Below are 57,671 nucleotides of genomic sequence, written 5' to 3'. Positions count from 1 at the left end.
CGCCGGATCGAGCCCGGTATGGGCCTTGACGGCTTCCCACAAGCGCTGATCCTCTTTCGGATATCCAAATGTGTGGGTGGAAAGTAATAAATCAAGGTGTGAAGCCAGGCCTGTGTACTCCAGCTTCACCGCCAGATTATGGGGATGGGCGTTGGTCAGCAGAATTCGGCGCTTGCCGCAGGCTTTGAGCGCATCCAGAAAAGGCACCGTATCATCGCGCAGTATCGCGCGCGGGCCTTGCTGTGTGGTCATCGCACAGATATCGAGGCCAAGCCGCTCGCTCCAGTAATCCAGACAGTACCAGTTTAGCGTATGCTGGACCGCGTGATATTCCTGGCGAATATACTGATGTGCCTCGTCCAGCGTGATGCCGCGCAGCTCGCTTAAGGTTTCTGGCACCAGTTGCTGCCAGAAATGGTTATCGAACGCTAAATCCAGCAGGGTGCCGTCCATGTCCAGTAACACGGTATCAACATCCGGCCAGGCGATATCTACATGCATGAGTCATCCCACCCTATAAAAAAGTGACGACAGGGTAGCATAAACCCGTCGCCACGTTTTACTCAGGGGAGATGCTGCACCTCGGTGGTGGGAACCAGCTGTTGATTGAAGCAACTGGCGTAATATTGCTGGATGTCCGCCAGCCGCGAGCGCTGGCGCTGCCAGCGGCGGATCGCCTGCACGCCGTTGTACAGGCTACAAACTATCATGGCGAACAGCAGCAGGGTGGTGCTGATATAGCGCCATAAGCCTGCGCTATCCGGGATACGGTGCAGCGAAACATGCTCGGTGCCGTTAGCGTCAGTGCGGATACTGGTAATCACCCCTTCCGCGTGGAATGGCGTCTGCATCAGCATTTCCGCCAACCGCTGGAATTCGCCCCACTGCTGATGGGCAGGGTAATCGTAAAGCGACATCGGCGGCAGCGGCTGATCGACTAAATCGCCGCCTTCTTCGCTGATAATCATAAAGCCGCCGGGAGCCGGGCTGTTCAGTGACTGGGCCGCGCGGTTGGTTTCACGAATAAAAAACGGCGCCGTAGAGGTGGTCACCAGGTTATCCAGCGATTCGGCGCTCACCGGGCGCAGCAGAACATTCACGCCATCAAGTTTTCCGCTGCTGGCGCGCTTAACCAGCGCTTCCCAGTCTTTGGTATTGCCAAGGTTGATCAGCGCATTTTTCAGCCGGATACACTCATCGTCTGCGGTACACAGCGCCTGCGTTTTCAGCACGATTTCCGCGAAGTCATCCAGCAGCACCATGCCGGATTTCTGGATTGCGGAACGCAACTGCGGGTTGACTTTGGAATCCGTTTCCTGCGGATGAAGCTGACGGTTAACCGCTTCGGTGAGCGCCGTAGCGTTATTAACAATCTCCGATTCAGGCAGCGGCAGCGGCCGCGCGGAATTCCAGATAATCTGCGAGCAATCGAATGGCATAAACGGGTAGCTCTGGCGCGGGGAGTAGGTGCCAGGAACATGGATATTACACATGCCGGTGCCGGACACTTTCAGCGTGTCGCCCACTTTGAATCCTGATTTTTGCAACTGCTCTACGCTGGTGGCCTCAACCGTCTGCGCCCCCTTCAGCCAGGAGACGGTGAGTTTAATCGGCATATCCAGCGGCACCCAGAACAGTAGCATCATCAGCACCAGAAACGCGGCGCCACTCAACACCAGGCTGCGCAGCCAGTGTTGCAGCGGGAAGTTTTTTACCTCTTCATGGAGCGATAAAAAGCGCCCCTGGCGGACAACGCGGCGATCGAGATAAATATCGATATCCGTTTTCTGGCCTAAATCGTAATGGGTGAACGGCTGCCAGTGCGGTGGATAGACTAAATCGACAATGCCCAGCGAAATATTGTTGATCTGCTCCTGATCGGATTCGCCGAATAAACCCCAGCGCTTTGGCGTACCGCGCAGGCAATGAATTTCGCGCAGCGTGTTTTTGGCGGGCGGCGCGAATAATCCCCACAGTCCGGCGGCCAGAAGCAGAACACCGCCCCCGGCGAGCCAGGGAATTAACACGTCCGGGGCCACCAGACAGCTGAAAAAGAAAAAGAAGGAGACGCCAATCAGCAGGGCTTCACGCAGCCCGTCCGGGCGGCTCAGGGCATACTCTTCGCGGGTTTCCTGACGAATATTCAGTAATTCGATCTGCTCGCTTTCTTCACCGCGAATTGACGCCTGGGTGCCGGTCACGCGTTCAAGGGCGTAGCTGCCGGTATCCTGATGAGAGTTCAGCAGCGTGTGGCCATTCAGTGAAATCACCAGCGGGCGCGTTTCGGTGCGGATAAACTCGACGTTATTATCATCGGTGATGTACTGCTCCCAGAACGGCGGCAAATGCACTTCCACCGAATCGAGGTAGTAACGCCATTTATTGGGATCGTCAGTAGATAAGCCATAGCGGGTGATCGCCCGCGTTACCGCATACACGGTATTGCTCTGCGGCGTTAGTGTCAGCGCGCCGGGCGACTTGCTGGAGCCGGTCGGGGCAGGCGCATTTTCTGTGCGGGTCAGGGACTCCAGATAGTTTTCAACGGCGCTGCGCTCTTCCGGCGTCAGCTTGCGGGTGGCCGCGCCGGCAAAGGCTTGCAGCAACGGCAGCGCACGGCGTTGCCCCAGGCGATGCCTGAAAATCAAACCGACCGCTATCCCTATAACCAGCACCGTCACTATCACCGTTAATAAGGTGCCCATGCGTTCCCCATAACCAAAAATTCTTCTCTTCCACGCGTGAAGGTGAACTGTAACAAAAATTGTTGCCAGTGAGTATTTATCGACGACTGTAGCGCAAACGGCTAATTTTGCCGGGCTCACCGTGACGATTCAGAATAGCAGCAATAGAGCCGCTGAATTATCAGCAAATTCTTAGCAGGATTTCAAACCTGGCGACATCGCTCATCTGGCTGAGCCCCCAGGAAAATGCCAAAAGTGCAAATAACAAACAATTAACATTGGTCAAACTGTGTGGGATATCGCACAATATTGTCATTCTCCTTATTTCATTCTCCTTACGATGAGTAAACCATTACAAAAGCCTACTATTTTGCGTGTTGAAACCGTCGCCCGTTCGCGCCTCTTTAACGTTGAAACGGTAGATCTGGAGTTCAGCAACGGCGTGCGCCGGGTTTACGAGCGGATGCGCCCCTCGACACGCGAGGCGGTGATGATCGTGCCGATTATTGACGACAGTCTGGTGCTGATCCGGGAATACGCGGTGGGTACGGAATCCTACGAACTGGGCTTTTCGAAAGGGCTGATCGACCCGGGTGAAACGGTGTTTGAAGCCGCGAACCGCGAACTGAAAGAAGAGGTGGGCTTTGGTGCGCACCAGATGACGTTCCTCAAAAAGCTGACCATGGCGCCGTCCTACTTTTCCAGCAAAATGAATATCGTCGTGGCGGAAAATCTGTATCCGGAATCCCTGGAGGGTGACGAGCCGGAGCCGCTGCCAAAAGTGCACTGGCCGCTCAAGGATATGATGGCGCTGCTGGACGATCCGGATTTCAACGAGGCGCGTAACGTCAGCGCGCTGTTCCTGGTGCGTGAGTGGCTACGGGCGCAGGGCCGGCTCTGAACGACAAATAATTAAGGCCCTGAAAAGGGCCTTAATTTTTAGCGCGACCGTTTAAAACAGCTCGTGGGTTTCACCGTTGTCGATAAGGGTGGTGCCCACTTCATGAACCGCATGCTGTGTCGGCTGCGTCCCTTCAATGAAATACTCTTCGCGACTGTTTCCGCCGTTCGCCAACTGACCGGTGCTACGATCGATATTGACGCTGATAATGCCCGGCGGCGGCGTCAGCGGCTCTTCCGGCACGCCTTCCAGAATGGATTTCATAAAGGCATCCCAGGCAGGCTGCGCGCTTTTCGCACCGCCTTCATAACCGGAGATCTGATCTTTGATCGCGCCGGACGCGGTGGTACGGCCTAAATCGCGGCGGTGATCGTCAAAACCAATCCATACTGTGGTCACCACGCCCGGACCGTAACCGGAGAACCAGGCATCCTTCGAACTGTTGGTGGTACCAGTTTTACCGCCGATATCCTTACGCTGGAGATCGCGGCCCGCACGCCAGCCGGTGCCTTGCCAGCCGGGTTCGCCAAAGATGTTGGTGTTCAGCGCGCTTTTCATCAGGAATGCCAGCGGGGTATTAATCACGTGTGGGGCATATTCCTGAGGCTGGCTTTGCGCCACCAGCGCGCGGTTGACCTGCTCCAGTTGCGGCATCGGCACGGCGGCGTTTTGCTGCTCCTGAGACACCGCGACATCTTCCACGTTGTTGTTATCCAGCACGTTGGATTTCGGTGTTTCGCCATAAATTACCGGCAGATCGCACTCCGGGCAGGCGATTTTCGGTTTGGCTTCAAAAATGTTGTCGCCCTGCTCATTGACGATTTTGGTAATGAAATACGGGTCCACCAGGAAACCGCCGTTGGCCATTACCGCATAGCCGCGCGCGACCTGCATCGGCGTAAAGGAAGCGGAACCCAGCGCCAGCGATTCGGTATGCACAATATTCTGCGCCGGGAAACCGAAGCGTTGCAGGTATTCTGCGGCGTAGTCCACGCCCATGGCGCGCATGGCGCGTACCATCACTACGTTTTTCGACTGGCCTAAGCCCTGACGCAAACGAATCGGGCCGGCATATTCCGCCGGGGAGTTTTTCGGACGCCAGTCAGAGCCAGCGCCCGCATCCCAGCGTGAAATCGGCACGTCGTTGAGGATGCTGGCCAGCGTCAGGCCTTTATCCATCGCCGCAGTGTAGAGGAAAGGTTTGATATTCGAGCCGACCTGACGCAGCGCCTGGGTCGCGCGGTTGAACTTGCTCTGGTTAAAGTCGAAGCCGCCCACCAGCGCCAGCACCGCGCCGTCGCGCGGGTTGAGCGATACCAGCGCGGAGTTGACGTCCGGCACCTGCGCCAGCCACCACTCTTCATCCACCTGGCGAACCCAGATTTGCTGGCCCGCCTGCAGCACATCGCTGACCCGGCGCGGCGTTGGGCCCTGGGCGGTATCGGAACGGTACGGACGCGCCCAGCGTACCCCCGCCATTTTCAGCGACACGCTGGAGCCGTCGGCCATCAGCGCGGTGGCTTCATCGGCGCTGGCCTGGGTCACCACGGCGGCGCGCAGCGGGCCATAGCCCGGCAGGCCTTTCAGTGAGTCGATAATTTTCTTTTGATCCCACGCAGCTTCGCCGACTTTCCACAGCACGTTAGCCGGGCCGCGGTAGCCGTGACGCATATCATAGGCAAGAACGTTATCGCGTACCGCCTGCTGCGCCGCCTGCTGATCTTTGCGTTTAACGGTGGTGTAAACCTTGTAGCCATCTTCGTAGGCTTTTTCGCCGTAGCGGCTCACCATCTCCTGGCGCACCAGTTCCGCAAGATAAGGCGAAGAGAAGGCGATTTCCGGCGCGTGATAGTTGGCGTCGATAGCTTCACTACGCGCCGTGTCGTACTGCTGCTGCGTGATGTAGCCTTCGTTCAGCATGCGCGCCAGCACCACGTTACGACGGGCAGTCGCGCGATCCAGTGAATACAGTGGGTTATAGGTCGACGGCGCTTTCGGCAGACCGGCGATCACCGCGATTTCGCTGAGCGTCAGCTGATCGACGGTTTTACCAAAATAGACCTGCGCCGCAGCGCCGACGCCATAGGCGCGGTAGCCGAGATAGATCTTGTTGAGGTACAGCTCGAGAATTTCGTCTTTGTTAAGCAACTGCTCAATGCGGATGGCGAGGAACACTTCTTTGATTTTACGCAGCAATTTGCGCTCGGGGCTCAGGAAGAAGTTACGCGCCAGCTGCTGGGTAATGGTACTGGCCCCCTGGGAGGCATGCCCTGAAAACACCGCCACGCTGGCTGCGCGGAAAATCCCCACCGGGTCAACACCATGATGCTCATAAAAGCGGCTGTCTTCCGTGGCGATAATCGCTTTGACCAGCTCCGGTGGGATTTGATTAAGCGTTAACGGGATCCGGCGCTTCTCGCCAAACTGCGCAATAAGTTCATTATCCGCGCTGTAAACCTGCATAGGTATTTGCAAACGCACGTCTTTCAGCGTCGCGACGTCAGGTAGTTGCGGCTCGACATATTTGTACAAACCATAAATCGAGCCTGCTCCCAGCAGGATGCAACACACTGCAAGGATGAATAAATACTTTACGAACTTCACCGAGGATTTCTCACCAGATTTCAATTGGGCAGTTTATAAACAACAGCTCGGTAGTATAAAGGCAAGCCAGAAGCATTGATATGTCCTTTTCATTAACAGGGCCAGCAAGGAGTGCAGGATGGTGAGTCGAATCTGGAAAATTGGCGTTCATATTCAAGACGATGGCGTAAGGGCCGTTGCGGTGCAGCGCCGCCGGGAGGGCTGGCAGCTCAGAAAGTGGTGGTATTTTTCCCTTGCCGCCGCCACCGATAACCACGGTGTCACGATCAGCAGCGCACCACTCATTGAGGCGCTGCAAAAACTCCGCGCCGAGCTTCCGACGCAGCATCATCTGCGCGTCGCGTTTCCGGCGAGACGCACGTTGCAACGTACCATGCCGTTGCCTCGCCAACTCTGCGAGTCGGAATGCCAGACCTATGCCACGGCGGCGACCGCCAAAGCGCTACAGATGACGCCGGACAGTCTGTTTTCTGATTACCATGTCGACCCGGCGCACCAGACGCTTTCCGTAACGGCCGCACACCGTCAGGAAGTGGGAGAGGTGATGACGTTGGTTGAGCGTGCCGGGTTTTCTGATTATGCGCTGACGCCCGATGCCTGCGCGTTGAGCAGCTTTTTCCCTTATGCCGCGCCGCAGATCCAGGGAATTGCTGCCTGGGATGGCGAACAGTGGCTCTGGGCGACGCGGGAACGTTGGGGATGCCAGCCTGAAGGCGGCATTGGCAGCCTGTCCCAGATGCTCACTCTTCCTCTCTCGCAATGGCTTTGCTGTAGCGAGGTTCCGCAGGACGGCGTAGCCGTTTGCGATCCCTGGCGCTGGCTGACCCGTGCGCATCCGCCAAAAGCGCCTGCCGAGTGGCGCTTTGCCGTAGCGCTCGGCCTGGCGATGGGGAGTTACCCGGTATGAGCAGGCTAATCAATCTTCTGCCCTGGCGCGCCCAGCGGTTGAAACAGCGGGCGATATTTTGGGCCAGCCTGTTTCTGGCGGGCATTATCACAATTACAGCGCTGTGTGGCGCGTGGCGTGGATATATCGAATATCACATCGAGCAGGCGCGGTTAGCACAGCCGTCGCCCCAACAACTGGAAGCGCTACGCGGCGACAATGCCCGGCAACGCCAACAGCTGGACGAGCTGGCGGGGGTTCATCAACAGCGGCTGGCGACGCTTGGCAATCAGGCCGTTTTTCAGCGCTGGGCACGGCGGTTAGAACAGCTCACCGCGCAGTTGCCGGATGCGGTCTGGTTTACCACGCTGGGTTTTGACGCCGGACGGCTGGACATCACCGGCAAGTCTTTAACCACAGAGGCGTTAAGCCAGTGGGCGGAGACGCTAAAAATGTTGCCAGGCGCGGGCGTGCTTCATCAGGGGGCGACCACGCGCGATAGCGATGCCAACTGGCGCTTTCACTGGTCATTAACGCTGGAGCCTGACGATGCGCCGATCCCTTGAGCAATGGCTTACGGCGGATGCCAGGCTGCGTGTCGCCTCGTGGTCGGCGGCAATGCTGCTGTTGATTTTGCTGGGCGGATTGTGGGTGATTCAACCTGGTTATCAGGCGCTGGAGCAGCAGCGCGTCAGCCTGGCCGCCAGTCTTCAGGCAATAAAAGCGCAACAGCAACAAAAGCGCGCGCTTGGTACGCAGCTTCATGCGGCGCAACGCAATTTACCGGCTCTGGCGTCGGAGCGCTTCTCCGCCATGGCGATGGGTAAACTCCCCGGCGTGACGCTGATGAAATGGCAGCCGGAGGGTGAAGTTGCCGAGCTGGAGTTACGCAGCCAATGGCTACCCGTCCCGGAGCTGTTTAACGCGCTATCCCGTACCGACGCGCGTTTAAAACGTTTCTCCGTGGCGGCAGGGGAAGGGGCGCTAACCGTGACCCTGTGGCTGGAGGTGGCGCATGAGAAATAGCATCGCGACGCTTTCGCTATTGTTCTGCATGGCGGCGGATGCCGCGCCGCGCGATCCTTTTCAGCCGCCCGTCAATCACTGCCCATACGCGCAGTGGGAAGCCTGGCGTTTTCACGGCGCGGTGGGCAACGCCCCGGCAATCAAAGCGTTAATTGAGGACCCGCAAGGTAAATGGCTGCGGGTGAGCCCGGAGCAGAATTTATCGGCAGAGCTACAGGTTAAGGAGATCACCGTGGACGCGGTGGTGCTCGCCATCCCTGCCGGGTGTGATAACGGCGAGACTCGCTGGCAACGCAAGGAGAAATTCAATGACAAGGATGTACAGATTAGCCGGACTGCTGTTGCTCCCGCTAAGCGCGCTGGCCGCAACGCCAGCAAGTAATATCTCTCTGGTGGTGGATGACGTGCCCGTCCGCCAGGTTTTGCAGGCGCTGGCGGAAACAGAAAAGCAAAACGTGATTATTGCGCCTGAAGTCTCGGGTGACGTGACGCTGCATCTGGTGAACGTCCCCTGGCAGGTGGCCTTTCAGACCGTGGTAGAGACCAGCCAACTGCACTGGCATAAAGAAGGCACTATCCTGCGGGTTTATCCGGCAGAGTGGCAACAACGTCAGCAGCAGGAGCAGGAACAAGCCCGCTTGCAGCGGCTCAATAACCAACCGCTGAGCACCCGCATGATGCCTCTGCGCTATGCCGATGCGGCGGAGCTGGCTGCGGCGATAACGGCGCAGGGCGACAAATTACTGGGGCCCAAAGGCAGTGTGATGGCGGATAAGCGCACTAACCGACTGCTGATTAACGACAACAGCGCGGCGCTGAAAAAGATAGAAAGCTGGATTGCCAGCATGGATATCCCGGTGGGCCAGGTGGAGCTATCGGCGCACATTGTTACGATCAACCAAACCAGCCTGCGCGAGCTTGGAGTTAAATGGAGTACGGCGGAAGGCGAGGGCAAAGAGCGGCTTTATCGCCCCAGCGCCGTAACAGCGGATCTGTCAGTGCCGAACGCTTCAACGCGCATAGGTTTTAACGTCGGGAGGATCAACGGCAACATGCTGGATCTTGAACTTTCCGCGCTGGAGCAGAAACATAAGCTGGAGATTATCGCCAGCCCGCGCCTGCTGGCTTCCCATCAGCAGCCTGCAAGCATCAAACAGGGCAGCGAAATTCCCTATCAGGTTTCCAGCGGCGAAAGCGGGGCCACCTCGATCGAGTTTAAAGAAGCGGTATTAGGGATGGAGGTGACGCCGACGATTCAACCCTTCGGCAGGATCAAAATGAAACTGCGCATCAGCCAGAATATGCCGGGGCAGGTATTGAAGCAGTCGGATGGCGAAGTCATGGCCATCGATAAGCAGGAAATCGAAACCCAGGTAGAAATAAAAGACGGCGAGACCATCGCGCTCGGCGGCATCTTCCAGCGCAAGCGTAAAGGCGGGAAGGATACAGTGCCGTTTTTAGGCGATATCCCGCTGATAGGCGGCCTGTTTAGCTATGACGGGAAGGATGATGAACGGCGGGAGCTGGTGGTCTTTATCACGCCACGGCTGATCGCACCGAAGGCATAGCGTCCTTTATTGTCGATTTCACGTTTTTATTCGGTCGGGCGTTTGACGTCAGACCCGAATTAGCATACAAGGAGTACCGATTTGAGTGTCAGTCCATTTCGGTACTCCCGATGGCGTTTTTCCCTCCAGCTCTTCGGGCGCGGTAATTTAATCGGTTGCCAAACCACCTTGAGTGTTGAGATAATTTTTGGTCTGACTCTCGCACTATCGCATAAAGAGGTTTCAGTTCATTATCCGTAACGCAAACATGTCGCGCGGCGGGTTTACCATCAACGAATTGTCTTAGTAGTACCAAAAAAATGGCAGAGAAACGCAATATCTTTCTGGTTGGGCCGATGGGTGCTGGCAAAAGCACGATTGGGCGTCAGTTAGCTCAGCAGCTCAATATGGAATTTTACGATTCTGATCAAGAGATTGAGAAACGAACCGGCGCTGATGTAGGTTGGGTCTTCGACGTTGAAGGCGAAGAAGGCTTCCGTGACAGAGAAGAAAAAGTCATCAATGAACTCACCGAGAAGCAAGGCATTGTTCTGGCAACCGGCGGCGGCTCTGTAAAATCTCGCGAAACCCGTAACCGTCTCTCCGCTCGCGGCGTCGTGGTTTACCTTGAGACAACCATCGAAAAACAACTGGCTCGTACCCAGCGCGATAAAAAGCGTCCTTTGTTGCAGGTTGAAACCCCGCCTCGCGAAGTTCTGGAAGCGCTGGCCGGTGAACGTAATCCGCTGTATGAAGAGATTGCCGACGTAACCATTCGCACTGACGATCAAAGCGCGAAAGTGGTGGCAAACCAGATTATTCATATGCTGGAAAACAACTGATTCTGGCTAAATAAACACTCGCCCGCGGGTACAAGCAACAGAAGGTGTTGAGCGTCATGGAGCAGTTAACAGTCACTCTCGGGGAACGCAGTTACCCTATCACCATCGCTGCCGGCTTATTCAACGAGCCGGCTTCCTTTTGGCCTTTGCGAGCGGGTGACCAGACGATGTTGGTCACCAACGAAACGCTGGCCCCGCTGTACCTTGATAAAGTCCGTCAGGTGCTCGAACAGGCGGGTGTTAAAGTCGATCAGGTTATTCTTCCGGATGGCGAGCAGCATAAAAGCCTCGCCGTGCTGGAAACCGTCTTCAGTGCGTTATTAGAGAAACCCCACGGTCGGGATACCACGCTCGTCGCGCTCGGCGGCGGTGTGATTGGCGATCTCACCGGTTTCGCTGCGGCCTGTTATCAGCGCGGCGTACGTTTTATCCAGGTGCCGACGACGCTGCTTTCGCAAGTCGACTCCTCGGTCGGCGGCAAAACCGCCGTTAACCATCCGCTCGGCAAAAATATGATCGGCGCGTTTTATCAGCCTGCGTCGGTGGTCGTCGATCTGGATTGTTTAAACACCCTCCCGCCCCGCGAACTCTCTTCCGGACTGGCCGAAGTCATCAAATACGGCATCATTCTTGATGGGGAATTTTTTGACTGGCTGGAAACCAATCTGGATGCGGTGATGGCGCTCGACACCACGGCTATGGCGTACTGTATTCGCCGTTGTTGTGAGCTGAAAGCGGAAGTTGTGGCAGCAGACGAGCGTGAAAGCGGCTTACGTGCTTTACTCAATCTGGGCCATACCTTCGGCCACGCCATCGAAGCGGAAATGGGTTACGGTAACTGGCTGCATGGCGAAGCCGTCGCGGCCGGTATGGTGATGGCGGCACGTACCGCCCAGCGGTTAGGACAGTTTGGCGAACAGGATATTCAACGCATCATTACGCTGCTGCAACGAGCAGGTTTGCCGGTGAATGGCCCGCAGAGCATGTCGCCTGCCGCTTATTTACCGCACATGATGCGCGATAAAAAAGTATTGGCCGGCGAGTTGCGTCTGGTATTGCCGCTGGCAATAGGTAAAAGTGAGGTACGCGGCGGCGTGCCGCACGACCTGGTGCTCAGCGCGATTGCGGATTGTCAGCAAGCGTAACTATTAAAAAGGTGTTTCGCCATCAGGCGATGTTTAATTCAGGTGACGTGGCAGTTGTACTGACATAAGCCTTTTAGTGGGGTGTGAAATGGATGAGTTTAAACCAGAAGACGAGCTGAAACCCGATCCCAGCGATCGTCGTACTGGTCGTTCCCGTAAATCTTCCGAGTTCGACAACGAGCCGCAACTGAATATCGACGACGTCGATCTTGACGCGGACGATCGCCGTCCGACGCGCGCGCGCCGTGCTCGTGACGAAGAGGCCGAGTATGAGGCGGAAGAAGAGTTAGCCGATGATGCTGACGTCGAACGCCGTCCGCGCAAACGCAAAAAAGCGCCTGCCAAAGGCCCGGTTTCCCGTCAGCATATGATGATGGGCATCGGCATTCTGGTGCTGTTGCTGCTGATTATCGGCATTGGCTCTGCGCTTAAAGCGCCATCGTCAGACTCCACCACTGCGCAGAATCAACCTGCCGAGAAGAGCATTAATCTCAACGGCGGCGACAACGCCGCGGCTAACCAGGCCAATGGCACCCAGCCCGCGCCGGGCGCGACCTCCGCTGAAAACCCGTCCAACGGCCAGGATATCTCTTTGCCGCCGGTTTCCTCTACGCCGACTCAGGGCCAGGTCACTGCGGCGCCTGAAGGCCAACAGCGCGTTGAAGTACAGGGCGATTTGAATAACGCGTTAACCGCGCAGCAGGGCCAGATCGATGCGGCGGTGACCAACTCTACGCTGCCGACTGAACCGGCTACCGTGGCCGCTGTGGGCGGGCATAATGCCAACCGCCAGCAGGCTGCGAGCGGCGAAGCGCAGCCGACGCGTACCGAACGCAAACAGGCCGTCATTGAGCCCGCTCCGCGCAAAACGCAGCCTACGCAAACCGCGCCGGCTCGTCAGCCAGCGGTGCCGAAAGCGACCGAAACCAAACCGACGGCGACCGTGAAGCAAACCGCGCCAGCAGCGAACACCAGCACGCCGGTTAAAGCGCCGACTGCCACCGCCACTGCGCCGGCTGCCACCACGACTACGCCGAAAGCGACTGCCACTGCGCCAACCGCCACCGCATCCGCGCCGGCTGCCAGCGCGGGCGCGTCCACGGGCAACGTCGGTTCGCTGAAATCAGCGCCGTCCAGCCACTACACGCTTCAGTTGAGCAGTTCCTCGAACTACAACAACCTGAATGCCTGGGCGAAGAAAGAGAGCCTGAAAAACTATGTGGTGTATCAGACCACCCGTAACGGTCAACCCTGGTATGTGCTGGTCAGCGGCGTTTATGCCTCTAAAGAAGACGCGAAACGCGCCGTGTCGGCGTTACCGGCGGATGTACAGGCTAAAAACCCATGGGCGAAACCGATTCATCAGGTTCAGGCCGATCTCAAGCAATGATTAAAGCGCAGGATGCTCTATGTGCCTTCTCCTTAAACGGAGAAGGCTAAGCAGTCACACAGCATGAAAAAAAAACGCGCTTTTCTAAAATGGGCTGGGGGGAAATACCCCCTGCTCGATGAAATCAAAAAGCACCTTCCACAGGGTGACTGTCTGATAGAACCCTTTGTCGGAGCAGGTTCGGTTTTCCTCAATACCGACTATTCGCGTTATATTCTCGCAGACATCAACAGCGATCTGATTAGCCTGTACAACATCGTCAAGACGCGAACTGAAGAGTATGTGCAGCAGTCGCGGGATCTGTTTACGCCGGAGGCAAACCAGTCCGACGTCTATTACCAGTTGCGTAATGAATTTAATCAGAGCCAGGACCCATTCCGGCGCGCGCTGCTGTTTTTGTACCTCAACCGTCACGGATACAATGGCCTGTGCCGGTATAATTTACGCGGCGAGTTTAACGTCCCGTTTGGCCGTTATAAACGGCCCTATTTCCCGCAGGAAGAGCTGTATCACTTTGCCCAAAAAGCTCAGAATGCGGAGTTCCATTGCCTCTCGTATGAAGCGTGTATGGAACAGGCTGATGTAAACTCGGTGGTCTACTGCGATCCGCCTTACGCCCCACTCTCAGAGACGGCGAACTTTACCGCTTATCACACCAATAGCTTCAGCCCTGCCGAGCAGGCGCGTCTGGCTGAGATGGCGGAAAAGCTGGTTAGCAAAAGAATTCCGGTGTTAATTTCGAATCATGACACGCCTGATACGCGGGAATGGTACAAAGCCGCGCAGCATTTTCAGGTTAAAGTACGACGTAGCATTAGCAGCAATGGCGGCACCCGTAAAAAAGTGGACGAACTGCTGGCGCTCTATTCCGCCTGAGCCGTTTCGCCCGCCGCACAACACACTTATGGAGAAGCGGATGAAACAGTTTTTGATTGCCCCCTCGATTCTGTCGGCCGATTTTGCCCGTCTGGGTGAGGATACTGCCGCTGCGTTGGCCGCCGGTGCCGATGTCGTCCATTTCGACGTGATGGATAACCATTACGTGCCGAATTTGACCATCGGCCCGATGGTGCTGAAGGCGCTGCGCAAATACGGGATCACCGCGCCCATCGATGTGCATCTGATGGTGAAACCGGTGGACCGCATCATTCCTGATTTCGCCGCGGCGGGCGCCAGCTATATCACATTCCATCCGGAAGCCTCCGAGCACGTCGATCGCTCTCTGCAATTGATCAAAGAGCACGGCTGTAAAGCGGGCCTGGTGTTTAACCCGGCGACCCCGCTCAGCTATCTCGATCACGTGATGGATAAGCTGGATGTGATCCTGCTGATGTCGGTGAACCCCGGATTCGGCGGCCAGTCTTTTATTCCCCACACCCTGGATAAACTGCGCGAAGTGCGCCAACGCATTGACGCCTCGGGCTATGACATTCGCCTCGAAGTGGACGGCGGCGTAAAAGCCTCCAACATCGGTGAAATCGCCGCCGCAGGCGCGGATATGTTTGTTGCGGGCTCGGCGGTGTTCGACGCCCCGGATTATAAAGCGGTAATCGACGAGATGCGTCGTGAACTGGCAAAGGTAAGTCATGGATAAGTTTAACAATATTCGCGGCGTGGCGTTCGACCTGGACGGTACGCTGGTCGACAGCGCGCCGGGCCTGACCACGGCGGTGGATATGGCGCTGTATGCGCTGGAATTGCCCCAGGCCGGTGAGGCGCGGGTAATTACCTGGATCGGTAATGGCGCGGATGTGCTGGTGGAACGCGCCCTGACCTGGGCGCGCCAGGAGCGTGATATCCAGCGTGCGGCGTCGGGCAAACCGGCGGTTGAAGACGCGGATATTCCGCACGCCGATCGCGTGCGTATGCTGCGCAAACTGTTTGACCGTTTCTACGCGGATGCGGTGGATGAAGGCAGCGCGCTGTTCCCGGACGTGGCCGCGACCCTGAGCGCACTGGCGGAAAATGATATTCCCATGGCGCTGGTCACCAACAAGCCGACGCCGTTCGTTGCGCCGCTGCTGGAAGCGCTGGATATCGCTAAATATTTTACCGTGGTGATCGGCGGCGATGATGTGAAGAATAAAAAACCGCACCCGGAGCCGCTGCTGCTGGTGGCGGAAAAATTAGGCCTGGCCCCAGGCGAACTGCTGTTTGTCGGCGATTCGCGCAATGATATTCTGGCTGCGGCCGCCGCAGGCTGCCGTTCCGTCGGCCTGACCTACGGTTACAACTACGGCGAAGCGATTGAACTGAGCAACCCGGACGTGGTGTTCCATCACTTCAAAGACATTCTGCCCGCACTTGGGCTCCCCCACAGTGAAAATCAGGAATTAACAAATGAGTAAGCCCATCGTATTTAGTGGCGCACAGCCCTCAGGTGAACTGACTATCGGCAACTACATGGGTGCGCTCCGTCAGTGGGTCAACATGCAGGACGACTATCACTGCATCTATTGCATCGTCGATCAGCACGCCATCACCGTTCGTCAGGATCCGGCTGCGCTGCGCAAAGCCACCCTGGACACCCTGGCCCTGTACCTGGCCTGCGGCATCGATCCGCAAAAAAGCACCATCTTCGTTCAGTCGCACGTCCCGGAACACGCGCAGCTGGCCTGGGCGCTGAACTGCTACACCTATTTCGGCGAACTGAGCCGCATGACCCAGTTTAAAGATAAATCTTCGCGTTACGCGGAGAACATCAATGCCGGCCTGTTTGATTACCCGGTGCTGATGGCGGCGGATATTCTGCTGTATCAAACCAACCAGGTGCCGGTGGGTGAAGACCAGAAACAGCATCTGGAGCTGAGCCGTGATATCGCTCAGCGCTTTAACGCCCTGTATGGCGAGGTGTTTAAAGTACCGGAGCCGTTTATTCCGAAATCCGGCGCGCGCGTGATGTCGCTGCTTGAACCGACCAAAAAGATGTCCAAGTCTGACGATAACCGCAATAACGTGATTGGCCTGCTGGAAGATCCGAAGTCGGTGGTGAAGAAAATCAAACGCGCGGTCACCGATTCCGACGAGCCGCCGGTGGTGCGCTACGACGTGGCGAACAAAGCGGGCGTGTCCAACCTGCTGGACATTCTTTCCGCCGTGACCGGTAAAAGTATTCCGGAACTGGAGCAGCATTTCGAAGGCAAAATGTATGGCCATTTGAAAGGCGAAGTGGCGGAGGCGGTTTCTGGCATGCTGACCGAGCTACAGGAGCGCTACCATCGCTATCGTAACGACGAAGCTTTTCTCCAGAGCGTGATGAAAGACGGCGCGGCGAAAGCCCGCGCCCGCGCCAGCGAAACGCTGAAGCACGTTTACGAAGTGATTGGTTTTGTGGCCCAGCCGTAAGCCTGGCTGCGCAACATGATAAGAGGGCTTCGGCCCTCTTTTTTATTTCTGGCGCTGATTATCGATAGTCAGACTGACGCGGTTAGCGCGACAGAACAGCTCTGAGTAATGCACCGGCTTCGCGTTCTGATCGAAGGCGATTTTACTGATGCGAAACAGCGGTTCGCCCAGTTCGCACTTTAATCTCTGCGCCTCGGCTTTGGTGGCCATAAAGATATCTATCGTCTTTTTATCGCTCACCACACGGGTGTCGAATTTTTCCTGGAACAGCTTATAGGTGGATGCGCCCGCGGTATAAATTTCGTCAAACGCCGGGTAGCGGGACAGCGGGATCCAGGAGCTGTCGATAAACAGCGGCTCGTCGTCGAGATACATGACACGCATCAGACGAAAAATCTCGCTGCCGCCAGGGATATTCAACCTTTCGCAGAACGGATCGGCACTGATGCGCTCCTGTTCAATCACCTCCTCCCGGGTCGGCTTGCCCTGAGATACGCCGAAATCGGTGAATCCGCTTACCGTCAGGAGCGCGTTTTCAACCTTTTTACTTTGCACAAACGTGCCTTTACCCTGCCAGCGCTGTAGCACGCCGTCGTTGACCAGATCGCTGATCGCTTTACGAATGGTGATGCGGCTGACGTTATAGAGCGTGCATAACTCGCTTTCCGTCGGGATCTGTTGACCCGCCCGGTAAACCCCCTGCGCGATATCATCAAGCAGGCGTTGGCGCACGGTGGCGTAAAGGAGTTGATGTGAGTAGCGCTCCGTAGCTGGCATGAATCGACCCTGAAGTTGTAAGAGGAGTGGGGTTGATTATATGAGCGTTTTTGGATCAGTAACAGGCGTTGGCGTGTGTAATGTCACGCCAACGCCAGGCCTCACCAGGCACCATGATAGCCAATGGTGCGTGCGGCGCACTCGGTGCCTTGTTTCATGGCCTCCTGCAGCGGCAACCCGTTAGCGATAGCGCACAGGAACCCGGCGATATAGGAATCTCCCGCCCCCATGGTATCCACCACCTCCACGCGCTGCGGCGGCATCGGCCAGAACTGTGTGCCGTCCCACGCCAGGCTGCCGTTTTCGCCAAGCGTGGCGATAGCGACCCCCGCACCGCATTGCACCACGGTTTGCAGCCGGTCGCGCAGCCACGGATTATCTTCATTTGCCGAGGCAAAAGCGTAATCAAGATGTTCCGGCAGCGTGCGCCACAGCGGGCTTTCCCATTTGTCGGCAAAATCAAACGACAGGATTTTGCCTGCCGCTTTTAGCGCAGGGAAGGCGGACTCCGCATGGCCCCAGATGGCGGAATGGATAATGTCGAATTGCAGGAGCCACGCCAGCTCTTGCTCGCCGACGCGGAAATCCGCCATCACGCCTTCGGTATAGTCGCCGAGAATGCGATCGTTATTGCGCAGCTCCACCTGGGTTTGCGCCGTTACGCCGGGCATCACCCGCAGATGGGAAATATCCACGCCATGCTGCGCCAGATCGCGGCGCAACATGGCGCCGTAATCGTCTTCTCCCACCCAACTGACGCAGGTGGGCTGCATCCCGTAACGCGTGCTGTAGACCGCCACGTTAACAGCGTTGCCGCCGGAAAATGCTTTGCCCAACTGGGGATAGATATCCACGCAGTTATCACCTACCGTCGCCAGCCGTTTCATTGCGCCTCCTGAGGGAGCAGTTCGCGAAAGCGCGCCAGCGCCTGGCGGGCGTAAAGCCGCGGCTCGTTCATATACATCGTCACCAGCTCAATGGTGCAGTAGCCGTTATACCCGCTGTCGATAATATCGCGCATTAACTCGCGCAGCGGCATTTTGCCCTCGCCCGGTATGTAGTGGCTGTCGCTGGCGCCGTCGCTGTCGACAATATGCAGATGGCGCAGCTTGTCGCCCAGCTTATCGAAATAGCTCATCACCGGCTCACCCTGGACAAACGGGGCGCAGATATCAATCATGCTGAACAGGCGCGGCGAGGGTACCAGCGCCAGCGCGCGCAGCACATCGTTGGCGTTGCATACTACGTTGGATTCATAAGGCGTCAGCGGCTCCAGCAGCAGATCCATGCCGATGTTTTCCGCATGATCGCAAAGCTCGCGCAGATTATCAGCCAGCCGCTGCCAGATAGCCTCGGGTGTCGCGAGATAGCCTGCGTGGGCGGCGGAAATCAGCGTGAAGCCGGCATCCATCTCTTTCGCCATATCCATCCCGAGCTTAATCATATCCAGGCTTTCGCGGCGCATCCGCTCATCGCCCAGCATCATATTGTACGGATAACCGTTGGTTTCCGGCGTGTAGCCGATAATCGGCATCTGATACACCCGCGCCAGCTCTTTGACGTGCTTAATGCCGCCCGCGTTGAGATCCGGCGCATAAGCGTGGGGCCGGCCGCCCCACAGTTCCAGCCCGTCATACCCTAATTCATGCGCGTCGCGAAACGCGTGCTCCAGCGGTAAACGCTGATGCCCGCAGGTAAACATACCCGTTTTCATCTTTCTGCTCCTTGCTGCGATGCCCGGCCTGCACGGAGGCCGGGCGAGGGAATTAATACTCGACGATGCCGCCGTAATAACGGCGATCATCCGGGTTGTGGTCTTTGTAAATAGAGAGGTAGTAGCAGAGCCACTCCATCGGTACGAACATCAGGAACGGCGCGAGCCACGGGTGCAGCCCCTGGGAGATCTCGGCATAGTCGATCACGATGACGTTATCGGTGCGCTCACGCACGAAGCGGATGGCGCGCTCGGTGGTGTGACGGCTTTCGTCATTGCCGAGCAGGAACAAGAACGGCACGCCCGGCTCAACGATTTCCAGCGGGCCGTGGCGGAATTCACCGCTCTCAATCACCGAGCCGTGGGTCCAGGTAAATTCCATCAGCGTCACGATCCCCTCTTTATAACCCAGCGGGCGCAGCGGACCGGCGGACACGGTATAAATCATCGGCCACTGGGATGCCTGCTCGCCAAGCTGGCGCCCTTTATCTTCCCAGGTGCGTACCAGATGTCCGAGCGCCTGCGGCAGTTTGCGCAGATCGTTTTTGATTTTGCCGATTTCGGTATGCGGCGCGAGGCGGGTAATCATCTCCAGCACCACGCTGTAGCACAGCAGCAGATGGATTTCCCAGATGCAATCGGCTTCATACGCCACCACATGTTCGGCGGCCTGGGTAATCGGGCTGTCCGGGCATTTGGTAAAGGCGGCGGTCAGCGCGCCGCAGGCCGCGCCCAGCTCCAGGGCTTTAATCACTTCTTCAGTTTTGCCGTAATCGGAGACGCCAATCACCGCGCAGCGCGAATCCAGGCGGTGCGGGGTGTTATCGCAGAACTCCCAGCCGGAAAGCGCGTAGACCTGCAAACTGGAGAAGCGGTCCGCCAGATGTTTTGCCGTCTGCGCCGCATTCAGCGGGGAGCCGCAGGCCACAAAGTAAATACGATCCACGCCGCGCTTAAGCATTTCATCCACAATGGCATGCACGCGAGGAACGTCTTTCTCGAGAACTTTTTCAACTTCCTTGACCATGTTTTCGGTTACCAGGAAATCCACCGTGCTTTTATCAATATTTAACATGCAACAACTCTCCAGACAGGGTTAAGAAATATGAGCCAGGCGGCGGTTGCGCTTTTCCCAGAAGGCGTAAGCTGGCAGACCGGTGGCGATAACAATCAGGGCGCAGACCAGCCCCGGAATGGGCGCCCACACGAAGGTGGAAGCCACAAGAATTAAGCTCGAAGCGATAGCCGCGAAGGTCATCAGGCCGAATGCCGGCGTGCGCCACAGCGGTTGGTAGTCCTCACGCTTGCGGCACCAGATAATCGAGCCGAAGGTCAGGGTATTTTTGAAGCACATCACCAGCGTGAAGTAGCCCAGCAGGCTGGTCAGGTCAGAAACGAAGATAAAGAAGATGCCGAGGGCGCATTGCAGGATGATGGAAACATCCGGCGTGTTGTATTTCGGGTGGACATGCCCGAAGCTTTTGAAAAACAAATTATCTTTCGCCATCGCGTACTCGAGGCGCGGTTGGTACATCACGCAACTGGAGAGCGAGCCGAGGATCACGATAATGGCGGTCACGGCGACAAAAATGCCTGCTATGCTGCCCAGCGCTGGAATATAGGTAAGGGCGTCGGAAATGGGCGTCCCCGAAGCGGCGAGCTTGTCGAACGGCATCAGCCCGGTGATCACCAGCGCCAGCAGCGAATAGAGCACCAGCACCAGTAAACAGGAGCCGATCAGCGCGCGCGGCATGGTTTTGCCAGGGTTTTTGATTTCGCCGGTCATGTAGCATATGGATGCCATGCCGGTGTAGGACCAACTGGTGGCGGAAATCCCGGCCAGCAGCGCCATAATGCCCGCCGCCGCGCTGGTGGTGGCGGTCGTCGGCGCGCTGAAGTTATCGCCTTTGAGCCAGAACACGCCGATACCAATCACAATGGCGAACGGAATGATTTTGGCGATGGTGATCAGCGTCTGGAAGGTTGCGCCGCCCTCTACAGAGCGCAGGTGCAGCAGCATAAATGCCAGAATCAGACCGGTGGCGATGAACTTTCCGGCAAAGGGATCGATGGGCACCAGAAAGGCCAGATTACTGACAATCGCCAGCGCCATAATAGAGAGCGAAGGCGCATCGTTGGCCCAGAAGCTGGCCCAACCGGAGAGAAACGCCAGCGGACGGCTGCCTGCGTTTTTCAGATACACATAGTCCGCGCCGTTTTCGGGATAGGCGGTAGAGAGCTCCGCATACACGCACATCTGTGGGATGACAATCAGCCCGCCAATCACGAATGCAAGCACCGTGAGCCACGGCGAGCCAGCCGCTTTTGCTACTTCACCAACCGAAACGAAAATACCGGAACCGACGGTCGTTCCGACGGAAATGGCCAGCACGGCCCAAAAGCCGAGCTTGCGTTGGAGTTCCTGGCCTTCCATATCGTTACCTTTTTAATTATCAAATGGAGTTGTAGGGTTCAGTGCGTCTGCATGAAGGCAGAAGGTCGCCGCACGATCCGCAGTGGAGATCGTGGAAGATCGCTTTGCTGTTTTCATTATGAGATGACGCATAACGAATATAACAACATATGATGAATTGTATTGGCGAGGTAGATCACAAAATCGCCATTTGTGAGCGAGGTGTTAACTGTCTTTGGGATAACTTTTTGAAATTAAAACAGAAAAAAATAGTGTAAGGTTTGCCGGGCAAAGTAGAATCTTTCCACTTACCTTAGCTGTTGTCGGCAACGCACCAACAGGAATGAAGATGAGTGCTGATGATGATGGCGCATGTACCCGCTAAGCCGCTCTGACAATGGTCGTTAATCTGAGTTCATCCCCCTTCACTTTGCATCATTGAGCGTTTTTAAGTAGCATTACTTGAGGTCATTCTCCAGGAGAATACCTGTCACAGTACATAAGTCGTGATTAGATACATGCCTTAAGGAGGTAACATGAAAAAGCTGTTTGATGAATTTGATGGTTTCTAAATCAAGTTAACCTCTACGGGGCGGGTATTTCCCGCCTTTTTTCATGGAAGAAATGTATGTTACTGGACCCTATAACAATTCAGATCATCAGCAACATCATTGTCCTTATTGGCGTTATCGTTGCTGTTGTCACACTTATCTACAACGTAAGAACGGCTAAGAAAACACAAACCGCAGTTTTTCTTTTTGAAAGCCGCAAAGATAAAGATTACGTTGAATCGCTTCATATCCTGAAGAAGGCTCATCAGTCGGGCAAATCATTCCGCTCCTACGTCTTCCCGATTCCTGGCACTGCTATTACCGATCAAGAATTGGATGAACGTCGCAAATTCCAGTACATACTTAACTTTTACGAGCGCGTCGCAGTCAGTATCCGGCAGGGTATTTACAACGAAGAAATGATAAAAAGAACATCTTATACGACGGTAATCGAAACATGGGATATTGCTGAACCACTGATACGCGCCATCAGAGAGAAGATAAACTCCGAAATCACGTATCAGGAGTTTGAGTGGTTAGCCACCCGATGGAAGAAAAAGAAGTTGAAAAAGAACTAAGTCCGCATTGCGGACTTTTTTCATGTTATGCGGGGACGCCCGGATGCCATATCGTTCGGTTGTGCGAGACAGAAGCAGAGGAAAAGCGCCGGGCAGGAGCGGCGTCCTGCCCGAGCCAGTTTAAAACCAGCGTAACTTATCGCGCAGCGCCACCACGCGGCCCACGAAGATCAGGCTGGGGCTTTCCACCTGCTGCGCCAGTTTGCCAAGCTGCGATAAGGTGCCGGTGACCACCCGCTGTTTCACGCTGGTGCCGTTTTCCACCAGCGCCACCGGCATAGCGGTATCCATACCGTGTTCCAGCAGTTTTTGTTGGATAGTCGCCGCCTGATTCAGGCCCATATAAAACACCAGAGTCTGTTTCTCCGCCGCCAGGTTATGCCAGTCGAACTCGCCGCCGCTCTTCAGGTGACCAGTGATTAACCGCACGCTCTGGGCGTAATCGCGGTGGGTCAGGGGAATGCCTGCGTAGGCGGAACAACCGGACGCGGCGGTAATACCAGGCACCACGGAGAACGGGATCCCCGCGCCGATCAGCGTTTCGAGTTCCTCGCCGCCGCGCCCGAAAATGAACGGGTCGCCGCCTTTCAGCCGCACCACGCGTTTACCGCGCTGGGCTTCGCGCAGCAGGATTTGGTTAATCTCTTCCTGCGGTACGCAGTGGTAACCGGCGCGCTTGCCAACAAACACCCGGTCGGCGTCGCGGCGTACCAGATTCATAATCTCATCGGATACCAGGCGGTCATAAACCACGATATCCGCCTGTTGGATCTGCTGTAGCCCTTTCAGCGTCAGCAGGCCCGGATCGCCCGGACCGGCGCCCACCAGCACCACTTCGCCGCGGTTATCCAGCGGTTCAGTGAACAGGGCTTCAGTGAGGGTCGCGACGTTTTGTTCATCCTGATTGGCGAGCGACTGCGCCAGCCGATCGTTAACAAACAGCTTTTCCCAGAAGCGGCGGCGCTCGCTCATGCTGCCGAAAGTAGTTTTGACGCGACGGCGCAGCTTCCCGGCGTAGTGGGCGATTTGCCCCAGATGTTGGGGCAGAAGGGATTCGAGTTTCTCACGCAATAACCGCGCAAGAACCGGAGAGGTGCCGCCGGAAGAGACCGCCACCATCAGCGGCGAGCGGTCAATAATTGACGGCATAATAAAACTGGCCTGCTGCGGTGCATCCACCACGTTGCAGAAGATGCGGCGCGCTTCGGCAGCCTCGCTGACCTGGGCGTTAACCGCGTCGTCATTGGTGGCGGCGATTACCAGCCAACACTCGTCCATCAGGCTGGCGTCAAACGGTCCGGCGGTGAGGGTTAACGCGCCCTCGTCATGCCAGACCTGAAACTGCGGGGTAAACGCCAGCGCGTTTACCGTAACCTGGGCTCCTGCCTCCATCAGCAGACGCGCTTTGCGTTCTGCTACGTCCCCGCCACCGACTAATAAGCAGGGGCGCTGTTTTAACTGACAAAATATCGGCAGGTGATCCACGACATGACCTCTTAGTGGCTGGCTTTCGCCGCAACGGTTGCGATGTGTGCAGGAGTCGGACGCTCCGCTTTTGGCGTAGCATACCAGTAACCTAATCCCATAAACACCGCGCCGGAGAGGGTATTGCCCAGGGTTACCCACAACAGGTTATGGCCGATGCCGGAAAGCGTGTAGGCATCGCTGTGGTGACCGAACCAGGACAGGGCGAACAGCGTCATGTTGGCGACGGAGTGCTCATAGCCGGACGCGATAAACGCCAGCAGACACCACCAGATTGCCAGGAATTTCGCTGCGCCTTCAGTGCGGATCGCCATCCAGATCGCCAGGCAAACCAGCCAGTTACACAGCGCGCCTTTAAAGAACAGCACCATTGCGGGCGCAGAGGTTTTGGCCAGCGCCACGGTATGCACCAGGCTGGTATCTACCGGCAGCAGGCTACCACCGCCCCAGCTGTACAGCAGCGCCACGAACACCGAACCCACCAGGTTGCCCAGCCAGGTTTGCGGCAGAATCGCCCACATCTGGCCGTGGCTGATGGTGCCCGCTTTCACGCCAAAGGTCAGGAACATGGTGTGGCCGGTAAACAGCTCCGAACCGGCGATGATCACCAGCGTTAACGCGATGCCGAAGGTCGCGCCCATGACCAGCGGACGCACCGACGGGTCGAGCAGATTGCCGAGGGTAAAAATTAAAATAATCCCCAGCCCGACATACGCACCCGCCATCGCGGAGCTAACCCAAAAACCGAACGGATTGCCGGAAGAGAGACGGGCGATACGCGCCGCGTTAGCCGCGCACTTGTTGATGGTGTCTGTAAACATGTTGGTTATCCTGATAGATTGAAAAATAATAAATTTGGCTGCGCTGGCATTCGCGGCCGGAATGATTTCCGGTCTGTTTTTATCGCGTTGCCTCACGCAAAACGCCCACGGTTTACCGCACATCTTTGCGTGCAAAGAGGCCGGGGACGGAAAAATTTAAAAAGGGCGAGGAGGATCCTCGCCCTGGGGCATTACGCTTTAAGTTGCACCTGCCCGTCTTTCACGCGGGCTTCATAATGGGCAACGGAGTGGCTTTCATCCTCCATGCACAAACCATCGCGCAGGCGGAAGCGCTGTTTCTTCAGCGGGCTCGCCACCCACAACTCGCTCTGGTGTTCGACGATTAAACCGCGCGACAGCACGCTGGCCTCGAAGAACGGGTCGATGTTGCTGATGGCGTAGACGTCGTCAGACTGGTGAGGACGGAAGATCGCCACCTGCTGGTCGTTCAGCAGGGCGCAGACGCCGGTTGCAGGCAGGATCTTGTCGATTGGGCAGATGTTAATCCACTGGCTCATACGGTTTCCTCCTCCACAAAGGTGACCGGGATACGTTCATACGGCGTGGCCGGACGATGCTGCTGACGCTCGGAAACCACCTGAACATTCGGGTCGCGAAGCGGGCTGTTGATAAAGTGCTGGAAGCGAACCTGGGCTGCCGGATCGTTCACTGTCTCGGTCCATTCGCAGACCACGGCGTCACGCAGGCGGGCCATTTCGGCTTCGAGCTGGGCATTCAGGCCTAACTTGTCGTCGATGATCACGCTCTTCAGATAGTCGATGCCGCCTTCCATGTTATCCAGCCACGGCGCGGTTCGGGTCAGTTTGTCGGCGGTGCGGATGTAGAACATCATAAAACGGTCCAGATAACGCACCAGGGTGTCGCGATCGAGGTCCGCCGCCAGCAGATCCGCATGACGCGGTTTCATGCCGCCATTACCGCACACGTACAGGTTCCAGCCTTTTTCGGTGGCGATAATACCCACGTCTTTACCCTGCGCTTCGGCGCATTCACGAGTACAGCCAGAAACGCCGAACTTCATTTTGTGCGGGGTGCGGATGCCTTTGTAACGGTTTTCCAGCTCGACGCCGAAGCCGACGCTGTCGCCCACGCCGTAGCGGCACCAGGTGCTGCCGACGCAGGTTTTCGCCATACGCAGCGCTTTGGCATAGGCATGGCCGGTTTCGAAGCCCGCTTCAATTAGCTGACGCCAGATTTCCGGCAGGTCATCTTTCTGCGCGCCGAACAGGCCGATACGCTGCGAACCGGTGATTTTGGTGTACAGGTTGAACTCGCGGGCGATACGGCCCACTTCCATCAACCCTTCCGGGGTGATTTCCCCGCCCGCAGAACGAGGGATCACTGAGTAGGTGCCATCTTTCTGGATATTCGCCAGGAAGTTGTCGTTGGTGTCCTGAAGCGGGGTGTGTTTCGGTTTCAGGATGTATTCATTCCAGCAGGACGCCAGCAGCGAGCCCACGGTCGGTTTACAAACTTCACAGCCGTAGCCTTTACCGTATTTCGCCAGCAGCTCGTCGAAGGTTTTGATGCCTTCCACGCGGATCAGGTGATACAGCTCCTGACGGGAAAACGCGAAGTGTTCGCACAGGTTGTGGCTGACTTCGATGCCCTGTTTCGCCAGTTCGGCGTTCAGCACCTGGGTCACCAGTGGAATACAGCCGCCGCAGCCGGTACCGGCTTTGGTTTCCGCTTTCAGCGCCGCAACAGTGTGGCAGCCTTTGTTGATGGCGGAGATCAGCATGCCTTTGGTGACGTCGAAGCAGGAGCAGATTTGCGCGCTGTCCGGCAGTTTGTCGACGCCGATGGCCGGTTTGCCCTGGCTGGCGTGCGCTGGCAGGATCAAGGCGTCCGGGTTTTCCGGCAGTTCGATTTGGTTCAGGACCAGTTGCAGCAGGTTGCCGTAATCGCTGGTATCGCCCACCAGCACCGCGCCCAGCAGGGTTTTGTTGTCTTCGCTGACGACGAGGCGTTTATAAACTTCTTTGCTCTCGTCCAGGAACACGTAGCTGCGGGAGTTCGGGGTGCGGCCATGGGCATCGCCGATGCCGCCAACGTCCACGCCCAGCAGTTTCAGCTTGGCGCTGAGGTCGGCGCCTTCAAAGGCGTTGGTGTTGCCGAGGATATGGTCAACCGCCACCTGCGCCATTTTATAGCCTGGCGCCACCAGACCATACACGCGGTTATGCCAGCTGGCGCATTCGCCGATGGCGTAGATATCCGGGTCGGAAGTCTGGCATTTATCGTTAATCACGATGCCGCCGCGCTGCGCGACGGCCAGGCCGCACTGGGTCGCCAGCTTGTCGCGCGGGCGAATACCGGTGGAGAACACGATGAAATCGACTTCCAGGTCGCTGCCGTCGGCAAAGCGCATGGTTTTACGGGCGTTTTTACCGCTCTGGACGATTTCCTGGGTGTTTTTGCTGGTATGGACTTTTACGCCCAGGCTTTCGATTTTCTTACGCAGCTGCTCGCCACCCATCTGATCGAGCTGTTCAGCCATCAGCATTGGCGCGAATTCAATGACGTGAGTTTCCACGCCGAGGTTTTTCAGCGCGCCAGCGGCTTCCAGGCCTAACAGCCCGCCGCCGACCACCGCGCCGCGTTTACTGCGACGGGCGCAGGACTCGATGGCGTTGAGATCTTCGATGGTGCGGTAGACGAAGCAATCCTGGGTTTCAGACCCTTTGATCGGCGGGATCCACGGATAGGAACCGGTCGCCATGATCAGTTTGTCGTAATAGACAGTGCGCCCGGCGCTGGAGTGGATCACTTTTTCCTGGCGGTTAATGGTGATGGCGCGTTCGCCCATCAGCACGTTTACGCCATGCTTCTCATAATAACCTTCACGCACTAAAGAGAGCTCTTCAGCCGTGTGGTGAGAGAAGTAAGAGGAGAGGTGAACACGATCGTAGGCGATACGTGGCTCTTCACAAAATACGGTAATGTCGAACTGGCTGGCGTCAGCTTTATCGAGAAGATCCTCAATAAAACGATGGCCTACCATGCCGTTACCGATTATAGCCAGTTTGACTTTGCTCATTTTTGCCTCAATTTCTAATCTACTACTGCCTACCTTAACGATTCAGCAAACCCCCTTCTTGATTCAGATCAATTTCCGTCCCATATACCCCTTAATGGGTATATCCTTGATTTTTGTAGGATTTTCTAAGTGGCGGAATTAATTCAGGTTTCGATTTTGCGCGCTTTTTAAACAAATTTGGGCCAGGCCAGGCGGAATGTGGTATCACTCTGTAAAAAGCGTTTACAGCGGAGGGAGTATGTCTTCAACGTCTTTATGGTTAATCCAGAATGTGCGTTTACCGGGGCGAGAAGGATTATGGCAAATCGCTATTGATAAAGGCCGGTTCGGGGCTATCGCGCCGATGGAAAACGGCGTTCACAGCAGCCTTGATGTGCTGAATGCGCGCGGCGGATTAGCCGTTCCGCCGTTTATCGAGCCGCATATCCATCTGGACACCACGCAAACCGCAGGCGAGCCCAGCTGGAATCTCTCCGGAACCCTGTTCGAAGGCATCGAGCGCTGGGCCGAACGCAAGGCGACGCTGAGCCACGAGGATGTTAAGGCGCGCGCCTGGCAAACCCTGAAGTGGCAAATGGCCCAGGGGATCCAGTATGTGCGTACCCATGTGGATGTCTCCGACCCGACGCTCACGGCGCTGAAAGCGCTACTGGAAGTGAAAAAGGAGGTCGCGCCGTGGATTGATTTACAGCTGGTGGCCTTTCCGCAGGAGGGCATTCTTTCGTATCCCAACGGTGAAGCCTTGCTGGAGGAGGCGCTCAAGCTCGGCGCGGACGTGGTGGGGGCGATCCCGCATTTCGAGTTCACGCGCGAATACGGCGTTGAGTCGCTGAATATTGCCTTCGCACTGGCGAAGAAATATGACCGGCCGCTGGATATTCACTGTGATGAAATTGACGACGAGCAGTCGCGCTTTCTGGAAACCGTGGCGGCGCTGGCGCTGCGGGAAAATATCGGCGAACGCGTGACCGCCAGCCATACCACTGCGATGCATAGCTATAACGGCGCGTACACCTCGCGTCTGTTCCGCCTGCTGAAGCTCTCCGGGATTAACTTCGTCGCCAATCCGCTGGTGAATATTCATTTACAGGGGCGGTTTGATGATTATCCGAAACGGCGCGGGATTACCCGGGTGAAGGAGCTACTGGCGGCGGACATCAACGTCTGCTTCGGGCATGACGACGTCTTTGATCCATGGTATCCGCTGGGCACCGGCAATATGTTGCAGGTGCTGCATATGGGGCTGCACGTTTGCCAGATGATGGGCTATGAACAGATTAACCAGAGCCTGGATTTCATCACGCATAACAGCGCCCGAACCCTGGGCATTGCGCAGTACGGCATTGAAGAGGGCAACCCGGCCAATCTGATTATTCTCCCGGCGGAGAACGGCTTTGAAGCGGTACGACGCCAGGTGCCGGTGCGCTGGTCGGTGCGTCACGGCAAAGTGATCGCCACCACACAGCTGTCGCAAACCTGGGTGCAAATGGATAACGGCGGAGAGGAGATTTACTTTACGCGCCCTTCAGCGGACTAAAGGGCGCGTTGTGCATTAATGTGCGGCAGAGGTCGCGCCGTGGCGACGGTGGCGCGTCACAAAGCCCAGTATGAAGCACATCACGAACACCACGGCGTACAGTCCGTTGGCGGTATTCAATGCCGCCTGCGGGCCGTTGTGGGCGACAATCGGGCCGGTGACCACGAAGGTCAACATGGTGCCGACGGTGCCGCAGGTCAGAATAAAGTTAACCAGTTTCGGCGACGGCACGTGGGTTTGCAGAGAACCGAGGGTGATGATCGAGGTATAAATGGCGCTGGAGAAGAAGCCCAGCGTCAAAATAAACCACGCCATATGCTGCGGTTCGCCGGAGATAAAGCAGTACATCAGCACCGTGGCGAGGCCCGCCAGTACGGTCAGAATGCGTTGCAGATCGAAGAAGCGCAGAATAAAGCTGAACGCCCACATGCCGAACATGTACGACATCCAGAAATCGCTCACCAGCTTACCGGCGTCGTTCAGGCTCATGCCAAGGCTTTTGGCGTACTCCGGCACCCAGGAGATAAAGCCCAACTGGCCAAGGATGTAGCACAGCGCCGCAACTGACAGGAACAGCACGCCGATGCCCCATTTTTCTTTCACGACAGGGGTGTCGCTTTGTTTGGCGTGTTTGCCCAGCGCCGGGAATTCGCAGCCGAAGGTCAGGATAAAAATCGCCACGTAAACCAGACCGATGCAGGCATAAACCCAGTACCACTCAATGGTGCGCGCCAGCAGCCAGGCCGCCAGCATCGGGAAAATCATGCCCGCCATGCTGAAGAAGGAGTCGGTAAACAGCAGGCGCGAGCCGCGCTGACGCCCTTCATACATTTGGGTGACCAGAAAGGTGCCGATAGACATGGTAATGCCGCTGACCACGCCCAGTACAAACATACAGGCGGAAAACAGCGCCAGACTGTGGCTCAACATCAGTCCCGCCACGGCCAGCACCATCATCACAAAGCCGAAGCGCAGCTGGGTTTTCAGCGGAACGATTTCCATAAGCCAGGCGTTCAGGAAGATAGAAATCAAGATCCCCGCGTTCAGGAAGGTAAAGGTGTTGCTCATACTGGAAACCGGCAGGCCGAAGTAGTCGGCGATATTGCCCATCACCATCCCGGTGACAATCACTAACGCGCCGGTCAGGGCGTAGGAAAAGTAACTGATCCATGTGAGCTTGATGCGATTGCTGTTAGTCATGAAGATCCTGTGAAGAGAAAGGTAAAGCATCCTGGGGACGCCGGAAGCGCGGGCAGTTTATGTCTTTTTGTGATGCGTATAAATATTTCGATGTTTATTTGCTGCAAAACTCACGTTTTGGTGTGAGTCAAATCACATATATTTCCTAAACTTTCCAGGTAAAAATCTCGGATGTTAGCCAGGCATCGTAAAACCAGGTAAATCTCTGGCACGATGCGGTAACGGTCTTTAGAATCAAGCCACTCGCTTTTAACCCTGTTTTCGTAAGGAATGCTTCATGCTCAAATCAACTCTGGCGGCTGTTGCAGCTGTGTTCGCTCTTTCCGCTCTCTCACCTGCGGCGCTGGCTGCTAAAGGCGATCCTCGCGTACTGTTGACGACCTCTGCCGGCAATATCGAACTGGAGTTAAATAGCCAGAAAGCACCTATCTCTGCAAAAAACTTCGTTGATTACGTGAATAGCGGCTACTACAACAACACCATTTTCCATCGCGTGATCCCAGGCTTTATGATCCAGGGCGGCGGCTTTACCGCTGATATGCAACAAAAGCAAACCAACGCGCCGATCAAAAACGAAGCTGATAACGGCCTGCGCAACACCCGCGGCACCATCTCCATGGCGCGTACCGCAGATAAAGACAGCGCGACCAGCCAGTTCTTTATTAACGTGGCGGACAACGCCTTCCTTGACCACGGCCAGCGTGATTTTGGTTATGCGGTATTTGGTAAAGTTGTGAAAGGGATGGACGTGGCTGATAAAATCGCCCAGACCCAAACTCACGACGTGGGCCCTTACCAAAATGTCCCGTCAAAACCGATAGTTATCCTGTCTGCTAAAGTCCTGCCGTAACCGTCTTTCGCGCGGGTTCGTTTAACCCGCGCTTGCCGCTTCCCGGCGTGTCTGTGATTTGCTGCTTATACTTGTGGCAAATACGGTCACGATCAGGGAGGCGCTATGTCTAAAAAACTCACCGACAAACAGAAATCCCGTCTCTGGGAACAAAAGCGAAACGGTAACTTTCAGGCCAGCCTGCGCCTGGAAGGACGTGATATCCCGTTAATTGAGTTGAATGCAGACGCCGCCGAGCAACGCCTTCAGGAACTCAGGGGGCAATATGAGCGATAAATATGGCGACGGGCGCGACCCGTATCTGTATGCCGGGCTGGATGTGCTGAAAAACCGTCTTAATATCCGCCAGGCACAGCGTCTGGACGCCGCGATGCTGGAACTGATCGCGCTGCGCGCCGCCACGCTGCCGCTCGGGCCGATCCCGCGCGGGTTACCTCATCTGTGCGCTATCCACCGTCATCTGTTTCAGGACGTGTTCGACTGGGCGGGCGAGCTGCGTGAAGTGGATATTTACCAAGGCGATACCCGGTTTTGCCATTTCGGTTACATCGAAAAAGAGGGCAACGACCTGTTCCAGGATCTGGAGGATGAAGGGTATCTGGCGGGGCTACCGGCGCAGGAATTTATTCAGCGACTGGCGCATTACTATTGCGAAATCAACGTGCTGCACCCGTTCCGCTTGGGTTCCGGTCTGAGCCAGCGCATTTTCTTTGAGCAACTGGCTATCCATGCCGGATACAGCCTCGACTGGCGTGATATCGACCCGTCGTTCTGGCGCGAGGCGAATCAGGCCGGGGCGATGGGCGATCTGGCGCCGCTGATCGCAATCTTCAGCAAAGTGGTGAGTGAAGCCCGGGAAAGTGAGTAGAATAGCGCGGTTCATTTTTCCGGAGCCGCCATGCTACTGCTGATTGATAACTACGATTCGTTTACCTGGAACCTGTATCAGTATTTCTGCGAACTCGGCGCGGAGGTGGTGGTAAAGCGCAATGATGAAATCAGTGTTGCTGATATCGCCACGCTCGCGCCGCAAAAAATCGTTATTTCACCCGGCCCCTGTACGCCCAACGAGGCCGGTATCTCGCTGGATGTGATTCGCGATTACGCGGGCAAGCTGCCCATCCTTGGCGTCTGTCTTGGCCATCAGGCGATAGGCCAGGCGTTCGGCGCGCGGATTATTCGCGCCCGCCAGGTGATGCACGGTAAAACCTCGGCGATCCGCCATAACGGCAGCGGCGTGTTTCACGGTCTGAATAACCCGCTTACCGTCACGCGTTATCACTCTTTGCTGATTGACCCCGCCACGCTTCCGGACGACTTTGACGTCACGGCCTGGAGTGCCGAACAGGAAATCATGGGCATTCGCCATCGCGAGTGGGATCTGGAAGGTGTGCAGTTTCATCCGGAAAGTATTCTCAGTGAACAGGGCCACGCGCTGCTGGGCAACTTTTTACGCCGCTGATTTTCTGTTGCTATCAACTGATTTTTTATGCATATTTTGTGATTATATTTTCAATCAAGATTTTGCATAAACGGATGGGCGTAAGATGGCTACAGAACAGACGGCAATTACCCGGGCGACTTTTGACGACGTTATTCTGCCAGTCTATGCACCGGCTGAGTTTATCCCGGTAAAAGGCAAGGGCAGCCGCGTATGGGATCAGCAGGGCAAGGAGTATATTGATTTTGCCGGCGGGATTGCGGTCACCGCGCTGGGACATTGTCATCCGGCGCTGGTAGAGGCATTGAAAACCCAGGGAGAAACCCTGTGGCACACCAGCAACGTCTTTACCAACGAGCCGGCGCTGCGCCTGGGGCGTAAAATTATCGACGCCACCTTTGCCGAGCGCGTGCTGTTTATGAACTCGGGCACCGAAGCCAACGAGACCGCGTTTAAACTGGCGCGCTATTACGCCTCTACCCGCCACAGCCCGTATAAAACCAAAATCATCGCTTTTCATAACGCGTTCCATGGCCGTTCGCTGTTTACCGTGTCGGTCGGCGGGCAGCCGAAATATTCCGACGGCTTTGGACCGAAACCGGCGGATATCATCCACGTGCCGTTTAACGATCTGCATGCGGTGAAAGCGGTGATGGATGATCACACCTGCGCCGTCGTGGTGGAGCCGATCCAGGGCGAAGGCGGTGTGACGGCGGCGACCCCGGAATTCTTACAGGGGCTGCGTGATCTGTGCAACCAGCATCAGGCGCTGCTGGTATTTGATGAAGTGCAGTGCGGCATGGGCCGTACCGGGGATCTGTTCGCTTACATGCATTACGGCGTGACGCCGGATATCCTCACCAGCGCTAAAGCGTTGGGCGGCGGTTTTCCGATCAGCGCGATGCTGACCACTCAGGATATCGCGTCGGCGTTCCATGTGGGTTCTCACGGATCCACCTATGGCGGTAATCCGCTGGCCTGCGCGGTTGCCGGTGCGGCGTTCGATGTTATCAACACCCCTGATGTACTGGCTGGCGTGAATCAAAAGCGCGCGCAGTTCGTGCAGCATCTTGAGCGCATCAACGCGCAGTATGATGTGTTCAGCGATATTCGCGGTATGGGGCTGCTGATTGGCGCGGAGCTGAAATCGCAGTTTAAAGGCCGCGCACGCGAGTTCTTATACGCGGCGGCTGAGGCGGGCGTCATGGTGCTTAACGCCGGTCCGGACGTCATGCGGTTTGCGCCATCGCTGGTGGTGGACGCGGTGGACATCGACGAAGGCATGACGCGTTTTGCGCAGGCCGTAGCGAAAGTCAGTCGTTAACCGCTTTTGGATTATTGAGCCGCCGGTTAAGCCAGATCCCGTGATGCGGCCGCTGACGCCATGCTACCGAAGAAATGGTATGCATGGTGTCGAGATGGCCGAGTATCCGCTGGAGGTGCTGCTCCAGCACGCTTAACGGGCCCTGTGACAGGGCTTCAGGGATATCCAGGATCATCGCGTCTTTGGTTTCACCCGGCTCGTCATATTCCAGCCGCTGCTGGCAGCGTTGCAGCGCAATTTCGCACGACTGCAAATAACGCTGCGCCAGCTCCGGCGTCAGCATGGTGTGCTCCCGCGCCATGGTGGTCATGGCATTAATGTGCTCGACGATAAACTGGCTGTGCGTGACCCACAGTTTCATCTCTTCCAGATAGTGGGTATTGAACCCCGGCTCCTGCATGGCCTGATTCAGCGAGTTGTATAACGCATTGTGCGCCTGATTAACCAACATGCGCTGCCACGCCAGCGGCGTCGGCTGCGGGTCATCGCTGAGAATTAAGCGTATTGCTTTCTGGTCGGCCTCCAGCGCGTCGTGGGCGTTTTTACGCAGCAGGCCGCTTTGCCACTGAGGCCACAGCCAGACCATACCGCCAAAGGCAATCAGGCAGCCTATCAGCGTATCGATAAGCCTCGGCAGAATATATTGCTCGCCGCTCAGGGTGATCAACTGGAGGCTGTATACCGCAGTAACGGTAAAGCCGATGGTGGCCCAGCCGTAATTTTTGCGGATGATCAGATAACTCACGATGGTGATGATCAGCATCGCCAGCAGGGTATAGCCATCGGCAACGTGGTAGTGCAGGGTGACCCCGGCGATGATCAGCCCCGCCATGGTGCCGCCCGCACGGTGGAGAATGCGCACCCGTGTGGCGCCGTAGCCGTTCTGGGTCACGAACATCACGGTCATTAAAATCCAGTAGGGTTTCGGCAGATGCAGGGCGCTGCCCACCAGGCTGGCGATGCTCAGCATCACGGCGATACGCGCGGAACTGCGTAACGCGGTGGACTTCAGGGACAGATAGCTTTTCAACGCGCGCAGCACCGGCAGGCGGCGCTGTTTATCTTCCATCAGATCCCGCGAGTAGAGAGGGCGCTGGGATTTTAATACCCTGGCGATACGGCTGAAGTGATATTCGCAGAACTGGCCTACCGGGTTATCCGGATGCTGGCGGGCGATTTTCTCCAGCGCGCCAATCTGTTTATCCATTTCGAACCGTTTGGGATAGCGATGATACAGAATGTCATCGGCGCGCTCCCGCAAACGGGCCGCCACGGTTTGGGCATTCCAGCGGATCACCGCTTCGGCGTGGGTTTCATGCACCAGTTTCTGCACTTCTTCAGGTTGATGCAGACTCACCGAGATGTGCTCCTGCAAATCGAGCGCAATCTGGAAGGTGCGCAACAGACGCTTATAGCCATGATGATTACCGGTCGACAGCATATGCAGTTGCTGATAGCACTGGGTAATCAGGTCGACGGTTTTTTGCTGGCGCGCCAGCAACGGCGGCAACGCGCTTTGCGGATCGGTATGCTGGGTCAACAGACTGTATTTGGCTTCGCAATACTCCGCCAACTGACGGTACAGCAGGCTCAGGGTTTCACGCAGCGGCTGCTCGCGCCACAGCCAGAACCAGAACCAGTTGAACAGCCCGTACCACAGCGTGCCCAGGGCATACAGCAGCAGCGGCTCCCATATCGGCATATAGCCCGCCAGGCTGAGCGTAAAAATGGCCGCGATGAGCGAGGCCGGGAGCAGGCGCGCATGAAGCGGGCTGATTTCCGCCGTTACGCCCAGGATCAGCGCCAGCCCGGAGAGCGCCAGCGGTAGCGGCACAGCGTTAAGCAGCAGTAATTGCATCGCCAGGCTGCTGAGCGCAAACAGCGATCCGCCAATAATCAGGCGTTTAAAGAAACGTTTATGCGGGGTATCCAGACCGGCGATGTTGCAGCAGGCAGGAACGAGAGAGAACAGCAGGCCCTGTTGTAAATGGCCCAGAGCCAGACCCACCGCCACAGGTAGACACAGCACCAGCGTTTGACGAAGTGCGTAGTTGATTTCCGGGTGGTAGATCAGGCGTCGCCACATGGGTGAGGTCGGATAAAACGGCGTGTCGCCACGCCGTTTCGTCGGGTTTAGCGGGTACCGTAAACCACAATGGTTTTACCGTGGGCGGAGATCAGGTTCTGATCTTCCAGCATCTTCAGAATGCGGCCAACGGTTTCGCGGGAGCAGCCGACGATCTGGCCGATCTCCTGACGGGTGATTTTAATCTGCATGCCATCCGGGTGAGTCATGGCATCCGGCTGTTTCGCCAGGTTGAGCAGCGTTTGTGCGATACGGCCAGTCACATCAAGGAAGGCGAGGTTGCCCACTTTCTCTGACGTTACCTGCAGACGGCGCGCCATCTGCGAAGAAAGACGCATCAGGATGTCAGGGTTAACCTGAATGAGCTGACGGAATTTTTTATAAGAGATTTCTGCCACTTCACACGCCGTTTTGGCGCGAACCCAGGCACTGCGTTCCTGACCTTCTTCGAACAATCCCAGTTCGCCGATGAAATCGCCCTGATTCAGATAAGAGAGGATCATCTCCTTGCCCTCTTCATCTTTAATCAGCACTGCCACGGAGCCTTTAACGATGTAATACAACGTTTCCGCCTTTTCACCCTGGTGAATCAGCGTGCTCTTCGATGGGTACTTATGAATATGGCAATGAGACAAGAACCATTCGAGAGTCGGGTCTGTTTGCGGTTTGCCAAGCACCATGCGCGGTTATCCTCTGTTTTAAGCTGACTCCAGAGAGCAACAATAATAACCCTCTGGGTTTTTGCAATCATCTCTTCTCCTGGCCGGAGAAGGGGCCTTTAATGTCCTGTGGCCTGTAATAGGTGTGGTCGTATGCACACATGCATTACATCAATGTATCGCTGTAGCATCCGACTGTTTTAGCATAGCTTTACGTGAGTGTCTCCTATTGTCTCGTTTCAGCTTGACCTGGCTCTCATCCGTTGCGCGTTTTGTTACAGCCGCGTAATCTGTCAGTAATTTTGAAACACTGGAGTAACCAAAATGCAGGCAAGAGTGAAGTGGGTAGAAGGGTTAACTTTTCTCGGTGAGTCCGCTTCCGGACACCAGGTTTTAATGGACGGCAACTCCGGTGACAAAGCGCCCAGCCCGATGGAAATGGTGCTGATGGCGGCGGGCGGTTGTAGCGCAATTGATGTGGTGTCGATCCTCCAGAAGGGGCGTCATGACATTACCGACTGCGAAGTGAAATTAACCTCTGAACGCCGTGAAGAAGCGCCACGCTACTTTACCCATATCAATCTGCATTTCATCGTGACCGGTAAGGCGTTGAAAGACGCGGCGGTGTCCCGTGCGGTGGATCTCTCCGCAGAGAAATATTGTTCAGTGGCGTTGATGCTGGAAAAAGCGGTCAACGTCACCCATTCTTACGAAGTGATTGAAGGTTAAACAGTATTTGTTAAGGCGGCGTTGCCGCCTTAAATTTTTCGTCCTTCCATGATTCTTTTTACCAGCGGCAGCATAATCAGCTCCATCGCCAGCCCCATTTTCCCGCCAGGTACCACTAATGTATTGATGTGGGAAATGAATGAACCCTGCAGCATGGCCAGCAGCCAGGGGAAATCGATGCCTTCCAGGTTCCTGAAGTGAATCACTACCAGACTCTCATCCAGCGAGGGGATCGCTTTCGCGGCAAACGGGTTTGAGGTGTCTACAGTAGGGACGCGCTGGAAGTTAATGTGGGTGCGGGAGAACTGTGGCGTGATGAAGTTAATGTAGTCCTCCATCGAGCGCACCACCGAATCCATTACCGCTTCCCGGGAGTGTCCACGTTCGCTGGTGTCACGGATGAGTTTCTGGATCCACTCCAGGTTGACGATCGGCACCACGCCGACCAGTAAATCCACATGCCGCGCCACATCATGATGGGGCGTTACCACGCCGCCGTGCAGCCCTTCGTAAAACAGCACGTCGGTCGGCTCAGGCAGCGGTTGCCAGGGCGTAAAGGTGCCCGGCACCTGGTTCCACGGCACAGCTTCGTCATAGGTGTGCAGATATTTACGCGATTGCCCGGTACCGGTTTGACCGTACTGATGAAAAGTCTGCTCCAGCAGGCCGAAGTCGTTGGCTTCCGGCCCGAAATAGCTGATGTGTTTACCCACGTCGCGCGCTTTGCGGATCGCCATATCCATCTCAGGGCGGGTATAGCGATGAAAACTGTCCCCTTCCACTTCGGCGGCATGCAGGTTGAGCTGGGCGAATATCTTACGAAAGGCGAGGCTGGTGGTGGTGGTTCCGGCCCCGCTGGAGCCGGTAACGGCGATAATCGGATGTTGGGCAGACATAGCGGAACAACTCCTTAGGGTAGCGACGTGAAGGTAAGACCCGTGCAAGGCGAATGAGTTCTGGCGGTTTGGTCAACCGCCAGTAGTTTTTATTGTTCAGCGAGCGGGTTTATCCCCGGAACTGGTCACGGGGCATAATGTTGACCGTTTCATGCAGTTCCGACCATACCAGTACCGCGTCGCCGCGTTCCAGTTGGTGTTTTACCTGCGAGACTTTATCGCTGAGGGAACGCTCATGTTCACCATAATCGGTGCCTTCCCGCAAGACAAAAGCTTCGATGAGGTTTTCAAGCGTATCCGGGTCGAGAGATTGCCAGGGAATAATCATGGTTTGTCCAGATAAGGTGTGAGCCAGTCGGGAATGCGTGCTTCAAGCCACATTTTCGGGCGCAAGGGGGTACCGCCCACGAACCCGACATGCCCGCCATATTCGGTCAGCTGGTATTCGATATTAACCGGCAACTGGGTGATGTCCGGGATCACGTGGCTATCCATAAACGGATCGTCCTGCGCATGAATGATAAGTGTAGGCTGGGTAATCGATGGCAGCAGCGGCATCGCGCTACAGCGCCGGTAATAATCGATGGCGTCGTTGAAGCCGTGAGCTTTAGAGGTAATCAGATCGTCAAATTCACGCAGGCGGCGAATACGTTTCAACTGGGTTAAATCCACCGGCAGCGTGCCCGGATAAGCCAGCAACTTGCGCGAGGCATTGGCCTTAAGCAGATTCAACAGATAGTGCTGATAGACCCGGGAGAAGCCTTTTTCCATATGGTAGCAGCAGTGCTCCAGTACAAACGGCGCGGAAACAATCACCGCCGCGTTGACCGGCAACTGCGGGTATTTCGCCAGCATGCAGGCCAGCATATTGCCGCCGAGGGAAAACCCCACCGCCGCGGTGGGCTGTTCGCCAAACTGCTGAGCGATCCACTCAAGAAACCAGCGGCCATCTTCCGTTTCACCGGAATGATAAATCCGGTGCATGCGATTCGGCTCACCGCTGCATCCGCGAAAATGCATCACCACACCCAACCAGCCCCGGGCTTGCGCCGCCTGGATTAAACCATGGGCGTAAGGACTGTTCAGACTCCCTTCCAGCCCGTGGAAAATCACCAGCCGGGGCTTATGGCGTGCCTGTTGGGGATCTTCACTCCAGGCCAGATCGACAAAATCGCCGTCGGGGGTATCAAGCCGCTGCCACACCGGGGTGAACTGGAGGCGCCGCCGCAGAATACGCGGCAGCATGGTTTGCAAGTGGGGATTGCGCGCGCCAGCCATGGGCCGAAAATGGCGCGACGTCTCTTCGTTATCAGTTATATCCGCAGGAGTAATTTCAGTCATAGCACCGGTTCACGCTAAATATCCGCTCTTCATGCTTATAGAAGGGCGTGAGTCATTATCATTCCTGAAGCAGTTGCTCTAACTGCTCCTGAGCGTCCAGCCATTCCATTTCGCAATTTTCCAGGTCGGTTTTGGTTTTTGCCTGGCGTTGCAGGCACTCCGTTAAGTCGGCCTTACGGCTTTGATCGTACAGCGCGCTGTCGCCAAGCTGCTCTTCTACGTCCGCCAACTGCTGCTGGAGTTTTTCCATCAGCTTTTCGAGACGCATAATCTCTTTGCGCAGCGGCTGCGTCAGGGTGCGCAGCTCCGCCTCGCGGCGCTTCTGATCTTTACGCGACTGGGCGCTGTTGGCGTTCTCTTTCGCCGCCTCAGTCGGCTGGCTCTCCTGTTTTTGCAGGTCGCTCAGCCACTTCTGATAATCTTCCAGATCGCCGTCAAAGGCTTCCACTTTGCCGTCGTGCACCAGATATAAATCATCGGTGGTGGAGCGCAATAAATGGCGGTCGTGCGAGACCACCACCAGCGCGCCTTCAAATTCAATCAGCGCATCGGTGAGCGCCTGGCGCATATCCAGATCGAGGTGGTTAGTCGGTTCATCGAGTAGCAGCAGGTTAGGACGCTGCCAGACAATCAGCGCCAGCACCAGCCGCGCTTTTTCGCCGCCGGAGAAGCGTTCAGTGTTCTCGCTGACCTTATCGCCCTGGAAACCAAAACCGCCGAGATAATCGCGCAGTTGCTGTTCCAGTTCGCGCGGCGCAATGCGCGCCAGGTGCTGAAGCGGCGACTCATCGGCGCGTAAAAATTCCAGTTGGTGCTGGGCGAAATAGCCGAGCTTAATGCCCTTCGCCAGGCCAATCTCGCCCTGCATCGGCGCCAGTTCGCCCGCCAGCAGTTTAATCAGCGTCGATTTACCCGCGCCGTTACGGCCCAGCAGCCCGATACGCGACCCCGGTACCAGGTTGAGTTTGATGGAGTCGAGAATCGTTTTATCGCCATAGCCCGCGCTCACTTTTTCCATTTTCAACAGCGGATTGGGCAAGCTTTCCGGGGCGCGAAAACTAAAGTGGAACGGGTTATCAACGTGCGCAGGCAGGATCAGCTCCATGCGCTCAAGCATTTTGATGCGGCTCTGGGCCTGCTTCGCTTTAGAGGCTTTAGCTTTAAAACGGTCAATAAAGCTTTGCAAGTGCGCCACTCGCTGCTGCTGGCTTTCGTACATCGACTGCTGCTGCGCGAGACGCGTGGCGCGCTGGCGCTCGAATGAGCTGTAGTTGCCGGTGTATTCGAACATCGTCTGCTGCTCGATATGAATGATTTTATCCACCACCGGATCGAGAAAGTCACGGTCGTGGGAGATCAAAATCAGCGTTCCCTGATAGCTTTTCAGCCATTTTTCCAGCCAGATAACCGCATCTAAATCGAGGTGGTTGGTCGGTTCGTCGAGCAGCAGCAGGTCGGAGCGGCAGATCAGCGCCTGCGCCAGGTTCAGGCGCATCCGCCATCCACCGGAGAAATCGCTGACCGGGCGGTCGAGTTGTTCGTTGCTGAAGCCTAAACCGTGTAACAGGCTGGCGGCGCGGGAGCGAATGGTCCAGGCATTGATGGCGTCGAGCTTGCCGTGTGCGGCGGCGATGGCGTGCCCGTCGTTACGGTCGTTGGCGTCGTTAAGCTCGCGCTCAAACTGACGGTATTCGCGATCGCCGTCGATCACATATTCAATGGCCGGGACGGCGAGAGCGGGGGTTTCCTGATTCACCCAGGCTAACTGCCAGTTGCCCGGAAAGGTATAACTCCCCCCGTCGGCGGTGATTTCGCTTTTCAGCAGCGCCAGCAGGGTAGATTTACCGCAGCCGTTTTTACCCACCAGACCCACTTTTTGGCCAGGGTTGATGGTCGCAGTCGCGTTATCCAGCAGTACGCGTGTGCCGCGACGAATTTGCAACGAGGAGAATACAATCATAGAGCGCCGTATGTTCTGACTATGTTAATTTGTCATTATGATAATGTAAGGTGTGAGCGATGTGCCGCACCGGGCCGCAATGGTAGCCCAAAAAGAAGACGATACACAAAATCATTCTGGCTGCGCCATTGCGGCAAGAAGATTGGCGGCGCAGGCTGTTGCGTGCCCGTCAGAAAAAGAAAAGTTTTACACCCGGGAGGGGAATGATGTCAGACACAGCGAAAGTGTTGCTGCTGTATGCCCATCCGGAATCCCAGGACTCGGTGGCAAACCGGGTTCTGCTTAAGCCGGCTTCGCAACTTGCAAATGTTACCGTGCACGATCTTTATGCACATTATCCAGACTTTTTTATCGATATCCCGCGCGAACAGGAATTGCTGTTAGCGCACGACGTCATTGTGTTTCAACATCCGCTTTATACCTACAGTTGCCCCGCGCTGCTTAAAGAGTGGCTCGACCGGGTGCTCAGCCGTGGCTTTGCCAGTGGACCGGGAGGAAATCAGCTCGCGGGAAAGTACTGGCGTAGCGTCATTACCACCGGCGAGCCGGAAGGCGCTTATCGTGGTGATGGTTTTAATCGCTACTCGCTCAGTGAAATCCTTCGTCCCTTCGAACTGACGGCGGCCATGTGCCATATGCAGTGGTTGTCGCCGATGATTGTTTACTGGGCGCGTCGCCAGGCGCTGGCGGAGTTAGAAAGTCACGCCAAAGCCTATGGCGAATGGCTGGCCTCGCCGCGCATTCCGGGAGGCCGATAATGGAAGGCGCGGATTTGTTGTTAGCGGGCGTGCTGTTTTTATTCGCGGCAGTGGTCGCGGTGCCGCTGGCGGCGCGTTTGGGTATTGGCGCGGTGCTGGGCTATTTGCTGGCGGGGATCGCCATCGGCCCCTGGGGGTTGGGGTTTATCAGCGACGTCGATGAAATCCTTCACTTCTCTGAGCTGGGCGTGGTGTTCCTGATGTTTATCATCGGACTGGAGCTGAACCCGGCGAAACTGTGGCAGCTACGGCGGTCTATTTTCGGTGTAGGGGCGGCGCAGGTGCTGCTTAGCGCGGGGATCTTAGCCGGGTTGCTGATGCTCACACACTTCTCCTGGCAGGCGGCGATTGTCGGCGGGATTGGCCTGGCGATGTCTTCAACTGCGATGGCGCTGCAACTCATGCGCGAAAAAGGCATGAACCGCAGCGAGTCCGGGCAGTTGGGCTTTTCGGTACTGCTGTTTCAGGATCTGGCGGTGATCCCGGCGCTGGCGCTGGTACCGCTACTGGCGGGCAATGCCGATGAGCACCTAGACTGGACCAAAGTCGCCCTGAAGGTGCTGGCGTTCGCCGGAATGCTGATTGGCGGACGCTATCTGCTGCGCCCGGTGTTTCGCTTTATCGCCAGTTCCGGGGTGCGCGAGGTGTTTACTGCCGCGACGCTGTTGCTGGTGCTGGGCTCGGCGCTGTTTATGGATGCGTTAGGCCTGTCAATGGCGCTCGGGACGTTTATCGCCGGGATCCTGTTGGCGGAGAGCGAATACCGCCATGAGCTGGAAATCGCCATCGATCCCTTCAAAGGACTCTTGCTGGGGCTGTTCTTTATTTCCGTCGGCATGGCGCTCAATCTGGGGGTGCTGTATACCCATATCCTGCTGGTGGTGACGGGCGTCGCCATTTTGGTGGCGGTGAAAATGGCGGTGCTGTACGGCCTTGCCCACATCTACGGGTTGCGAAATTCGGAGCGGCTGCAATTTTCCGGCGTGCTCAGCCAGGGAGGCGAATTCGCGTTTGTGCTGTTTTCAACGGCTTCATCGCAGCGGCTGTTTCAGGGGGACCAGATGGCGCTGCTGTTGGTCACCGTGACGCTGTCGATGATGACCACGCCGCTATTAATGAAGCGCATTGATAAGCATCTGGCGCGCCGGTTCAATGAGCCAGAAGATGGCGATGAGCAACCCTGGGTTGAGGATGATAAGCCGCAGGTGATCGTGGTGGGCTTCGGTCGTTTCGGTCAGGTGATCGGGCGCTTACTGATGGCTAACAAAATGCGTATTACAGTGCTGGAGCGCGATATTAGCAGCGTCAATCTGATGCGCAAATACGGATACAAGGTTTACTACGGGGATGCGACGCAACTCGAGCTTTTGCGTTCTGCCGGGGCGGAACAAGCAAAATCCATTGTCATTACCAGCAATGAGCCGGAAGATACCCTAAAGATTGTGCACCTTTGCCAACAGCATTTTCCCCACCTGGCGATTTTAGCCCGTGCGCGGGGGCGCGTTGAGGCGCATGAATTGTTGCAGGCAGGCGTTACGCAATTTTCCCGTGAGACGTTTTCCAGCGCGCTTGAGCTTGGCCGCAAAGCGTTAATATCGGTGGGGCTGCATCCCCATCAGGCCCAACGCGCGCAGCTTCATTTTCGTCGGCTGGATATGCGTATGCTGCGGGAATTAATGCCGATCCATTCCGATACCGCGCAGATATCCCGCGTGCGCGAAGCTCGCCGCGAGCTGGAAGAGATCTTCCAGCGTGAAATGCAGCAGGAGCGGCGGCAGTTTGATGGTTGGGATGAGTTTGAGTAACAACGAGGTACGGCAGTGCGAAAAAGATTTATAGCCGGGGCGGTTTGCCCGTCCTGCCAGGCGCAAGATTCGCTGGCGATGTGGCGCGAAAATAATGTCGATATTGTTGAATGCGTTAAGTGCGGTCATCAAATGCGTGAGGCGGATAAATCTGCCCAGTCGCATGTGCGCGAGCAAGAGCAAGTAATTGGGATTTTCCATCCCGACTAGCGTGATCGGCCAGCTTTTTTTAAGCTTAGGAGTACACAGGCGTCGATTTCCGTTACAATCGGCGCCAGAAATTTTTCCACGCTCAGGAGATATCATGAAAGTAGCAAAAGACCTGGTGGTCAGCCTGGCCTATCAGGTACGTACAGAAGACGGTGTATTAGTGGATGAGTCTCCGGTGAGTGCACCGCTGGACTATCTTCATGGTCATGGTTCACTGATTTCCGGTCTGGAAAATGCGCTGGAAGGCCACGACGTCGGCGACAAATTCGACGTTGCTGTGGGCGCCAACGATGCTTACGGCCAGTATGACGAAAACCTGGTGCAGCGCGTACCGAAAGACGTCTTTATGGGCGTTGACGAACTGCAGGTAGGCATGCGTTTCCTGGCTGAAACTGACCAGGGCCCGGTTCCTGTTGAGATCACTGAAGTGGAAGACGATCACGTTGTGGTCGATGGCAACCATATGCTGGCTGGCCAGAATCTGAAATTCAACGTGGAAGTTGTGGCGATCCGCGAAGCGACCGAAGAAGAACTGGCTCATGGCCATGTTCATGGCGCGCACGGTCATGACCACGATCACGACCACGGCCACGATGGCTGCTGCGGCGGTCACGGCCATGACCACGGTCACGAGCACGGCAAAGGCGGTTGCGGCGGCAACGGCGGCTGCGGTTGCCACTAAGTTTGCACACCCGGCGATAAAACTCAGGCGCGTCCTGAGTTTTTGTTTACGGAAATAGCACGAGAACATAATGTTTGTTTTCTTGTGCTGTAAGCAAACATTCACTTTATCAAGTTGGGTGTTTGCTCGCATTCTAAGGCAGCTTTGGCTGCCTTTGTTGTTGATAGCGCCATTGCGCCGTACCTATCACTTCTGATAAATATTCATCCCCACTCGTTACTGGATATACCTCTGCCGTTTCGGTTTATTGGCTTTTTATACAGATAATTTAATCAATAATCCCGTTACGGGTAAGAGTTAATCTTATTCTTGTTTTCCACAATATGCTTAATCATCAATAATCTTAATGGTATTTTATTTTAAGGTGAATTAGCAGCTGAATTTTAGGGGGGTGCTAAGGCTTATTTTTTAAATCATAAAAGCTTATATAAATAATTTGCGTTTTGAATATTGATCGCAAAATCTGAATGAGTTTTGCAAAAAAACATTTTTGTATTTTATTTTTAACTGCCAGAAGGAATAAAATGTTGGTCTGCTGGCAATAAGTTATACGGCACATTCATATTATCAATATATTTGGGATGGATATTTATTTTATAAAAATATCACTGTAACGAATGATCCATTAAGGAGTCAGGGATGAACAAATGCTATAACATCGTCTGGAACGCGGCCCGTAATATGTATATGGTCGTTGCCGAACACGTGCGCAGTGGCAGTGCTCTACGCCGGCGAACCTGTGTGGTCGGCGTAGCGTTAAATCTGATTATTCCCGGAATGGATGTTGTCTACGCTAAGGAAATAGGTCCGCAAAGCGGTGCCAGTATTGTTATTCAGGATGGCGATACAATAACGTCAACCACGAGTGGTAAAGGTGTTGATAGCGTAATTGCCGGAGGCTCAGGGGTACAAATTAACGGTAAAGCGAGTATTACTGTCACTGGCGCTTCCAACTCGATGACCGGTATCAGCCTGGATAATGGCGCGACCAATAATCTTGGCAACGGCACGGAGATTGACGTAAACAACTCCTCCACCTCTGGCGAAGCGCGGGGAATTTTTATTGAGACAATGCAGCCCAATACCGCTATTACCGCCAATGGCCTTGATATTAACGTTCAAAGCGCTGGTGGGGCTGCTTACGGTATTCATGATTTCGGTAAAGGTGGCAATATCGATTTAGGGCAAGGAAGCACGATTACCGTTGTCAACAGTGCCGCTAGTTACGCCTATGGCGTGTATTTATACAATGATAGTGGTGATTTTAATATGGAGGGGGGCACCCTCAGTGTCACTGCCGCTAAAGGGCGGGCAAGAGGGCTATATAGCTCTGGTAACGCGCAAGTTGATTTGGGCAGCGGCATGCAAATGAACGTTACCAGTGAATCGAATTCGCTCGGTATCTCAGTGAGTGAATTCAATAGCTCTGGTTCATTAAAAGCGGATGCGTTGACACTTAATGTTTCGAATACAGATTCAGGATGGGAATACGGCTTTGAACAGGGAAGGGACAGCAACGTCGATCTTGGGAGCGGCAGCACTATTTCGCTCACGGGCAAATCTACTATGGCACATGGCCTCATCGTTGAGGATAACGGTGCTTTCACCGCTGAAAATCTCATTCTTAATGTCATGACAGCCAATACCAGCTCATCGAGTACTACCGGGCGCGGCGTGTTGATTGACTACGGTGGAAACGTCGACCTTGGCAGTGGTTCGGCAATTACGGTATCCGGTTTTACTCAGGGGCAGGGAATTGACATCTCCAGCATTGGGGGAACATTTACCGCCGATCATCTGACGGTCGATGTGATAGGTGGCAAGCGGCTTTACGGTATCCAGATGGATGGCGGAACAATCGATCTCGGTCAAGGCAGCACTGTTAGCGCAACCGGTATCGCAGAGACCGTCTGGATAACGGGTGGCACCTTTAACGCCAGCGAGTTGACAGTAAAAACGCAGCAGTCAATCGGTATTAATGTTCAGGGAACTGTTCAAAACACCACGGCGAATGTTGGCGCGGGAAGTGTGATTGATGGTCGCCTCGTCGGCGCAAGTGGTGTCACTAACGGTATTTGCGCATCAAGATCCGGTGTTGGCGGTAATTCTATTTTTAACTTCAACGGTACCGCCGATAACCGCAACACTATTTATGCAGTGAATGGTTATGGCGCATCAGCACAGTTTTCCGGTCAGCAGATGAATATCTCGAACACCGATATCATCATGAGCGGCGATAATGGTGCTTATGGGCTTTGGGCTATTGGGAATAATAGCTTAACCAGCGGGGGTATTATTAATGGCGAAAACCTGACGATTGATATGACCGACAGCGGTGCCAATAGCGCTGGCATCCTGGTGCAGCAAGGCGGCCAGGTTAATCTGACAGGCGACACAATCATCAAAGCCGACGAAGGCGCCGCTATTCTCATTGCAAAACCCGCGTCCAGCCAAAGTACGGTATCGCCGGGGGGGACCGTGTCCGGTAGTGGAAAAATGGATATAGAAGGCGATATCGTTAGCGGCGGCTGGGGAAGTATCGATCTTACTATGGATTCAGGTTCCTATTTTGCTGGTGATACTACGGTTAATCCCGACATAAACATGATGAATGCTGACGCTACGTCCACGCTAAACCTGACGCTGGCAGATCAAAGTCAGTGGATAATAGCGGGTGACTCTTCATTAACCCATTTAGTCAACGCCGGTAGCCTGGTATTCGGCGCTGACGATAATGGCGCATATAGCACATTGAGCGCAGAAAATATCACGCTACAAAATACCAGCGAACTGAACATTGATTATGGCGCAGCCGCAAAAGCCCACGTCGATAACATCCCACTAATTGTCGCGAAGAGCATTACGCTGGACGGCGTGTTGCATCTTTCCGATGTGGATACATCCGGTCTCGACAGCCTGAACTCTGATAACGAGCTGCCGCAGCAGCAAATTGTTTTAATTGACGCAGACACGGCGATTAACGGTAATTTTTCCAGCGTGGTGAAAGATGCGGATACGTTACCGGACTACCTCGCCTTTAGCGGGCAAATCAATACCAACGATAATACGCAATATTTGCTGGGCGCGGGATTAAGCTGGTATGCGGGGGGCGCATCCCTTAACGCGTCAACGACTGGCGCACATGGCACTTTTACACTGGCAGCAGGGAAAAGTTTTGAAGTCACCCGCACGTTAGTGGATGTCGCTCCTGACGCCACCACCGGCTGGGATGGCAAAACGTTGACCAAAAAAGGCGATGGTACGCTAATCCTGAGCGGCGATAACACCTATAGCGGCGGAACAGATATTGAAAGCGGCGTGTTGCTGGCGACCAGTATTCGCTCGCTGGGTAGCGGTGATATTAACAATAGTGGCGAACTGATACTGGATGTTGATGGTCCGGCTGATTTTGCCCAGAGCATCACCACGCAAGCTGGCGGCACCCTCGGTATAGAGCAGGGGAGCCGAGTCACTGTGGATACCCTGACCCAGCAAGAAGGCAGTTCGCTGGATGTGTTCCTGGATCTCTCGGCACCGCAGGCGACAGTCACCGCGCAGGAGGCCTATCTGGACGGCACTCTTAATATTACCGGTTTTACCAGCGCGCCAGACCATCAATATACCGGGACCGTTACGGTTATCGATGCCGGGGATGATATTCAAAGCGATTTTGATGAGTTAACTATTGCAGGCATACCCGCCAGCCAGGTGGATTTTATTAATGCTCAAGGGCGTATTGGCAGAACGGATTCGACCCATTATGACGTCACTCTCGGCCTTACATGGTATGCCGATCGCTATAATTCACTGGTGCCGGCCAACGGCTCATTCACCATTGCCAAAGCAGGTCAAAGCTTTACGCTTGGCGCACTGTTAGAAGATGTCGCGCCTAATAGCGAGAGCGGCTGGGACGGTAAGTCGCTTACCAAAAAGGGCGATGGCACGCTGATCCTTAATGCCCAGAATACCTATAGTGGAGCCACTGATATTCAAACGGGTGCGCTGTGGCTCAACCCGCAATCCTCAATCGGTGTGGAAGGTAGCCAGCAGCAGGTACTGGTAGCGCAGAATGCGGCATTCGGCGGCGATAGTGCGACGGTTAACGGGCAGGTTACCAACAGTGGCGCGCTCTATTTCGACAATATTCTGACTGTTAACGGCGATGTGACAAATAACGGCGCAATAGTGAGCGGCAGTGGTGATATTCCGCTTCCTGTCAACAAACTCACCAGCAGCGGCCAGGCCAATAATACATTGCTCATTAACGGAAATTATTTCGGTAACGGTGGTTCGTTGAGGCTTAATACTTATCTGGGTGACGATACTTCCGACACCGACACCATGAAAGTTACGGGTGATACATCAGGTAATACAACGCTATATATCAATCCTACGGGCGGGGATGGCGCAGTTACCAATAAAGGTATTGAAGTCGTGGATGTTGGCGGCAAGTCTGGTGGCGTATTTACACAGGGCAACCAGGTACAAGCGGGACTATACGAGTACCGTTTGTATAAAGATGAAAGCGATGGCGACTGGTATCTGCGCTCGCAGACAGCAACACCTCCCGATCCTGACGACGGTGGCGACGATGATGGTGGAGATGTTCCGGTTCCGCCGACGCCCTACGATCCACAATACCGTCCCGATATTGGCGTGTATCTCAGTAACCAGTGGATGGTGCGTAATTTGCAAATGCAAACGCTCTACGATCGCGAAGGTAGCCAGTACCGCACCGATGATGGCAGCGTTTGGGCGCGGTTTAAGGCAGGTAAAGCGGGTTCACAGGCCATTAATGGCGCAGAAGATATTGATAACAACTATTCCCAGTTCCAGCTTGGCGGCTATATCCTTGACGGGAAATTTCAGCAACAAAGCCTTACGGCCGGCCTGATGGGAAGCTATATCAATGCTGACACCACCAGTACCGCAAACCGTGGTGCGGATGGCAGCCGTTTCTCGGCATCCGGAAATGTGGATGGTTATAATCTTGGCGTTTACGCGACCTGGTTTGCCGATGCGCAAAACCACAGCGGTCTGTATCTGGATAGCTGGTATCAGTACGGCATGTTTAACAACAGCGTGAATGACGGTGACGTCGGGAGGGTAGAGTATGACTCCAGCGCTAACGCCATTTCACTCGAAACCGGCTACCGCTACGATATAGCGCTGCAAAGCCATAACATGATTAGCCTGACGCCGCAGGCGCAGGTCGTCTGGCAAAACTACCGTGCTGACAGCATCGTCGATAATAGTGGCACCCGAATTGATGGTCAAAACAGTGACAGTTGGACTACACGTTTAGGCTTGCGTATGGATAGCAAGCTGTACAAAGGCGAGCAGGCGGTGATCCAACCGTTTGCTGAAGCTAACTGGCTGCATACGAGTGATGAAGTATCGGTCGCATTCGATGAGGCTAGTGTGCAACAGGATCTTCCGGCCGACCGCGGCGAACTGAAGCTGGGCATTCAAGCGAATGTTAATGCGCAATTGACCGTGCGTGCTCAGGTGGCCGGACAGAAAGGCAGCGATAGCTACAGCGATCTCAGCGGTAGCCTGAATCTGCGTTATAACTGGTAGTTCGCGTCAAAAAAACACCCCGGCGTGGTTGCACGCCGGGGCGGATGTTAATAATGGGGCGGGGGAGTTTCTTCAGACTGCGAGGCGATCATTGACGGTTGTGTGGCCTTTAGCTTTTCCACTAATAACCGCAGATGCTCCCGTAGCTTAACCATCTCCAGCTCATGGGCCGTTACCGTCTGGTTTAACTCTTCGATGGTAATTTCCTGAAATGCAAGACGACTTTCAAGCTCTGCCAGCCGTTGTTCGGTCGATTGATGCTGCATGACTAACCTCTCTGACAGCGTTTAAACAGGTTTAGCGATTTTACGCGAAAAAACAGAGCGCTTGCAGGGGAGTTTTGATGGGGATGAAACTTCTTCATACAAAAATAGTCTCATTTTGATCCTATACCGGCCACGAGGATTGTGTAGATTTCGTTGGCAACGTTATAGTAAGCCTCTTTGCTGATATCAACCCGGGGGGAGATGCCTCGGTTCTGGAGAAATGGATGAAATCACTGTTTAAAGTCACGCTGCTGGCGACCACCATGGCCGTTGCTCTGAATGCCCCTGCGTTTGCTGCTCCTGCTGCGCCTGCAGCGGCCCCGGCTGCAACAGCCGAGAGCAAATCAGCATTCCAAAACGATGACCAGAAATCAGCTTATGCGCTGGGTGCTTCGCTGGGTCGTTACATGGAGAATTCCTTAAAAGAACAAGAAAAGCTGGGCATCAAGTTAGATAAAGCGCAGCTGATTGCCGGTGTTCAGGACGCCTTTGCGGATAAGAGCAAACTTTCCGATCAAGAAATTGAGCAAACTCTACAAGCGTTTGAAGCGCGTGTGAAAGCCTCTGCGCAAGAGAAGATGGAAAAAGACGCGAAAGAAAATGCTGATAAAGGCAAAGCTTATCGCGACACCTTCGCCAAAGAGAAAGGTGTGAAAACCTCTTCTACTGGCCTGCTGTATAAAGTTGAAAAAGAAGGGACTGGCGATGCGCCGAAAGACAGCGATACCGTTGTGGTTAACTACAAAGGGACGCTGGTCGATGGTAAAGAGTTTGATAACTCTTACACCCGCGGCGAGCCGCTCTCCTTCCGTCTTGACGGTGTGATCCCTGGCTGGACTGAAGGCCTGAAAAACATCAAGAAAGGCGGCAAGATCAAGCTGGTTATCCCACCGGAGCTGGCTTATGGTAAAAATGGCGTACCGGGCATCCCTGCTAACTCTACCCTGGTGTTTGACGTAGAGCTGCTGGACATTAAACCGGCTCCGAAAGCCGATGCCGCGCCTCAGGCAGAAAATAAAGCCGCTGCCGGCGACGACGCTAAGAAATAAGCAAGAGTTTGAAACCGCCGCCTTCCAGGCGGCGGTTTTTTATTTGCCGGTGGGGATTTGCCCGTTATGTTCCAGGCCAGGGTACAGGCAACCCGAAAGATGACGGGTATAATTAACACTGGAAAACACGTCTGACGCTGTATTACTTTATCTGTTTGCGTAACAACTGAGTGATGAGTCTGCCCTGACACCGAAATACGACAGGCTCTATGTATAGGGTGGTATTCTTTCATGTCCAATTCGCTTTTAACTAACGAGACCAGTGAACTTGATTTACTGGACCAGCGTCCTTTTGATCAAACTGATTTCGATATTCTTAAATCCTATGAAGCGGTAGTGGACGGGTTAGCTATGCTGATTGGCTCACATTGCGAAATCGTGTTGCACTCTTTGCAGGACCTGAAATGCTCCGCCATCCGCATTGCGAACGGCGAACACACCGGGCGTAAAATTGGCTCGCCGATAACCGACCTGGCGCTGCGCATGCTGCATGATATGACCGGTGCCGACAGCAGCGTGTCAAAGTGCTATTTCACTCGCGCCAAAAGCGGCGTACTGATGAAGTCAGTGACCATTGCTATTCGTAACCGTGACCAGCGGGTGATTGGCCTGTTGTGCATCAATATGAATCTCGACGTGCCGTTTTCGCAGATTATGAGCACCTTTGTGCCGCCGGAAACTCAGGATCAGGAAGTGCCATCCTCGGTTAACTTCGCCTCCTCGGTGGAAGACCTTGTGATGCAGACGCTGGAATTCACCATTGAAGAGGTCAACGCGGATCGCAATGTCTCCAACAATGCCAAGAACCGCCAGATTGTCCTCAATCTGTATGAGAAAGGCATTTTCGATATTAAAGACGCCATTAACCAGGTCGCCGATCGGTTGAATATCTCCAAGCACACGGTTTATCTCTATATTCGCCAGTTCAAGAGCGGCGATTTCACCGGGCAAGAACGCTAATGCGTTTTGCGCTTATGGTTACCGGCCCGGCGTATGGCACACAGCAAGCCAGCAGCGCTTATCAATTCGCCAGGGCGGCCATTGAGGAAGGGCATCGCGTGGAAAGCGTCTTCTTTTATCGGGAAGGCGTTTACAACGCCAACCAACTGACGTCCCCCGCCAGCGATGAATTTGATATGGTGCGCGCCTGGCAGCGCTTAAGTGAAGAGCAGGGCGTGGCGCTGCATATTTGCGTTGCGGCGGCATTACGACGCGGCATCACCGACAACGAACAGGCGCAGCAACTCAATTTGCCTGGCGCTAATCTACAGCCGGGATTTACGTTAAGCGGCCTGGGCGCACTGGCTGAAGCGGCGTTGACCAGCGATCGTATGGTGCAATTCTAATGAACCGTGTCGCGTTTGTTTTTTCCTCCGCGCCCCATGGCTCCTCAGCAGGGCGTGAAGGGCTGGATGCGCTGTTGGCGACATCGGCACTAAGCGATGAGCTGGGTGTTTTCTTTATTGGCGACGGCGTTTTTCAAATCCTGGCAGGACAACAGCCCGGCGAGATCCTGGCCCGCGACTATATTGCCACCTTCAAATTGCTGGCGCTCTACGATATCGAGAACTGCTGGCTTTGCGCCGATTCGTTGCGCGAGCGGGGGCTGGACCCGGATGCCAGCGAGTTTGTCGTGGAGGCAGAAACGCTGGGCAGCGCGCGCCTGCGGGACATGCTTAGCCAGTACGATGTAATTTTACGTTTCTGAGGTTTCAATGCTGCATACCTTAACGCGTTCGCCGTGGCAGATGGATTTCACCGGCTTCCTGCGGATGCTTGCGCCCGGCGATGATGTCTTGCTGATTCAGGATGGCGTGGCGGCCGGTATCGCAGGCACTTCCTTCCTTGAATTATTACAGCAGGCCCCCATATCCCTTTACGCGCTGGAAAATGACATTGTTGCGAGAGGTTTGAGTGGTCAAATTTCGACCGATATCGGCAGGGTTAGCTATAATGACTTCGTCAGATTAGCCATTACGCACCCAAGTCAGATGAACTGGTAGCCCGAGATCGCTGTATATTTCTTGACTCCTTTTCGACAGAGCCATAAAATTCTGCGTCCTCATATTATATGAGGCGATTTATTACGTGTTTACGAAGCAAAAGCTAAAACCAGGAGCTATTTAATGGCAACAGTTAACCAGCTGGTACGCAAACCACGCTCTCGCAAAGTTGCAAAAAGCAACGTGCCGGCGCTGGAAGCATGCCCGCAAAAACGTGGCGTATGTACTCGCGTATATACCACCACCCCGAAAAAACCGAACTCCGCTCTGCGTAAAGTGTGCCGTGTTCGTCTGACTAACGGTTTTGAAGTGACTTCCTACATTGGTGGTGAAGGTCACAACCTGCAGGAGCACTCCGTGATCCTGATCCGTGGCGGTCGTGTTAAAGACCTCCCGGGTGTTCGTTACCACACCGTTCGCGGTGCGCTTGACTGCTCCGGCGTTAAAGACCGTAAGCAAGCTCGCTCCAAGTACGGCGTGAAGCGTCCTAAGGCTTAATGGTTCTCCGTTAAGTAAGGCCAAACGTTTTATATTACTGTCAAACTAAACTCGTAGAGTTTTGGACAATCCTGAATTAACAACGGAGTATTTCCATGCCACGTCGTCGCGTCATTGGTCAGCGTAAAATTCTGCCGGATCCGAAGTTCGGATCAGAACTGCTGGCTAAATTTGTAAATATCCTGATGGTAGATGGTAAAAAATCTACTGCAGAATCAATCGTATACAGTGCTCTTGAGACCCTGGCTCAACGCTCTGGTAAATCTGAACTGGAAGCTTTCGAAGTTGCTCTCGAAAACGTGCGCCCGACTGTAGAAGTTAAGTCCCGCCGCGTTGGTGGTTCAACTTATCAGGTTCCGGTTGAAGTTCGTCCGGTCCGTCGTAATGCTCTGGCAATGCGTTGGATCGTTGAAGCTGCTCGTAAACGCGGTGATAAATCCATGGCTCTGCGCCTGGCGAACGAACTCACTGACGCTGCAGACAACAAAGGTACTGCAGTGAAGAAACGTGAAGACGTTCACCGTATGGCAGAAGCCAACAAGGCGTTCGCACACTACCGTTGGTAATCCCTTCGGAATGATAGTCACCAGGCGGGCGCTTCAGTTGGGTTGCCCGCACTGGTTAACTTAATCTGAACGCCTAATGCAATAAACGAGGAATCAAATGGCTCGTACAACACCCATTGCACGCTACCGTAACATCGGTATCAGTGCACACATCGACGCCGGTAAAACCACTACTACCGAACGTATTCTGTTCTACACCGGTGTAAACCATAAAATCGGTGAAGTTCATGACGGCGCCGCTACCATGGACTGGATGGAGCAGGAGCAGGAGCGTGGTATCACCATCACCTCCGCAGCGACTACTGCGTTCTGGTCTGGTATGGCTAAGCAGTATGAACCGCATCGTGTAAACATCATCGACACCCCGGGCCACGTTGACTTCACCATTGAAGTAGAACGTTCCATGCGTGTTCTTGACGGTGCGGTAATGGTTTACTGCGCAGTTGGTGGTGTTCAGCCGCAGTCTGAAACCGTATGGCGTCAGGCAAACAAATATAAAGTTCCACGTATCGCGTTCGTTAACAAAATGGACCGTATGGGTGCGAACTTCCTGAAAGTTGTTGGTCAGATCAAATCCCGTCTGGGCGCGAACCCGGTTCCGCTGCAGTTGGCGATTGGTGCTGAAGAAGGTTTCACCGGCGTTGTTGACCTGGTGAAAATGAAAGCCATCAACTGGAACGATGCAGATCAGGGCGTGACCTTCGAATACGAAGATATCCCGGCTGAGATGCAGGACCTGGCTGAAGAATGGCACCAGAATCTGATCGAATCTGCTGCTGAAGCTTCTGAAGAGCTGATGGAAAAATACCTGGGCGGCGAAGAGCTGACCGAGGAAGAAATCAAGAAAGCTCTGCGTCAGCGCGTTCTGAACAACGAAATCATCCTGGTAACCTGTGGTTCTGCATTTAAGAACAAAGGTGTTCAGGCAATGCTGGATGCGGTAATCGATTACCTGCCGGCACCGACTGACGTTCCTGCGATCAACGGCATCCTGGACGACGGTAAAGATACCCCGGCTGAGCGTCACGCTAGCGATGAAGAGCCGTTCTCTGCACTGGCGTTCAAAATCGCGACCGACCCGTTCGTGGGTAACCTGACGTTCTTCCGCGTGTACTCTGGCGTGGTTAACTCAGGTGATACCGTACTGAACTCCGTGAAAGCCGCTCGCGAGCGTTTTGGCCGTATCGTTCAGATGCACGCTAACAAGCGTGAAGAGATCAAAGAAGTTCGCGCTGGCGACATCGCGGCTGCAATCGGTCTGAAAGACGTGACTACGGGTGATACTCTGTGTGATCCGGACAACCCGATCATTCTGGAGCGTATGGAATTCCCTGAGCCGGTAATCTCCATCGCCGTAGAACCGAAAACCAAAGCTGACCAGGAAAAAATGGGTCTGGCTCTGGGCCGTCTGGCTAAAGAAGACCCGTCATTCCGCGTATGGACTGACGAAGAATCTAACCAGACCATCATCGCTGGTATGGGCGAACTGCACCTGGACATCATCGTTGACCGTATGAAGCGTGAGTTCAACGTTGAAGCTAACGTGGGTAAACCTCAGGTTGCTTACCGCGAAGCGATTCGCGCGAAAGTTACCGATATCGAAGGTAAACACGCTAAGCAGTCTGGTGGTCGTGGTCAGTATGGCCATGTTGTTATCGACATGTACCCGCTGGAGCCGGGCTCAAATCCGAAAGGTTACGAGTTCATCAACGACATCAAGGGTGGTGTAATTCCTGGCGAATACATCCCTGCCGTTGATAAAGGCATCCAGGAGCAGCTGAAGTCTGGTCCGCTGGCGGGTTATCCGGTAGTAGACATGGGTATTCGTCTGCACTTCGGTTCTTACCATGACGTTGACTCCTCTGAACTGGCGTTTAAACTGGCCGCTTCTATCGCCTTTAAAGAAGGCTTTAAGAAAGCGAAACCAGTTCTGCTTGAGCCGATCATGAAGGTTGAAGTAGAAACTCCGGAAGAGAACACCGGTGACGTTATCGGTGACTTGAGCCGTCGTCGTGGTATGCTGCGCGGTCAGGAATCTGATGTTACTGGCGTTAAGATCCACGCTGAAGTTCCGCTGTCTGAAATGTTCGGATATGCAACTCAGCTGCGTTCTCTGACCAAAGGTCGTGCATCTTATACCATGGAATTCCTGAAGTATGATGATGCGCCGAACAACGTTGCTCAGGCCGTAATTGAAGCTCGTGGCAAATAAGCCCCGAGGTTAAAACTAATGTCCCGTGCTCTCTCCTGTTGGGGAGAGCACTATAGTAAGGAATATAGCCGTGTCTAAAGAAAAATTTGAACGTACAAAACCGCACGTCAACGTTGGTACTATCGGCCACGTTGACCATGGTAAAACTACCCTGACTGCTGCCATCACTACCGTTCTGGCTAAAACCTACGGTGGTTCTGCTCGTGCATTCGATCAGATCGATAACGCGCCGGAAGAAAAAGCTCGTGGTAT

General features: G+C 55.0%; 55 protein-coding genes (1 of these 55 running past the window's edge). 35 read left to right on the top strand and 20 right to left on the bottom strand.

From position 1 onward, the window contains the following. Together yrfG and FHW74_RS10705 are read right to left on the bottom strand one after the other, a co-directional pair. Nucleotides 1-501, bottom strand: partial view of a GMP/IMP nucleotidase gene (gene yrfG, locus FHW74_RS10710; protein WP_183170420.1) — the 5' portion only. 213 nt of this gene lie to the left of the window's left edge; the window shows 501 of its 714 coding nt (coding positions 1-501); its start codon is at nt 499-501; its stop codon lies off the left edge, out of view. 62 nt (nt 502-563) lie between these two features. Beyond that, nucleotides 564-2,702, bottom strand: a complete 2,139-nt coding sequence (locus FHW74_RS10705) for an intracellular growth attenuator family protein (protein WP_183170419.1) — start codon at nt 2,700-2,702, stop codon at nt 564-566. Between the two features lie 319 nt (nt 2,703-3,021). Here FHW74_RS10705 and nudE point away from each other — a divergent pair, with 319 nt between their 5' ends. Then, complete coding sequence (nudE, locus tag FHW74_RS10700) at nt 3,022-3,582, top strand: ADP compounds hydrolase NudE (RefSeq protein WP_183170418.1); 561 nt, start codon at nt 3,022-3,024, stop codon at nt 3,580-3,582. 51 nt (nt 3,583-3,633) lie between these two features. Here the strand turns inward: nudE and mrcA are convergent, their stop codons facing one another. Continuing rightward, the gene (gene mrcA / locus FHW74_RS10695; protein ID WP_183170417.1) at nt 3,634-6,186 is read right to left on the bottom strand and encodes a peptidoglycan glycosyltransferase/peptidoglycan DD-transpeptidase MrcA; all 2,553 of its coding nucleotides are present in this window, start codon (nt 6,184-6,186) and stop codon (nt 3,634-3,636) included. Nucleotides 6,187-6,304: 118 nt separating this feature from the next. Between mrcA and FHW74_RS10690 the strand changes: the two genes are divergently transcribed. From FHW74_RS10690 to trpS, 12 genes are all read left to right on the top strand, one after another. Beyond that, complete coding sequence (locus FHW74_RS10690; RefSeq protein WP_183170416.1) at nt 6,305-7,093, top strand: pilus assembly protein; 789 nt, start codon at nt 6,305-6,307, stop codon at nt 7,091-7,093. Next, nucleotides 7,090-7,638 (top strand): PilN domain-containing protein, encoded by a 549-nt coding sequence (locus FHW74_RS10685; RefSeq protein ID WP_183170415.1) that lies wholly within the window; start codon nt 7,090-7,092, stop codon nt 7,636-7,638. Before FHW74_RS10690 ends, FHW74_RS10685 begins: the two co-directional genes overlap by 4 nt. Beyond that, entirely contained in the window at nt 7,622-8,098 is a 477-nt protein-coding gene (locus FHW74_RS10680) for a hypothetical protein (protein WP_183170414.1), read from the top strand. Before FHW74_RS10685 ends, FHW74_RS10680 begins: the two co-directional genes overlap by 17 nt. Beyond that, a complete protein-coding gene (locus FHW74_RS10675) occupies nt 8,088-8,480 on the top strand; it encodes a HofP DNA utilization family protein (protein ID WP_183170413.1) in 393 nt (130 codons plus the stop codon). Before FHW74_RS10680 ends, FHW74_RS10675 begins: the two co-directional genes overlap by 11 nt. Next, nucleotides 8,416-9,666 (top strand): DNA uptake porin HofQ, encoded by a 1,251-nt coding sequence (hofQ, locus tag FHW74_RS10670; protein WP_370528013.1) that lies wholly within the window; start codon nt 8,416-8,418, stop codon nt 9,664-9,666. The genes FHW74_RS10675 and hofQ overlap by 65 nt, the downstream gene beginning before the upstream one ends. Before the next feature lie 299 nt (nt 9,667-9,965). Continuing rightward, nucleotides 9,966-10,487: a shikimate kinase AroK gene (aroK, locus tag FHW74_RS10665; RefSeq protein ID WP_002436422.1), complete on the top strand. Its 522-nt coding sequence runs from the start codon at nt 9,966-9,968 to the stop codon at nt 10,485-10,487. Nucleotides 10,488-10,543: 56 nt separating this feature from the next. After that, nucleotides 10,544-11,632 carry a 3-dehydroquinate synthase gene (gene aroB / locus FHW74_RS10660; protein ID WP_183170411.1) on the top strand — a complete coding sequence of 363 codons (1,089 nt, stop codon included), beginning with the start codon at nt 10,544-10,546 and terminating at the stop codon, nt 11,630-11,632. 88 nt (nt 11,633-11,720) lie between these two features. After that, entirely contained in the window at nt 11,721-13,022 is a 1,302-nt protein-coding gene (gene damX, locus FHW74_RS10655; RefSeq protein WP_183170410.1) for a cell division protein DamX, read from the top strand. A 63-nt stretch (nt 13,023-13,085) separates the two neighbouring features. Then, the gene (gene dam, locus FHW74_RS10650) at nt 13,086-13,898 is read left to right on the top strand and encodes an adenine-specific DNA-methyltransferase (RefSeq protein ID WP_183170409.1); all 813 of its coding nucleotides are present in this window, start codon (nt 13,086-13,088) and stop codon (nt 13,896-13,898) included. 40 nt (nt 13,899-13,938) lie between these two features. Next, nucleotides 13,939-14,616, top strand: a complete 678-nt coding sequence (gene rpe / locus FHW74_RS10645) for a ribulose-phosphate 3-epimerase (protein WP_002436417.1) — start codon at nt 13,939-13,941, stop codon at nt 14,614-14,616. Beyond that, entirely contained in the window at nt 14,609-15,370 is a 762-nt protein-coding gene (gph, locus tag FHW74_RS10640) for a phosphoglycolate phosphatase (protein WP_183170408.1), read from the top strand. Before rpe ends, gph begins: the two co-directional genes overlap by 8 nt. Continuing rightward, nucleotides 15,363-16,367: a tryptophan--tRNA ligase gene (gene trpS, locus FHW74_RS10635; protein WP_183170407.1), complete on the top strand. Its 1,005-nt coding sequence runs from the start codon at nt 15,363-15,365 to the stop codon at nt 16,365-16,367. The genes gph and trpS overlap by 8 nt, the downstream gene beginning before the upstream one ends. A 42-nt stretch (nt 16,368-16,409) precedes the next feature. Here the strand turns inward: trpS and FHW74_RS10630 are convergent, their stop codons facing one another. The 5 genes from FHW74_RS10630 to frlA form a co-directional block, all read right to left on the bottom strand. Then, nucleotides 16,410-17,144, bottom strand: a complete 735-nt coding sequence (locus FHW74_RS10630; protein WP_144131621.1) for a GntR family transcriptional regulator — start codon at nt 17,142-17,144, stop codon at nt 16,410-16,412. Nucleotides 17,145-17,245: 101 nt separating this feature from the next. Continuing rightward, nucleotides 17,246-18,031, bottom strand: coding sequence for a fructoselysine 6-kinase (gene frlD / locus FHW74_RS10625; protein WP_183170406.1), 786 nt, complete (start codon nt 18,029-18,031; stop codon nt 17,246-17,248). Next, nucleotides 18,028-18,858 (bottom strand): fructoselysine 3-epimerase, encoded by an 831-nt coding sequence (gene frlC, locus FHW74_RS10620; RefSeq protein ID WP_183170405.1) that lies wholly within the window; start codon nt 18,856-18,858, stop codon nt 18,028-18,030. The genes frlD and frlC overlap by 4 nt, the downstream gene beginning before the upstream one ends. 52 nt (nt 18,859-18,910) lie before the next feature. Beyond that, nucleotides 18,911-19,933: a fructoselysine 6-phosphate deglycase gene (gene frlB / locus FHW74_RS10615; protein WP_183170404.1), complete on the bottom strand. Its 1,023-nt coding sequence runs from the start codon at nt 19,931-19,933 to the stop codon at nt 18,911-18,913. A 21-nt stretch (nt 19,934-19,954) separates the two neighbouring features. After that, nucleotides 19,955-21,292 carry a fructoselysine/psicoselysine transporter FrlA gene (gene frlA / locus FHW74_RS10610; RefSeq protein ID WP_183170403.1) on the bottom strand — a complete coding sequence of 446 codons (1,338 nt, stop codon included), beginning with the start codon at nt 21,290-21,292 and terminating at the stop codon, nt 19,955-19,957. 613 nt (nt 21,293-21,905) lie between these two features. On the opposite strand from frlA, the gene FHW74_RS10605 reads away from it, so the two are divergent. Next, nucleotides 21,906-22,400: a DUF4760 domain-containing protein gene (locus tag FHW74_RS10605; protein WP_183170738.1), complete on the top strand. Its 495-nt coding sequence runs from the start codon at nt 21,906-21,908 to the stop codon at nt 22,398-22,400. Between the two features lie 120 nt (nt 22,401-22,520). Here FHW74_RS10605 and cysG read toward each other — a convergent pair whose 3' ends face one another. The 4 genes from cysG to nirB form a co-directional block, all read right to left on the bottom strand. Further along, entirely contained in the window at nt 22,521-23,885 is a 1,365-nt protein-coding gene (cysG, locus tag FHW74_RS10600; RefSeq protein WP_183170402.1) for a siroheme synthase CysG, read from the bottom strand. 11 nt (nt 23,886-23,896) lie between these two features. After that, complete coding sequence (nirC, locus tag FHW74_RS10595; RefSeq protein ID WP_183170401.1) at nt 23,897-24,706, bottom strand: nitrite transporter NirC; 810 nt, start codon at nt 24,704-24,706, stop codon at nt 23,897-23,899. A 191-nt stretch (nt 24,707-24,897) separates the two neighbouring features. Further along, nucleotides 24,898-25,224, bottom strand: coding sequence for a nitrite reductase small subunit NirD (gene nirD, locus FHW74_RS10590; protein WP_183170400.1), 327 nt, complete (start codon nt 25,222-25,224; stop codon nt 24,898-24,900). Beyond that, nucleotides 25,221-27,767: a nitrite reductase large subunit NirB gene (gene nirB, locus FHW74_RS10585; RefSeq protein ID WP_183170399.1), complete on the bottom strand. Its 2,547-nt coding sequence runs from the start codon at nt 27,765-27,767 to the stop codon at nt 25,221-25,223. The genes nirD and nirB overlap by 4 nt, the downstream gene beginning before the upstream one ends. A 238-nt stretch (nt 27,768-28,005) precedes the next feature. Here nirB and FHW74_RS10580 point away from each other — a divergent pair, with 238 nt between their 5' ends. Beyond that, nucleotides 28,006-29,304, top strand: coding sequence for a cytosine deaminase (locus tag FHW74_RS10580; RefSeq protein ID WP_183170398.1), 1,299 nt, complete (start codon nt 28,006-28,008; stop codon nt 29,302-29,304). Between the two features lie 15 nt (nt 29,305-29,319). Here the strand turns inward: FHW74_RS10580 and tsgA are convergent, their stop codons facing one another. Next, nucleotides 29,320-30,504 (bottom strand): MFS transporter TsgA, encoded by a 1,185-nt coding sequence (tsgA, locus tag FHW74_RS10575; protein WP_183170397.1) that lies wholly within the window; start codon nt 30,502-30,504, stop codon nt 29,320-29,322. Nucleotides 30,505-30,781: 277 nt separating this feature from the next. Between tsgA and ppiA the strand changes: the two genes are divergently transcribed. From ppiA to FHW74_RS10550, 5 genes are all read left to right on the top strand, one after another. Continuing rightward, nucleotides 30,782-31,354, top strand: a complete 573-nt coding sequence (ppiA, locus tag FHW74_RS10570) for a peptidylprolyl isomerase A (RefSeq protein WP_183170396.1) — start codon at nt 30,782-30,784, stop codon at nt 31,352-31,354. Nucleotides 31,355-31,459: 105 nt separating this feature from the next. Further along, nucleotides 31,460-31,630 (top strand): YhfG family protein, encoded by a 171-nt coding sequence (locus FHW74_RS10565; protein ID WP_183170395.1) that lies wholly within the window; start codon nt 31,460-31,462, stop codon nt 31,628-31,630. Then, a complete protein-coding gene (locus tag FHW74_RS10560) occupies nt 31,620-32,222 on the top strand; it encodes a putative adenosine monophosphate-protein transferase Fic (protein ID WP_183170394.1) in 603 nt (200 codons plus the stop codon). Before FHW74_RS10565 ends, FHW74_RS10560 begins: the two co-directional genes overlap by 11 nt. A gap of 30 nt (nt 32,223-32,252) precedes the next feature. Then, nucleotides 32,253-32,816, top strand: a complete 564-nt coding sequence (gene pabA, locus FHW74_RS10555) for an aminodeoxychorismate synthase component 2 (protein WP_183170393.1) — start codon at nt 32,253-32,255, stop codon at nt 32,814-32,816. 85 nt (nt 32,817-32,901) lie between these two features. Next, nucleotides 32,902-34,119 carry an aspartate aminotransferase family protein gene (locus tag FHW74_RS10550; protein WP_183170392.1) on the top strand — a complete coding sequence of 406 codons (1,218 nt, stop codon included), beginning with the start codon at nt 32,902-32,904 and terminating at the stop codon, nt 34,117-34,119. Here the strand turns inward: FHW74_RS10550 and FHW74_RS10545 are convergent. Further along, the gene (locus FHW74_RS10545) at nt 34,109-36,205 is read right to left on the bottom strand and encodes a YccS/YhfK family putative transporter (protein ID WP_183170391.1); all 2,097 of its coding nucleotides are present in this window, start codon (nt 36,203-36,205) and stop codon (nt 34,109-34,111) included. The two genes, FHW74_RS10550 and FHW74_RS10545, sit on opposite strands and share 11 nt — an antisense overlap. A gap of 47 nt (nt 36,206-36,252) precedes the next feature. After that, complete coding sequence (gene crp, locus FHW74_RS10540) at nt 36,253-36,885, bottom strand: cAMP-activated global transcriptional regulator CRP (RefSeq protein WP_000242758.1); 633 nt, start codon at nt 36,883-36,885, stop codon at nt 36,253-36,255. Nucleotides 36,886-37,188: 303 nt separating this feature from the next. Between crp and FHW74_RS10535 the strand changes: the two genes are divergently transcribed. Continuing rightward, on the top strand, nt 37,189-37,593 hold the full coding sequence (locus FHW74_RS10535; protein WP_161659793.1) for an OsmC family protein: 405 nt from the start codon (nt 37,189-37,191) through the stop codon (nt 37,591-37,593). Nucleotides 37,594-37,622: 29 nt separating this feature from the next. On the opposite strand, the gene FHW74_RS10530 is transcribed toward FHW74_RS10535, so the two are convergent. From FHW74_RS10530 to FHW74_RS10515, 4 genes are all read right to left on the bottom strand, one after another. Further along, nucleotides 37,623-38,489, bottom strand: coding sequence for a phosphoribulokinase (locus tag FHW74_RS10530; protein ID WP_125292527.1), 867 nt, complete (start codon nt 38,487-38,489; stop codon nt 37,623-37,625). Between the two features lie 109 nt (nt 38,490-38,598). Further along, entirely contained in the window at nt 38,599-38,817 is a 219-nt protein-coding gene (locus tag FHW74_RS10525) for a YheU family protein (RefSeq protein WP_183170390.1), read from the bottom strand. Further along, a complete protein-coding gene (locus tag FHW74_RS10520; RefSeq protein WP_183170389.1) occupies nt 38,814-39,830 on the bottom strand; it encodes a hydrolase in 1,017 nt (338 codons plus the stop codon). The genes FHW74_RS10525 and FHW74_RS10520 overlap by 4 nt, the downstream gene beginning before the upstream one ends. Nucleotides 39,831-39,888: 58 nt before the next feature. Further along, on the bottom strand, nt 39,889-41,790 hold the full coding sequence (locus FHW74_RS10515; RefSeq protein WP_183170388.1) for an ABC transporter ATP-binding protein: 1,902 nt from the start codon (nt 41,788-41,790) through the stop codon (nt 39,889-39,891). A 206-nt stretch (nt 41,791-41,996) separates the two neighbouring features. Here FHW74_RS10515 and kefG point away from each other — a divergent pair, with 206 nt between their 5' ends. From kefG to FHW74_RS10490, 5 genes are all read left to right on the top strand, one after another. Next, entirely contained in the window at nt 41,997-42,548 is a 552-nt protein-coding gene (gene kefG, locus FHW74_RS10510; RefSeq protein ID WP_183170737.1) for a glutathione-regulated potassium-efflux system ancillary protein KefG, read from the top strand. Next, nucleotides 42,548-44,353, top strand: coding sequence for a glutathione-regulated potassium-efflux system protein KefB (gene kefB / locus FHW74_RS10505; protein WP_183170387.1), 1,806 nt, complete (start codon nt 42,548-42,550; stop codon nt 44,351-44,353). The genes kefG and kefB overlap by 1 nt, the downstream gene beginning before the upstream one ends. 15 nt (nt 44,354-44,368) lie before the next feature. Further along, nucleotides 44,369-44,563 (top strand): YheV family putative zinc ribbon protein, encoded by a 195-nt coding sequence (locus tag FHW74_RS10500; RefSeq protein ID WP_125292521.1) that lies wholly within the window; start codon nt 44,369-44,371, stop codon nt 44,561-44,563. 94 nt (nt 44,564-44,657) lie between these two features. Continuing rightward, nucleotides 44,658-45,245 carry a peptidylprolyl isomerase gene (gene slyD / locus FHW74_RS10495; RefSeq protein ID WP_144131595.1) on the top strand — a complete coding sequence of 196 codons (588 nt, stop codon included), beginning with the start codon at nt 44,658-44,660 and terminating at the stop codon, nt 45,243-45,245. A gap of 639 nt (nt 45,246-45,884) precedes the next feature. Next, nucleotides 45,885-50,825, top strand: a complete 4,941-nt coding sequence (locus FHW74_RS10490; protein WP_183170386.1) for an autotransporter outer membrane beta-barrel domain-containing protein — start codon at nt 45,885-45,887, stop codon at nt 50,823-50,825. Nucleotides 50,826-50,872: 47 nt separating this feature from the next. Here FHW74_RS10490 and FHW74_RS10485 read toward each other — a convergent pair whose 3' ends face one another. After that, nucleotides 50,873-51,091 (bottom strand): protein SlyX, encoded by a 219-nt coding sequence (locus FHW74_RS10485; protein ID WP_183170385.1) that lies wholly within the window; start codon nt 51,089-51,091, stop codon nt 50,873-50,875. Between the two features lie 224 nt (nt 51,092-51,315). On the opposite strand from FHW74_RS10485, the gene fkpA reads away from it, so the two are divergent. The 9 genes from fkpA to FHW74_RS10440 all read left to right on the top strand — a co-directional run. Further along, nucleotides 51,316-52,140, top strand: coding sequence for an FKBP-type peptidyl-prolyl cis-trans isomerase (fkpA, locus tag FHW74_RS10480; protein ID WP_183170384.1), 825 nt, complete (start codon nt 51,316-51,318; stop codon nt 52,138-52,140). Between the two features lie 231 nt (nt 52,141-52,371). After that, a complete protein-coding gene (locus tag FHW74_RS10475) occupies nt 52,372-53,100 on the top strand; it encodes a transcriptional regulator (protein ID WP_125292517.1) in 729 nt (242 codons plus the stop codon). After that, a complete protein-coding gene (gene tusD, locus FHW74_RS10470) occupies nt 53,100-53,486 on the top strand; it encodes a sulfurtransferase complex subunit TusD (RefSeq protein WP_183170383.1) in 387 nt (128 codons plus the stop codon). The genes FHW74_RS10475 and tusD overlap by 1 nt, the downstream gene beginning before the upstream one ends. Beyond that, nucleotides 53,486-53,848, top strand: coding sequence for a sulfurtransferase complex subunit TusC (gene tusC, locus FHW74_RS10465; protein ID WP_183170382.1), 363 nt, complete (start codon nt 53,486-53,488; stop codon nt 53,846-53,848). The genes tusD and tusC overlap by 1 nt, the downstream gene beginning before the upstream one ends. Before the next feature lie 7 nt (nt 53,849-53,855). After that, nucleotides 53,856-54,143 (top strand): sulfurtransferase complex subunit TusB, encoded by a 288-nt coding sequence (gene tusB, locus FHW74_RS10460; RefSeq protein WP_183170381.1) that lies wholly within the window; start codon nt 53,856-53,858, stop codon nt 54,141-54,143. 123 nt (nt 54,144-54,266) lie between these two features. Next, nucleotides 54,267-54,641: a 30S ribosomal protein S12 gene (rpsL, locus tag FHW74_RS10455; RefSeq protein WP_002436309.1), complete on the top strand. Its 375-nt coding sequence runs from the start codon at nt 54,267-54,269 to the stop codon at nt 54,639-54,641. Between the two features lie 95 nt (nt 54,642-54,736). Continuing rightward, nucleotides 54,737-55,207 (top strand): 30S ribosomal protein S7, encoded by a 471-nt coding sequence (gene rpsG / locus FHW74_RS10450; RefSeq protein WP_183170380.1) that lies wholly within the window; start codon nt 54,737-54,739, stop codon nt 55,205-55,207. Between the two features lie 97 nt (nt 55,208-55,304). Next, nucleotides 55,305-57,419, top strand: coding sequence for an elongation factor G (gene fusA, locus FHW74_RS10445; RefSeq protein WP_183170379.1), 2,115 nt, complete (start codon nt 55,305-55,307; stop codon nt 57,417-57,419). A gap of 70 nt (nt 57,420-57,489) precedes the next feature. After that, nucleotides 57,490-57,671: GTP-binding protein (locus tag FHW74_RS10440; protein WP_010287081.1), on the top strand; the 182-nt coding region annotated here is incomplete at its 3' end.

The sequence above is a fragment of the Atlantibacter sp. RC6 genome (genome assembly GCF_014193285.1).
Classification (GTDB): Bacteria; Pseudomonadota; Gammaproteobacteria; order Enterobacterales; family Enterobacteriaceae; genus Atlantibacter.
Note: the sequence above shows the minus strand (reverse complement) of the source record. Positions and strands in the feature narration are given on the sequence as shown.

Coding starts and splice junctions, on each gene's coding strand:
- FHW74_RS10685 (WP_183170415.1), top strand. CDS start 7,090: ATGAGCAGGCTAATCAATCTTCTGCCCTGGCGCGCCCAGCGGTTGAAA.
- FHW74_RS10485 (WP_183170385.1), bottom strand. CDS start 51,091: ATGCAGCATCAATCGACCGAACAACGGCTGGCAGAGCTTGAAAGTCGT.
- damX (WP_183170410.1), top strand. CDS start 11,721: ATGGATGAGTTTAAACCAGAAGACGAGCTGAAACCCGATCCCAGCGAT.
- tusC (WP_183170382.1), top strand. CDS start 53,486: ATGAACCGTGTCGCGTTTGTTTTTTCCTCCGCGCCCCATGGCTCCTCA.
- FHW74_RS10680 (WP_183170414.1), top strand. CDS start 7,622: ATGCGCCGATCCCTTGAGCAATGGCTTACGGCGGATGCCAGGCTGCGT.
- aroK (WP_002436422.1), top strand. CDS start 9,966: ATGGCAGAGAAACGCAATATCTTTCTGGTTGGGCCGATGGGTGCTGGC.
- ppiA (WP_183170396.1), top strand. CDS start 30,782: ATGCTCAAATCAACTCTGGCGGCTGTTGCAGCTGTGTTCGCTCTTTCC.
- FHW74_RS10545 (WP_183170391.1), bottom strand. CDS start 36,205: ATGTGGCGACGCCTGATCTACCACCCGGAAATCAACTACGCACTTCGT.
- FHW74_RS10530 (WP_125292527.1), bottom strand. CDS start 38,489: ATGTCTGCCCAACATCCGATTATCGCCGTTACCGGCTCCAGCGGGGCC.
- FHW74_RS10515 (WP_183170388.1), bottom strand. CDS start 41,790: ATGATTGTATTCTCCTCGTTGCAAATTCGTCGCGGCACACGCGTACTG.
- dam (WP_183170409.1), top strand. CDS start 13,086: ATGAAAAAAAAACGCGCTTTTCTAAAATGGGCTGGGGGGAAATACCCC.
- nirC (WP_183170401.1), bottom strand. CDS start 24,706: ATGTTTACAGACACCATCAACAAGTGCGCGGCTAACGCGGCGCGTATC.
- kefB (WP_183170387.1), top strand. CDS start 42,548: ATGGAAGGCGCGGATTTGTTGTTAGCGGGCGTGCTGTTTTTATTCGCG.
- rpe (WP_002436417.1), top strand. CDS start 13,939: ATGAAACAGTTTTTGATTGCCCCCTCGATTCTGTCGGCCGATTTTGCC.
- nirD (WP_183170400.1), bottom strand. CDS start 25,224: ATGAGCCAGTGGATTAACATCTGCCCAATCGACAAGATCCTGCCTGCA.
- frlB (WP_183170404.1), bottom strand. CDS start 19,933: ATGTTAAATATTGATAAAAGCACGGTGGATTTCCTGGTAACCGAAAAC.
- hofQ (WP_370528013.1), top strand. CDS start 8,416: ATGTACAGATTAGCCGGACTGCTGTTGCTCCCGCTAAGCGCGCTGGCC.
- nirB (WP_183170399.1), bottom strand. CDS start 27,767: ATGAGCAAAGTCAAACTGGCTATAATCGGTAACGGCATGGTAGGCCAT.
- crp (WP_000242758.1), bottom strand. CDS start 36,885: ATGGTGCTTGGCAAACCGCAAACAGACCCGACTCTCGAATGGTTCTTG.
- FHW74_RS10475 (WP_125292517.1), top strand. CDS start 52,372: ATGTCCAATTCGCTTTTAACTAACGAGACCAGTGAACTTGATTTACTG.
- FHW74_RS10580 (WP_183170398.1), top strand. CDS start 28,006: ATGTCTTCAACGTCTTTATGGTTAATCCAGAATGTGCGTTTACCGGGG.
- slyD (WP_144131595.1), top strand. CDS start 44,658: ATGAAAGTAGCAAAAGACCTGGTGGTCAGCCTGGCCTATCAGGTACGT.
- FHW74_RS10550 (WP_183170392.1), top strand. CDS start 32,902: ATGGCTACAGAACAGACGGCAATTACCCGGGCGACTTTTGACGACGTT.
- FHW74_RS10490 (WP_183170386.1), top strand. CDS start 45,885: ATGAACAAATGCTATAACATCGTCTGGAACGCGGCCCGTAATATGTAT.
- tusB (WP_183170381.1), top strand. CDS start 53,856: ATGCTGCATACCTTAACGCGTTCGCCGTGGCAGATGGATTTCACCGGC.
- FHW74_RS10565 (WP_183170395.1), top strand. CDS start 31,460: ATGTCTAAAAAACTCACCGACAAACAGAAATCCCGTCTCTGGGAACAA.
- frlD (WP_183170406.1), bottom strand. CDS start 18,031: ATGAAACGGCTGGCGACGGTAGGTGATAACTGCGTGGATATCTATCCC.
- FHW74_RS10630 (WP_144131621.1), bottom strand. CDS start 17,144: ATGCCAGCTACGGAGCGCTACTCACATCAACTCCTTTACGCCACCGTG.
- tsgA (WP_183170397.1), bottom strand. CDS start 30,504: ATGACTAACAGCAATCGCATCAAGCTCACATGGATCAGTTACTTTTCC.
- fkpA (WP_183170384.1), top strand. CDS start 51,316: ATGAAATCACTGTTTAAAGTCACGCTGCTGGCGACCACCATGGCCGTT.
- FHW74_RS10560 (WP_183170394.1), top strand. CDS start 31,620: ATGAGCGATAAATATGGCGACGGGCGCGACCCGTATCTGTATGCCGGG.
- pabA (WP_183170393.1), top strand. CDS start 32,253: ATGCTACTGCTGATTGATAACTACGATTCGTTTACCTGGAACCTGTAT.
- nudE (WP_183170418.1), top strand. CDS start 3,022: ATGAGTAAACCATTACAAAAGCCTACTATTTTGCGTGTTGAAACCGTC.
- FHW74_RS10705 (WP_183170419.1), bottom strand. CDS start 2,702: ATGGGCACCTTATTAACGGTGATAGTGACGGTGCTGGTTATAGGGATA.
- kefG (WP_183170737.1), top strand. CDS start 41,997: ATGTCAGACACAGCGAAAGTGTTGCTGCTGTATGCCCATCCGGAATCC.
- frlC (WP_183170405.1), bottom strand. CDS start 18,858: ATGAAAACGGGTATGTTTACCTGCGGGCATCAGCGTTTACCGCTGGAG.
- fusA (WP_183170379.1), top strand. CDS start 55,305: ATGGCTCGTACAACACCCATTGCACGCTACCGTAACATCGGTATCAGT.
- gph (WP_183170408.1), top strand. CDS start 14,609: ATGGATAAGTTTAACAATATTCGCGGCGTGGCGTTCGACCTGGACGGT.
- FHW74_RS10525 (WP_183170390.1), bottom strand. CDS start 38,817: ATGATTATTCCCTGGCAATCTCTCGACCCGGATACGCTTGAAAACCTC.
- FHW74_RS10675 (WP_183170413.1), top strand. CDS start 8,088: ATGAGAAATAGCATCGCGACGCTTTCGCTATTGTTCTGCATGGCGGCG.
- rpsL (WP_002436309.1), top strand. CDS start 54,267: ATGGCAACAGTTAACCAGCTGGTACGCAAACCACGCTCTCGCAAAGTT.
- frlA (WP_183170403.1), bottom strand. CDS start 21,292: ATGGAAGGCCAGGAACTCCAACGCAAGCTCGGCTTTTGGGCCGTGCTG.
- FHW74_RS10535 (WP_161659793.1), top strand. CDS start 37,189: ATGCAGGCAAGAGTGAAGTGGGTAGAAGGGTTAACTTTTCTCGGTGAG.
- trpS (WP_183170407.1), top strand. CDS start 15,363: ATGAGTAAGCCCATCGTATTTAGTGGCGCACAGCCCTCAGGTGAACTG.
- tusD (WP_183170383.1), top strand. CDS start 53,100: ATGCGTTTTGCGCTTATGGTTACCGGCCCGGCGTATGGCACACAGCAA.
- FHW74_RS10520 (WP_183170389.1), bottom strand. CDS start 39,830: ATGACTGAAATTACTCCTGCGGATATAACTGATAACGAAGAGACGTCG.
- rpsG (WP_183170380.1), top strand. CDS start 54,737: ATGCCACGTCGTCGCGTCATTGGTCAGCGTAAAATTCTGCCGGATCCG.
- FHW74_RS10690 (WP_183170416.1), top strand. CDS start 6,305: ATGGTGAGTCGAATCTGGAAAATTGGCGTTCATATTCAAGACGATGGC.
- aroB (WP_183170411.1), top strand. CDS start 10,544: ATGGAGCAGTTAACAGTCACTCTCGGGGAACGCAGTTACCCTATCACC.